Annotated in this window: 38 protein-coding genes and 1 tRNA gene; 18 read left to right on the plus strand and 21 right to left on the minus strand. The window is 73.8% G+C overall.

From position 1 onward, the window contains the following. Positions 1 to 26: 26 nt before the first annotated feature. Positions 27 to 1,196 (plus strand): endo-1,4-beta-xylanase, encoded by a 1,170-nt coding sequence (locus tag ACH9D2_RS07590; protein WP_396362231.1) that lies wholly within the window; start codon positions 27 to 29, stop codon positions 1,194 to 1,196. A gap of 90 nt (positions 1,197 to 1,286) precedes the next feature. Here the strand turns inward: ACH9D2_RS07590 and ACH9D2_RS07595 are convergent, their stop codons facing one another. After that, a complete protein-coding gene (locus tag ACH9D2_RS07595) occupies positions 1,287 to 2,453 on the minus strand; it encodes an ROK family transcriptional regulator (protein ID WP_396362232.1) in 1,167 nt (388 codons plus the stop codon). Positions 2,454 to 2,602: 149 nt separating this feature from the next. On the opposite strand from ACH9D2_RS07595, the gene xylA reads away from it, so the two are divergent. The 3 genes from xylA to ACH9D2_RS07610 all read left to right on the plus strand — a co-directional run bounded on the left by xylA (position 2,603) and on the right by ACH9D2_RS07610 (position 6,423). Then, positions 2,603 to 3,826 carry a xylose isomerase gene (gene xylA, locus ACH9D2_RS07600; protein WP_396362233.1) on the plus strand — a complete coding sequence of 408 codons (1,224 nt, stop codon included), beginning with the start codon at positions 2,603 to 2,605 and terminating at the stop codon, positions 3,824 to 3,826. A gap of 136 nt (positions 3,827 to 3,962) precedes the next feature. Beyond that, entirely contained in the window at positions 3,963 to 5,387 is a 1,425-nt protein-coding gene (gene xylB, locus ACH9D2_RS07605; protein ID WP_396362234.1) for a xylulokinase, read from the plus strand. Continuing rightward, positions 5,377 to 6,423 carry an aldose epimerase family protein gene (locus tag ACH9D2_RS07610; RefSeq protein WP_396362235.1) on the plus strand — a complete coding sequence of 349 codons (1,047 nt, stop codon included), beginning with the start codon at positions 5,377 to 5,379 and terminating at the stop codon, positions 6,421 to 6,423. Before xylB ends, ACH9D2_RS07610 begins: the two co-directional genes overlap by 11 nt. A 4-nt stretch (positions 6,424 to 6,427) precedes the next feature. On the opposite strand, the gene ACH9D2_RS07615 is transcribed toward ACH9D2_RS07610, so the two are convergent. Next, positions 6,428 to 6,934 (minus strand): fructose PTS transporter subunit IIA, encoded by a 507-nt coding sequence (locus ACH9D2_RS07615; RefSeq protein ID WP_396362236.1) that lies wholly within the window; start codon positions 6,932 to 6,934, stop codon positions 6,428 to 6,430. Between the two features lie 204 nt (positions 6,935 to 7,138). Between ACH9D2_RS07615 and ACH9D2_RS07620 the strand changes: the two genes are divergently transcribed. The 3 genes from ACH9D2_RS07620 to ACH9D2_RS07630 are packed head-to-tail and all read left to right on the plus strand — an operon-like array spanning position 7,139 to position 11,269. Next, positions 7,139 to 7,903 carry a 5-oxoprolinase subunit PxpA gene (locus ACH9D2_RS07620; protein ID WP_396362237.1) on the plus strand — a complete coding sequence of 255 codons (765 nt, stop codon included), beginning with the start codon at positions 7,139 to 7,141 and terminating at the stop codon, positions 7,901 to 7,903. Further along, positions 7,900 to 9,537, plus strand: coding sequence for a 5-oxoprolinase/urea amidolyase family protein (locus tag ACH9D2_RS07625; protein WP_396362238.1), 1,638 nt, complete (start codon positions 7,900 to 7,902; stop codon positions 9,535 to 9,537). The genes ACH9D2_RS07620 and ACH9D2_RS07625 overlap by 4 nt, the downstream gene beginning before the upstream one ends. A gap of 4 nt (positions 9,538 to 9,541) precedes the next feature. Then, entirely contained in the window at positions 9,542 to 11,269 is a 1,728-nt protein-coding gene (locus tag ACH9D2_RS07630; protein ID WP_396362239.1) for an ATP-binding protein, read from the plus strand. 32 nt (positions 11,270 to 11,301) lie between these two features. Here ACH9D2_RS07630 and ACH9D2_RS07635 read toward each other — a convergent pair whose 3' ends face one another. Beyond that, a complete protein-coding gene (locus ACH9D2_RS07635) occupies positions 11,302 to 12,264 on the minus strand; it encodes an ABC transporter substrate-binding protein (RefSeq protein ID WP_396362240.1) in 963 nt (320 codons plus the stop codon). A gap of 112 nt (positions 12,265 to 12,376) precedes the next feature. Between ACH9D2_RS07635 and ACH9D2_RS07640 the strand changes: the two genes are divergently transcribed. Both ACH9D2_RS07640 and ACH9D2_RS07645 read left to right on the plus strand, forming a co-directional pair. Then, positions 12,377 to 13,087 (plus strand): GntR family transcriptional regulator, encoded by a 711-nt coding sequence (locus tag ACH9D2_RS07640; protein ID WP_396362241.1) that lies wholly within the window; start codon positions 12,377 to 12,379, stop codon positions 13,085 to 13,087. Between the two features lie 38 nt (positions 13,088 to 13,125). After that, positions 13,126 to 14,061 (plus strand): AlkA N-terminal domain-containing protein, encoded by a 936-nt coding sequence (locus ACH9D2_RS07645; protein ID WP_396362242.1) that lies wholly within the window; start codon positions 13,126 to 13,128, stop codon positions 14,059 to 14,061. Positions 14,062 to 14,092: 31 nt separating this feature from the next. Here ACH9D2_RS07645 and ACH9D2_RS07650 read toward each other — a convergent pair whose 3' ends face one another. From ACH9D2_RS07650 to ACH9D2_RS07680, 7 genes are all read right to left on the minus strand, one after another. Then, complete coding sequence (locus ACH9D2_RS07650; protein WP_396362243.1) at positions 14,093 to 15,124, minus strand: dipeptide ABC transporter ATP-binding protein; 1,032 nt, start codon at positions 15,122 to 15,124, stop codon at positions 14,093 to 14,095. Continuing rightward, a complete protein-coding gene (locus ACH9D2_RS07655) occupies positions 15,117 to 16,172 on the minus strand; it encodes an oligopeptide/dipeptide ABC transporter ATP-binding protein (RefSeq protein ID WP_396362244.1) in 1,056 nt (351 codons plus the stop codon). The genes ACH9D2_RS07650 and ACH9D2_RS07655 overlap by 8 nt, the downstream gene beginning before the upstream one ends. Beyond that, on the minus strand, positions 16,169 to 17,146 hold the full coding sequence (locus ACH9D2_RS07660) for an ABC transporter permease subunit (protein WP_396362246.1): 978 nt from the start codon (positions 17,144 to 17,146) through the stop codon (positions 16,169 to 16,171). Before ACH9D2_RS07660 ends, ACH9D2_RS07655 begins: the two co-directional genes overlap by 4 nt. Continuing rightward, positions 17,139 to 18,062, minus strand: coding sequence for an ABC transporter permease subunit (locus tag ACH9D2_RS07665; RefSeq protein ID WP_396362247.1), 924 nt, complete (start codon positions 18,060 to 18,062; stop codon positions 17,139 to 17,141). Before ACH9D2_RS07665 ends, ACH9D2_RS07660 begins: the two co-directional genes overlap by 8 nt. A gap of 124 nt (positions 18,063 to 18,186) precedes the next feature. Beyond that, positions 18,187 to 19,818, minus strand: a complete 1,632-nt coding sequence (locus ACH9D2_RS07670) for a peptide ABC transporter substrate-binding protein (protein ID WP_396362248.1) — start codon at positions 19,816 to 19,818, stop codon at positions 18,187 to 18,189. Between the two features lie 316 nt (positions 19,819 to 20,134). Further along, complete coding sequence (locus ACH9D2_RS07675) at positions 20,135 to 20,611, minus strand: hypothetical protein (RefSeq protein ID WP_396362249.1); 477 nt, start codon at positions 20,609 to 20,611, stop codon at positions 20,135 to 20,137. Positions 20,612 to 20,783: 172 nt separating this feature from the next. Further along, positions 20,784 to 21,923 carry an AI-2E family transporter gene (locus tag ACH9D2_RS07680; protein ID WP_396362250.1) on the minus strand — a complete coding sequence of 380 codons (1,140 nt, stop codon included), beginning with the start codon at positions 21,921 to 21,923 and terminating at the stop codon, positions 20,784 to 20,786. 419 nt (positions 21,924 to 22,342) lie between these two features. Here ACH9D2_RS07680 and ACH9D2_RS07685 point away from each other — a divergent pair, with 419 nt between their 5' ends. The 4 genes from ACH9D2_RS07685 (at position 22,343) to nrfD (ending at position 29,128) form a co-directional block, all read left to right on the plus strand. After that, complete coding sequence (locus ACH9D2_RS07685; protein ID WP_396362251.1) at positions 22,343 to 23,584, plus strand: heparan-alpha-glucosaminide N-acetyltransferase domain-containing protein; 1,242 nt, start codon at positions 22,343 to 22,345, stop codon at positions 23,582 to 23,584. A gap of 91 nt (positions 23,585 to 23,675) precedes the next feature. After that, positions 23,676 to 27,041, plus strand: a complete 3,366-nt coding sequence (fdh, locus tag ACH9D2_RS07690) for a formate dehydrogenase (RefSeq protein WP_396362252.1) — start codon at positions 23,676 to 23,678, stop codon at positions 27,039 to 27,041. Continuing rightward, positions 27,042 to 28,037 (plus strand): 4Fe-4S dicluster domain-containing protein, encoded by a 996-nt coding sequence (locus ACH9D2_RS07695; protein ID WP_396362253.1) that lies wholly within the window; start codon positions 27,042 to 27,044, stop codon positions 28,035 to 28,037. Further along, positions 28,034 to 29,128, plus strand: coding sequence for an NrfD/PsrC family molybdoenzyme membrane anchor subunit (gene nrfD / locus ACH9D2_RS07700; RefSeq protein WP_396362254.1), 1,095 nt, complete (start codon positions 28,034 to 28,036; stop codon positions 29,126 to 29,128). The genes ACH9D2_RS07695 and nrfD overlap by 4 nt, the downstream gene beginning before the upstream one ends. Before the next feature lie 27 nt (positions 29,129 to 29,155). On the opposite strand, the gene selD is transcribed toward nrfD, so the two are convergent. Continuing rightward, positions 29,156 to 30,166, minus strand: a complete 1,011-nt coding sequence (gene selD, locus ACH9D2_RS07705; protein ID WP_396362255.1) for a selenide, water dikinase SelD — start codon at positions 30,164 to 30,166, stop codon at positions 29,156 to 29,158. A 41-nt stretch (positions 30,167 to 30,207) separates the two neighbouring features. Between selD and ACH9D2_RS07710 the strand changes: the two genes are divergently transcribed. The 3 genes from ACH9D2_RS07710 (at position 30,208) to selB (ending at position 33,469) form a co-directional block, all read left to right on the plus strand. Beyond that, positions 30,208 to 30,302: transfer RNA gene (locus ACH9D2_RS07710), tRNA-Sec, on the plus strand. Positions 30,303 to 30,338: 36 nt separating this feature from the next. Continuing rightward, a complete protein-coding gene (gene selA / locus ACH9D2_RS07715; RefSeq protein WP_396362256.1) occupies positions 30,339 to 31,676 on the plus strand; it encodes an L-seryl-tRNA(Sec) selenium transferase in 1,338 nt (445 codons plus the stop codon). A 2-nt stretch (positions 31,677 to 31,678) separates the two neighbouring features. Beyond that, entirely contained in the window at positions 31,679 to 33,469 is a 1,791-nt protein-coding gene (gene selB, locus ACH9D2_RS07720) for a selenocysteine-specific translation elongation factor (protein ID WP_396362269.1), read from the plus strand. 32 nt (positions 33,470 to 33,501) lie between these two features. Here the strand turns inward: selB and ACH9D2_RS07725 are convergent, their stop codons facing one another. From ACH9D2_RS07725 to ACH9D2_RS07755, 7 genes are all read right to left on the minus strand, one after another. Then, the gene (locus ACH9D2_RS07725) at positions 33,502 to 34,587 is read right to left on the minus strand and encodes an FAD-binding protein (protein ID WP_396362257.1); all 1,086 of its coding nucleotides are present in this window, start codon (positions 34,585 to 34,587) and stop codon (positions 33,502 to 33,504) included. 68 nt (positions 34,588 to 34,655) lie between these two features. Then, a complete protein-coding gene (locus ACH9D2_RS07730) occupies positions 34,656 to 35,480 on the minus strand; it encodes an electron transfer flavoprotein subunit beta/FixA family protein (protein WP_396362258.1) in 825 nt (274 codons plus the stop codon). 75 nt (positions 35,481 to 35,555) lie between these two features. Then, complete coding sequence (locus ACH9D2_RS07735; RefSeq protein WP_396362259.1) at positions 35,556 to 36,377, minus strand: HpcH/HpaI aldolase/citrate lyase family protein; 822 nt, start codon at positions 36,375 to 36,377, stop codon at positions 35,556 to 35,558. 73 nt (positions 36,378 to 36,450) lie between these two features. After that, positions 36,451 to 36,939, minus strand: coding sequence for a MaoC family dehydratase (locus tag ACH9D2_RS07740; protein ID WP_396362260.1), 489 nt, complete (start codon positions 36,937 to 36,939; stop codon positions 36,451 to 36,453). 10 nt (positions 36,940 to 36,949) lie between these two features. Next, complete coding sequence (locus ACH9D2_RS07745; RefSeq protein WP_396362261.1) at positions 36,950 to 38,110, minus strand: acyl-CoA dehydrogenase family protein; 1,161 nt, start codon at positions 38,108 to 38,110, stop codon at positions 36,950 to 36,952. Continuing rightward, on the minus strand, positions 38,107 to 40,209 hold the full coding sequence (locus ACH9D2_RS07750; RefSeq protein WP_396362262.1) for an ATP-binding protein: 2,103 nt from the start codon (positions 40,207 to 40,209) through the stop codon (positions 38,107 to 38,109). Before ACH9D2_RS07750 ends, ACH9D2_RS07745 begins: the two co-directional genes overlap by 4 nt. Beyond that, positions 40,206 to 41,813, minus strand: a complete 1,608-nt coding sequence (locus ACH9D2_RS07755; RefSeq protein WP_396362263.1) for a carboxyl transferase domain-containing protein — start codon at positions 41,811 to 41,813, stop codon at positions 40,206 to 40,208. The genes ACH9D2_RS07750 and ACH9D2_RS07755 overlap by 4 nt, the downstream gene beginning before the upstream one ends. A 124-nt stretch (positions 41,814 to 41,937) precedes the next feature. On the opposite strand from ACH9D2_RS07755, the gene ACH9D2_RS07760 reads away from it, so the two are divergent. Together ACH9D2_RS07760 and ACH9D2_RS07765 are read left to right on the plus strand one after the other, a co-directional pair. Continuing rightward, entirely contained in the window at positions 41,938 to 42,612 is a 675-nt protein-coding gene (locus ACH9D2_RS07760) for a TetR family transcriptional regulator (protein WP_396362264.1), read from the plus strand. After that, a complete protein-coding gene (locus tag ACH9D2_RS07765) occupies positions 42,609 to 43,790 on the plus strand; it encodes an acyl-CoA dehydrogenase family protein (protein ID WP_396362265.1) in 1,182 nt (393 codons plus the stop codon). Before ACH9D2_RS07760 ends, ACH9D2_RS07765 begins: the two co-directional genes overlap by 4 nt. 10 nt (positions 43,791 to 43,800) lie before the next feature. On the opposite strand, the gene ACH9D2_RS07770 is transcribed toward ACH9D2_RS07765, so the two are convergent. The 3 genes from ACH9D2_RS07770 to ACH9D2_RS07780 all read right to left on the minus strand — a co-directional run. Then, a complete protein-coding gene (locus tag ACH9D2_RS07770; RefSeq protein ID WP_396362266.1) occupies positions 43,801 to 44,631 on the minus strand; it encodes an IclR family transcriptional regulator domain-containing protein in 831 nt (276 codons plus the stop codon). Between the two features lie 100 nt (positions 44,632 to 44,731). Continuing rightward, complete coding sequence (locus ACH9D2_RS07775; protein ID WP_396362267.1) at positions 44,732 to 46,477, minus strand: BCCT family transporter; 1,746 nt, start codon at positions 46,475 to 46,477, stop codon at positions 44,732 to 44,734. Positions 46,478 to 46,484: 7 nt separating this feature from the next. Further along, positions 46,485 to 47,308 (minus strand): creatininase (locus ACH9D2_RS07780; RefSeq protein WP_396362268.1); only part of this gene is annotated, 824 nt, incomplete at its 5' end.

Here is a 47,308-nt window from a genome sequence, read left to right on the forward strand (position 1 = left end):
ACCCCCACCCGACGAAGGAACCCGACATGAGCAGACGAGCCCCCTACCTCCGCGCCGGGGCGGCCACCGCCGCCGCCGTCCTGTGCCTCACCGCGGTCCCCCAGACCGCAGCGGCCGCTCCTGCGAGCCGGCCCCCCGGCCTGGCCAAACAGGACACCCTGCGCTGGAACACCCCCAAGGACTTCTACATCGGCAGCGCCGTGGCCGGAGGAGGCCACCACACCACCGCCGACTACCCGGAGCCCTTTCCCTCCGACCCCGAGTACCGGTCCGTCCTGGCGCGGGAGTTCAGCTCCCTGACCCCGGAGAACCAGATGAAGTGGGAGTTCATCCACCCCGAGGAGGGCGTGTACGACTTCGGCCCCGCCGACGACATCGTCGACTTCGCCGAGGCCAACGGGCAGGTCGTGCGCGGCCACACCCTGTTCTGGCACAGCCAGAACCCCGACTGGCTCGAGAACGGGGACTTCACCCCGGAGGAGCTGCGCGCCATCCTCAAGGACCACGTCTACACGGTGGTCGGCCACTACGAGGGCCGCATCCAGCAGTGGGAGGTCGCCAACGAGATCTTCGACGACAGCGGGAACCTGCGCACGCAGGACAACATCTGGCTGCGCGAGCTGGGCCCGGAGATCATCGCCGACGTCTTCCGCTGGGCGCACGACGCCGACCCGAACGCCCAGCTGTTCTTCAACGACTACAACGTGGAAGGCATCAACGCGAAGTCCGACGCCTACTACGCGCTGATCCAGGACCTCCTCGCGCAGGGCGTGCCGGTCCACGGCTTCGGCATGCAGACCCACCTGGGACTGCAGTACGGCTTCGACGGGCGCATGCAGCAGAACCTCCAGCGCTTCGACGACCTCGGCCTGGAGACGGCCGTCACCGAGATCGACGTCCGCGGACCGGTGGACGGGGACGACCGGATGAGCGAGGAGCTGCGCCAGAAGCAGGCCGACTGGTACCGCATGGCCCTCGAGGCGTGCCTGGCCGTGGAGGACTGCAACTCCTTCACCGTGTGGGGCGTGCTCGACGAGCACTCCTGGGTGCCGAACACCTTCCCCGGCTACGGGGACGCCCTCACCATGGAGGGCGACTACGAGCGCAAGCCCGCCTACGACGCCCTGCAGGAGACCCTCGTCAGGTCGCACCCGGGCGGCGAGGCGAAGTGGAAGCACCACCCCGCCTTCCGGTGAGCTGAGCGTCCGGACCGGTCCGGACCGCGACGGGGCCCGCTCGTGCGAGCGGGCCCCGTCGTCGTCCCCGGACCGGGGAGGATCGGCGGATCAGCGCCGGTCGATCCAGCGGGCAGGGGAGGCGTAGATGGGCTCGAGCGCCGTCGCGGCCGCGCCGGTCAGGGCGGGACGGGGGTCCGCGGCGGACCGCTGGATCTCGACCGGCCCCACCTCGGCCGTGAGCGCGTGCGCCTCGAGGACCTCGCGCAGCACGGGCTCCAGCTCCGGTGCGATCGGGGCGAAGTACCCGGAGAGCACGACCGTCGACAGGTCCAGGACGTTCATCGAGTTCGCGACCACCACGCCCAGGGGCCGCCCGATCATCTCCATGACCGCCTCCCGGCTCTGCAACCGCTCGGCCGTGGCCGCCACGAGGTCCTCGATCCGCACGTCCTCCGGCAGCCCGGTCCTCCCCCGCAGCGCGTGGTAGCTGGCATAGGCCTCGAGGCACCCTCGCCGCCCGCACCGGCACAGCTCCCCGCCCGGCGTGATCGTGACGTGGCCCAGCTCGCCCGCCCAGCCGTGCTCGCCCCGGTGGATGCGCCCCTCCAGGACCACGGCACCCCCGATGCCGGTCTGGCCGTGCAGGAAGAGGAAGGACTCGCCGGGCCGGCGCAGGACCTCCGTGCGCGCGGCCAGCATGCTGTCGTTGCCGACGGTCAGCGCGGGCCCCCGGAACTCCGGCAGCTCCCGGAGCCGCTCGATCAGCGGGACGTCCTGCCAGGCCAGGTTCGGGGCGGAGAGCACGGTGGTCCCGTCCGTGGAGAGCCGGCCGGGGACCGAGACGCAGATGCCGGCCACGGGCACGTCCCGGCGGGGGGACAGCGCGGCGTCGAGCAGTTCGGCCAGCACCGGGGCCACCGCGTCCACGGACGCCCCCGCGAAGGTCCCGAACCGGGACTCCTCGTGGAGGACGTGCCCGCCGAGGTCCGTGACGAGGCACGCGAGGTGGTCGGCGGCGATCTCCAGCCCCACGCCCAGCACGGTCCCCCGGGCCACGGTCAGGGGGATCATCGGCCGGCCGGAGACCCGCGCGGCCGCCTGCTGCCCCTCGACGAGCAGTCCCGCCTCGAGCAGCTCCTGCACCAGCTTGGACACGGTGGGCTTCGTGAGCCCCGTGAGCTTGGCGAGCGCGGCTCGCGAGACCGGCGCCCCCGCCCCGGCGACGGCGCGCAGCACGGTGGAGAGGTTGTGCTCCCGCAGATGGCTCGACTGCACGGACGGCTCTCCTCTGGTTCCGGCGAAGCCGGTCCGGTGCGGAGCGCGGCCGACCGGCGGGACAGAAAAAACCGCTGCCGGTCTATCCCCACGGTACTCCAGGTCATATAGTAAGTAACGGTAACTAACTCACCGGGAAAGGACCTCCGATGCCCACCGCCTCCCCCATGACCTCCCTCGCCGCCACGCTCACCCCGTCCTCCGAGGACAAGTTCTCCTTCGGCCTCTGGACCGTCGGCTGGGCGGCCCGCGACCAGTTCGGCTCCGCCTCCCGGCCGGACCTCAACCCCCTCGAGTCCGTGCGGAGGCTGAAGGAGCTCGGCGCCTGGGGCTTCACCTTCCACGACAACGACCTGATCCCCTTCGACGCGTCCGAGGCGCAGCGCGAGAAGCTGATCGGGCAGCTCAAGCAGACCGTCGACGAGACCGGCATGGTCTGCGAGATGGTCACCACCGACACCTTCGCGGAGCCGGTCTTCAAGGACGGCGCGTTCACCTCCAACGACCGGCGGGTCCGGCGCTACGGCCTGCGCAAGGTGCTGCGCAACGTGGACCTCGCCGCCGAGCTCGGCGCCACGACCTTCGTGATGTGGGGCGGGCGCGAGGGCACCGAGTACGACTCCTCCAAGGACCTCCACGCCGCCCTGGACCGCTACGCCGAGGGCATCGACACCGTGGCCGGGTACATCAAGTCCCAGGGCTACGACATGCGCATCGGCATCGAGCCGAAGCCCAACGAGCCCCGCGGCAACATCTTCCTGCCCACCATCGGGCACGCGCTGGCGTTCATCGACCGGCTCGACAACGGGGACGTCGTGGGCGTGAACCCGGAGACCGGCCACGAGCAGATGGCCACGCTCAACTACACGCACGGCCTCGCCGAGGCGCTGTGGTGCGAGAAGCTGTTCCACATCGACCTCAACGGGCAGAACGGTCCGATGTACGACCAGGACCTGGTGTTCGGCCACGGCAACCTGATCAGCGCCTTCTTCACGGTCGACCTGCTGGAGAACGGGTTCCCCTCCAAGCCGGGCGCCTACCAGGGGGCCCGGCACTTCGACTACAAGCCCTCCCGCACCGAGCACCTCGACGGCGTCTGGGACTCGGCCGCGGCGAACATGCAGATGTACCTGCTCCTGAAGCAGCGGGCCGTGGCCTTCCGGCAGGACCCCGACGTCCAGGAGGCCATGGAGCAGTCCGGCGTCCTCGAGCTCGGCGAGCCGACCCTCGCGGAGGGCGAGGACCTGGAGGCCTTCCTGGCCGACCGCAGCGCCTACGAGGAGCTCGACCTGACGGGACCCTCCGAGCGCAACTACGGTTTCGTGCGCCTGCACCAGCTCGCCGTCGAGCACCTCATGGGCGCCCGCGGCTGATCCGCCCGGGGCCCGGCCCCCGATCCCGGGTGCCGAGCCCCGTCCCGGCCCGGTCCGGCGCACATCCCCCTGCGCCGGGCCGGGCCTCCCGCGGCACCCGCCGCCGACCCGTCCCGACCCTGCACCGAGGTTCTTCATGGCACGCACGACCGTCCTGGGCATCGACTCCTCCACCCAGTCCACCAAGGCGCTCCTCGTCGACGCCGGCACCGGCGAGGTGCTCGCACAGCGCCGCGCCCCCCACCCCGAGGGGACCGAGGTGGACCCGCAGGCCTGGCTCGCCGCGCTCGACGACGCAGCGGGCCCCTTCCTCGAGGAGGCCTCCGCCGTGTCCGTGGGGGGCCAGCAGCACGGGATGGTGGCGCTCGACGAGCAGGACCGCGTGGTGCGCGACGCCCTGCTGTGGAACGACACCCGCTCGGCGCCGCAGGCCCGGCAGCTCGTCGAGGAGATGGGGGGTGCGGCCGCCTGCGCCGAGGAGCTCGGAAGCGTGCTGGTCGCGTCCATGACGTCCACCAAGCTGCGCTGGATGGCGGAGCACGAGCCGGAGCACGCCGCCCGCACCCACCGGGTGCTGCTGCCCCACGACTACCTGTCGTGGCACCTCGGCGCCGACCGGGACTCCTTCTGCACCGACCGCGGCGACGCCTCCGGCACCGGCTACTTCTCCACGCGCACCGGCACGTGGAAGCACACCCTCGTCGAGCTGGCGCTCGGTCACGACGTCGAGCTCCCGCAGGTGGCCGCGGACCCCCACGCGGCCATGGGCCGCACGGCCGCCGGGGCGGTGCTCGCGGCGGGCACCGGCGACAACATGGCCGCCGCGCTGGGCATCGCGCTCGGCCCGGGCGACGTGTCCCTGTCGATCGGCACCTCCGGGGTCGCGGCCATGGTCTCGGAGACCCGCACCGCGGACCCCAGCGGGCTCGTGACCGGTTTCGCCGACGCCACCGGCCGGTACCTGCCCATGGCCACGACCCTCAACGCCGCGCGGATCCTGGAGTTCGGGGCCCGGGTGCTGGGCGTCGGCCACGCCGGTCTCTCCGATCTCGCCCTGGCCGGACGCCCCGGGGCGGGCGGCGTGACGCTGCTCCCGTACCTCGACGGGGAGCGCACCCCCGACCGGCCCGAGGCCCGCGCCACTCTCCACGGGATGTCCTCGCGCACCGGCCGTGCGGACATCGCACGGGCCTGTGTCGAGGGCCTGCTCTGCTCCCTCGCCGACGGCGTGGCCGCGCTCGAGCGTGCCACCGGCACGCCCGCGGAGCGGATCCTCCTGATCGGCGGCGGCGCGCAGTCCGAGGCGGTGCGCCGGCTCGCCCCCGCCGTGCTCGGCCGGCCCGTGCTCGTGCCCGCCCCCGGGGAGTACGTGGCCCTCGGAGCCGCCCGGCAGGCGGCCTGGGCCCTCTCGGGCGAGGAGGAGCCCCCGGCCTGGGCGCTCGCCGGCGCCCAGGAGTACGAGGCGGAGCCGACGCCCGAGGTCATGGAGGCCTACCGCACGCTGCGGGACCGGACCGCCGACTGGTCCCGGACCCCTGCCGGAGCGCCCCGTGAGCGGTGACACCGCCCCGCGGTCCTTCGGGACCCTGCCCGACGGGCGGGAGGTCACCGTCCACACCCTGTCCGCCCCGGGCGGGCTGCGCCTGCGCGTGCTCGACCTGGGCGCCACCGTGCAGGCCCTGCACGTGCCCGACGGGTCCGGCCGCACCACGAACGTCGTCCTGGGCCATCCGGACGCCGCCGGCTGCACCGCCCGCCCGGAGGCATACCTGGGCGCGGTGGTCGGCCGGTACGCCAACCGGATCGCCGGCTCCCGCTTCGACCTCGACGGGCGCACCGTGGAGCTGGCGCCCAACGAGGACGGCAACACCCTGCACGGGGGCCCCGACGGCTTCCACCGCCGGCTCTGGCGGACGGTCTCCGCGGGACGCGACGCCCTGGTCCTGGAGCTGGTCAGTCCCGACGGGGACCAGGGCTTTCCCGGAGAGCTCACGGTGCGCGCCACCTACTCCGTCGCGGACGACGTCGTGACCCTGGACCTCGAGGCCCGCACCGACGCCCCCACCGTGGTCAACCCCGCCAGCCACGTCTACCTCAACCTCGCCGGCGAGGGGTCCGGGACCGTGGACGACCACCTGCTGCTCGTCGAGGCCGACCACTACCTGCCCGTCGACCGGGCCGGGCTGCCCACCGGCGGCCTCGAAGACGTGACCGGGACCCCGTTCGACCTCACCGTCCCCGCCCGCATCGGGGACCGGGTGCGGGCGGAGCACCCGCAGACGGTGGCCGCGGGCGGGATCGACCACTCCTTCCATCTGCGCGGGGCGGGCCTGCGGCGGGCGGCGCGCCTGGAGCACCCGGCCACCGGGCGGTCCGTGGAGCTGTTCACGGACCAGCCGGCCCTGCAGGTCTACACCGGCAACTCCCTGGACGGCACCGCCCCGGGCAGCTCGGGGCGCCGGTACCGCCAGGGGGACGGCGTGGCCCTCGAGCCCCAGCGACACCCCGACTCCCCCAACCGCCCCGAGCTCTCCGACCCCGTCCTGCGCCCGGGCCGGACCTACCGCTCCCGCACCGCATGGCGCTTCCGGTCCTAGTCGATCAGTCCAGCGCGTCCTCCAGCACGGCCAGCACCTCCGACGCGCTCCCGGCGTCGAGGAGGGCCCGCCGGCAGGACTCCTGGGCCAGGGCCTCGGAGAGATCGGCCAGCACCTCCAGGTGCTCGCCCCCGGACCGGTCCTCGGGGAGGGAGATCAGGAAGACGAGGTGGACGGGCCCGCCGTCCAGCGCGTTCCAGTCCACGCCCTGGGCGCTGCGGGCGAACGCGACCATCGGCCGCTCGGCGCCGGCGGACTTGGCGTGCGGCAGGGCCACGCCGTCGCCCACCCCGGTGGATCCCTCCTCCTCCCGGGCCAGGGCCGCGGCGACGGTGCTGTCGGCGTCGTACGCCCGCCCCGTGTGCGCACCGAGCTCGGCGAGCTGTCGGATGATGCCGTCCCGGTCCGCCCCGTGGACGTCCAGGAGCACGGTCGACTCGCTCATGTGCTCCAGGACGGAGCCGGAGCGCCCCGGGGAGTCGTCCGCGGGGCGGGGGGTCCTGTCGCTCATTCGCTGTCCCATCGGTGGAGGCGGACGGGCAGCGCGGCTCCACCGTGCTGCCCGCGGCACCGCTGCGCCCTCGTGGGCGCCAACATACGGCGGGCGGGACCGGGCGTCCACCGGTCCGGGGGAACCGATCCCGTCGGCAAACATTGTTGAACAATCCGGGCGGGCAGGGCATGCTGGAGGGACCGACGTGACAAGGAGCACAGCATGCCCCCCTCCGACATCGATCTCAACGCGGACTGCGGCGAGTCGCTCAGCGCCTGGACCATGGAGAGCGACGAGGGCGTCCTCCACGTGGTCAGCAGCGCCAACGTGGCCTGCGGCTTCCACGCGGGGGACCCGACGGTCGCCCGCCGGACCTGCACCGTGGCCGCCGAGCAGGGCGTGGTCGTGGGCGCCCAGGTCTCCTACGACGACCTGAAGGGCTTCGGCCGCCGCTTCATCGCCGTGCCGCAGGCGGAGCTGAGCGACCAGCTGGTGTACCAGATCGGCGCCCTCCAGGCCCTGGCCCGCGTCTCGGGCACCCGGGTCAGCTACGTCAAGCCGCACGGCGCCCTGTACAACGCGATCGTCCACCACGAGGAGCACGCGGGCGCCGTGGTGGACGCCGTGCGCGACGTCGACGACACCCTGCCCCTGCTGGTGCTGCCCGGCTCCGAGATCGAGCGGCAGGCGCGGGCGGCCGGGCTGCGCACGGTCCGCGAGGCCTTCGCCGACCGCGGCTACACGCCGCAGGCCACCCTCGTGCCCCGCACCGAGGCCGGTGCCGTCCTGCACGACGCCGGGGAGATCGCCGCCCGCGTGGTGCGGATGGCCGTCGAGGGCGTCGTCGAGGCCGTCGACGGATCCCTCGTGGCGGTGGACGCCCAGAGCATCTGCGTGCACGGGGACACCCCGGGAGCACTGGCCATCGCCGAGCGCGTGCGCCGCGCCCTCGAGGAGGCCGGCCTGCGCGTCGGCAGCTTCCTGTGAGCGCGCCGGCCCCCTCCGGGACCCGCGGGGTCCGGCCGCTCGGCCCGCGCGCGGCGCTGGTCGAGTGCGCCGACCTGCGCGACGCCGTGGCGGTGCACGCCCGTCTCGCCGGCGCGGACCTGCCCGGCCTGGTGGACTGCGTGGCCGGCGCGGAGACCGTGGTGGTGCGGGCGAGCACCACCACGGCGCTGCGGGACATCGTCCGCGCCGCCCGCGCCGCCCCCCGCGGGAGCGCCGGGACGGGCGAGGCCCGCACCGTGACCATCGACGTCGTCTACGACGGGGAGGACCTCGCGGCGGTCGGTGAGCTCACAGGCCTCGGCGCCGACGGGGTGGTCCGGGCCCACTCCGGGCAGGCGTGGACCGCCGCCTTCGCCGGCTTCGCGCCCGGCTTCTTCTACTGCGTGGGCGAGGAAGGCCTCGACGTCCCGCGCCGCGACACGCCGCGCACCGCCGTCCCCGCGGGGTCGGTGGCCCTGGCCGGCCGGTTCTCCGCCGTCTATCCCCGCAGCTCCCCCGGCGGCTGGCAGCTCATCGGGCGTACCGCGGCCCGGATGTTCGATCTCGACCGCGAGGACCCGGCCCTGCTGCGCCCCGGCGACCGGGTGCGCTACCGGCCCGTGCGCGAGCTCGTGGAGATCGCCCCGGGCACCCCCGAGCCCGCGCCGGTGCGGGGACCGCACCTGACGGTCGGGGCCCCCGGGTTGCAGACCCTCGTCCAGGACGGCGGCCGTGCGGGCTCCGCCGCGCTGGGGGTCTCCCCCTCGGGCGCGCTCGACGCCGCCGCCGCCGCGTCGGCCAACCGGCTCGTGGGCAACGGCCCGGGGGCGGCAGTCCTGGAGCACCTGCTCGGCGGGCTCGAGCTGACCGCCCACGGGGAGCACGTCCTGGCGGTCACCGGCGCGCGGGCGGCGCTGACGGTCACGGGCCCGGCCCCGTGGCGGCCCCCGCTCGGCGCTCCCTTCGCCCTGCGCGACGGCGAACGCCTGGCCGTCGGCACCGTGACGGCCGGGGCGCGGGTCTACGTGGGCGTCCGGGGCGGCGTCGCGGTGCCGCCGGTGCTGGGCAGCCGCTCCGCGGACACGCTCGCCGGGCTGGGACCGGATCCGCTCGCCGCCGGCGACGCCCTTCCGGTCGGACCGGCCCCGGGCGCGGCCGTCCGGCTCCCCGAGCCGGTGCCCGACCCGCCCGCGGTGTCCTCGGTCCGCGTGGTCCCGGGTCCCCGCGACGACTGGTTCGCCCCCGCCGCCGTGACGTCGTTCTTCGAGCAGGAGTGGGAGCTTGCTACCTCCTCCGACCGCGTGGGCGCCCGGCTGTCGGGCGAGCCGCTGGAGCGGGCGCGCACGGACGAGCTGCCCAGCGAGGGGACGGTGCCCGGCTGCGTCCAGGTCCCGCCCTCCGGCCTGCCGGTCGTCCTGCTGCGGGACGCGCCCACCACCGGCGGCTACCCCGTGCTCGGCGTGGTGCACCCGGAGGACCTCGCCGTGCTCGCCCAGCTGCGCCCGGGCGGCCGCCTGCGCTTCGCGCGGGTCCCGGCGCCCGAGCTCGGCGCGCCGTCCCCGGAGGCCCCCGCCGCCGGCACCACCGAGCAGCCCGACCCCGTCAGCACCGCCACCGAGAGTTCCCAGGAGTAGCACCGTGCGCAAGATCCTGATCGCCAACCGCGGGGAGATCGCCGTCCGCGTCGTCCACGCCTGCGCCGAGGCCGGCCTGGAGTCCGTGGCCGTCTACGCCGACCCCGACGCCGACGCCCCGCACGTACTGCTGGCCGACGAGGCCTACGCCCTGGAGGGCACCTCGGCCACCGACACCTACCTGGACGGGGACGAGGTCCTCGCGATCGCGCTCCGGTGCGGGGCCGACGCCGTGCACCCGGGCTACGGGTTCCTCTCCGAGAACGCCGGCTTCGCCCGGGCGGTGATCGAGGCCGGCCTGACCTGGATCGGCCCCTCCCCGGAGACGATCGTGCTGCTGGGGGACAAGGTCGCCGCCCGGGAGATCGCCCGGCGGGCCGGCGCCCCGCTCGTGCCCGGCAGCGACGGACCGGTCGAGTCCCCGGAGGACGCCCGCGCCTTCGCGCAGGAGCACGGCCTGCCGGTGATCGTGAAGGCCGCCCACGGCGGAGGGGGCCGCGGCATGCGCGTGGTCCGGGAGCTCGACCAGGTCGAGGACGCCTTCCTCTCGGCGGCCCGCGAGGCGCAGAGCGCGTTCGGCCGCGGCGAGTGCTTCGTGGAGCGCTTCCTGGACCGCCCGCGGCACGTGGAGGCGCAGGTCGTGGCCGACGTCCACGGCCACGTCGTGGTGCTCGGGACCCGGGACTGCTCCCTGCAGCGGCGCCACCAGAAGCTCGTCGAGGAGGCCCCGGCGCCCTTCCTCACGGAGGACCAGCGCGAGCGGATCGCGGCCGCCGCCGAGGGCATCTTCCGGGAGGCCGGGTATGTGGGGGTGGGCACGGCCGAGTTCCTCGTGGCCCAGGACGGGCTGATCTCCTTCCTGGAGGTCAACACCCGGCTGCAGGTGGAGCACCCGATCACCGAGGAGGTCTACGGCGTGGACCTGGTCCGCGCCCAGCTGGCCGTGGCCGCCGGGGACCCCCTGCCGGTGCTCGAGACCCCGGCCGCGCGCGGGCACGCGTTCGAGTTCCGGATCAACGCCGAGGACCCCGGCCGCGGCTTCCTGCCCTCCGGCGGCACGGTCGAGGCCGTCGACGCCCCCACCGGCCCGGGCGTGCGCGTCGACTCGGGGGTGCGCCGCGGCACCCGGGTGGCCACGTCCTTCGACTCGCTCCTGCTCAAGCTCGTCGTCAGCGCCCCCACCCGCGCGCAGGCGCTCGTGCGGGCCCGCACCGCCCTGCGCGAGCTGCGGGTGCACGGCGTGGCCACCACGGTCCCGTTCCACCGCGCAGTGCTGGACGCCCCCGCGTTCGCCGGGGACGAGGGGCTCGGGGTGTGGACCACGTGGATCGAGGACGAGTTCGCCGACCGGCTCGCCCCGGACGCCGAGTACGCCCGCGCGGAGGAGCAGGGCCGCGCCCGCTTCACCGTGGACGTGGACGGGCGGCGCGTGCGCCTCGGCATCCCCGAGGCCCTCGCCGCGGCCCTGGTCTCCGCCCCCGCGGGGGAGGCGCCACCCGCGGCCGCGGTCCCGGCCGACGACGGCGCCGTCACCGCGCCCTTCGCGGGGACGCTCGTCTCGTGGCTGGTGTCCGAGCAGGACGACGTGGAGGCGGGCCAGGAAGTCGCCGTGCTGGAGGCCATGAAGACCGAGACCCGGGTGTCCGCGCCGCGGGCGGGAACGGTCCGCGAGCTCGTGGTGGGTCCCGGCGACGCGGTGGACGCCGACCAGGTGCTCGCCCGGCTCTCCTGAGCGGGCTCAGCCCCCGGCGGTCCGGGCTCCGGTCACTCGGGCAGCAGCTCGTTCAGGTCGGGCTGCTCCTCGATGAGACCGTGCTGCACAGCGAGGTCCGCGAGTTCCTGCACGGACTCCCGGTTCACCTCGGTGGGGTAGGCCGGCAGGACGAGCTGGTCGATCAGCTCCTCGTCGAGCTGCGTGTAGGTGGGCAGGACGGCGCGGACCTCGTCGGGGTTCTCCTGCGCGAACTCGAGCGACTTCTCGATGGCCGCCTGGAACGACTCCACCATCTCCGGGTCCTCGGCCACCACGTCCTCCGTGGTGAAGTACACGGCCACCGTCAGGTTGTCGATCGGGAACGCGTAGTTGGAGACGGCCGAGCGCGCCCCGTTCTGCATGGCGATGGTCCGGAAGGGCTCGATCGACCCGATCGCGTCCACCTCGCCCCGGTCCAGGGCCGCCGGCATGTCGGGCAGCGGGACCTCGACGAACTCGACGTCGTCCGGGTTGCCGCCCTGCGCCTCGATGGCCGCGCGGATGGTGGTGTCGCTGATGTTGTTCAGGGTGTTGACGCCCACGGTCCTGCCCTCCAGGTCCGCCGCGTCCTGGATGTCGCTGTCCTCGCGCACCAGGACGTCGGCGAAGTCCTCGCCCTGGACCCCGGTGGAGTTGTTGGCGTTGGCGATGATCTGCAGCGGCAGCCCCTGGGACCGGGCGACGATCAGCGACGTCACGTTGCTGAAGCCGAAGTCCATCTCCCCGCTGACCACGGACGGGACGATGGCCGCTCCGCCCTGGGCCTGGGTGATGTCGAGCTCCAGCCCCTCCTCCTCGAAGAAGCCCTGCTCGATCCCCAGGTAGAGGGGGGCGACGTCGGTGCTCGCGATGACGCCGATGCTGACCGTGGTCAGCTCGCCGTCCCCGGCCGCTCCCCCGCCGGACTCCCCTCCCGCGCACGCGGTCACTGTCAGGACGGCGGCCGTGGCCAGTGCTGCACCGGTCTTCTGCATCGAAGCCTCCAGGGAGTGGGACGGATCTGCTGGAAGCCTAGAGGACGGCACGGGTCCGCCACCAGGGTGCCGCTGCACGATCGGCCCCGCCGGATGCCAGGATGGTGGATTGATGAACACCGTGGAGCACGAGTTCCTGAGGACGGCCGTCGCGCAGGCCGGTCCCGCGCCGCAGGGGGAGGCCATCCCGTGGGCCGTGGACGTCCTGCGCCAGGGTGTCGTCACCGGCCGGCTGCCGCCCGGGACCAGGCTCTCGGAGGCCCGGGTCAGCGAGGCGCTGCAGGTCTCCCGCAACACCCTGCGCGAGGCGTTCACGGTCCTGGTCGGGGAGAACCTGCTGGTCCGGGTGCCCAACCGCGGCGTCTCGGTGGCCCGCCCCGGCGCGGACGACGTGCGGGAGATCCACCGGGTGCGGCTCGCGCTGGAGACCTCGGCGCTGCGCTGGTCGGACCCGGCCCCGCAGCCGGAGCTGCACGCCGCCGTCGAGGACGGCCGGGCCGCCCGCGGCCGTCGGGACGTGCCGGGCATGGCCGACGCGAACCAGCGGTTCCACCGCGGCGTCGTGGAGCTGGCCGGCTCGGCGCGCCAGAACGAGCTGATGTCCCGGACCCTCGCGGAGATGCGGCTCGTGTTCCACTCCATGCGGCAGGACCCGTCCTTCCACGAGCCCTACATCGAGCGCAACGCGCGGATCCTCGAGCTCTTCGAGCAGGGCCGGCGCGAGGAGTCCGCCCTGCAGATGCACCACTACCTGGAGGCCTCCCGGCAGCAGCTGCTCGACGTCCTGGAGGGCCCCGCGTCCGCCGCCGCCGGGACACGGTGACGCCGGGGAGTCCGCCCCTGGGAGACAGGGAGGACCGCATGCACGACGACGGGTCCGCCGGTGCCGTGGACGTCCTGCTCCCGCCACCGGCCTCCCCCGGGTTCCTCCGGGACTTCCTGGCGTCCCAGGCCGTGCCCGGGTGCGACGAGCTCGCGGACGGCGCCCACCGGCGCCCCGTCGTCGTGGACGGGGCGGCGCGCACCGTGACCGTCCGCTGGGACCGGCTCAGCCCCGCCGGCCTCCCCGTGCACGTCGGGCCCGGGAAGGCGGACGCACTGGAGCCGGTGCTGGACCGGGTGCGCCGCTGGCTCGGCGAGGGAACGGAGTCCCCCGCGGCGGACCGCGCGCTCGCGGCCGACCCCGCACTCGCCCCCGACGTGCGCGCCTGGCCCCTGATCCGGCTGCCCGGCGCACCGGACGGCTTCGAGACGGCGGTCCTGACCGTACTCGGGCAGCAGGTCTCCCTCGCCGCGGCCCGCACCTTCGCCGGGCGCCTGGTCCGCCACCACGGCACGCCCGTGGCCGGCGGGGCCGCCGCCTTCCCCATGGCCCACCGGATCGCCGGGACGGACCCGGCCCGGCTGCAGCGTGACGTGGGAGTCACCACCCGCAGGGCCGCCACCGTCCACGCGCTCGCCGTGGCGGTCCGGGACGGACTCGTCCTCGACGCCCCGGCGGGGAACGCCGGCGCGCCGACCGGGGAGGACGCCGCACGGCTGCGGGGCCGCCTGCTCGCCCTGCCCGGCGTCGGCCCGTGGACGGCGGGGTCGATCTCGCTGCGCGTCCTGGGCGACCCCGACGTCTTCCTGCCCCAGGACCTCGTCCTGCGCCGCGCGCTCGGCGCGACCGGGGCGGCCGCCGCGGCGGAGCTGTCGGCCGCCTGGAGCCCGTGGCGCAGCTACGCCATGATGCGGCTGTGGGCCCGCGCGGCGTTCCCGGCCTCGGCCGGACCGCTCGTGCCCGGAGCCCGGTGAGTCCGGGGCACGGCCCCGCCGGCCAGGGTGATCACGCCGGTCCGGGCAGGAGGTCGCGGCTCTCGGCGAAGTGGCAGGCCGAGGGATGCCCCTGGCCGCGGTCCACGAGCTCCGGCACCTTCTCGGCGCAGACGTCCTGGGCCTTCCAGCAGCGCGTGCGGAAGCGGCAGCCGGAGGGCGGGTCCGCCGGGCTGGGGAGGTCGCCGCTGAGCATGATGCGCTCCCGCGACCCGCGCAGGGCGGGCTCGTGGATCGGCACGGCCGAGAGCAGGGCCTGCGTGTACGGGTGCGCGGCCTGCTCGTAGATCGCGTCCCGGTCCCCGGTCTCCACCACGCCGCCGAGGTACATCACGGCGACCCGGTCGCTGAGGTGGCGCACGACCGAGAGGGCGTGGGCGATGAACAGGAAGGACAGCCCGAACTCGTCCTGCAGGTCCTGCAGCAGGTTGATGACCTGGGCCTGGACGGACACGTCGAGGGCGGAGACGGGCTCGTCGCAGATGATCACCTCCGGGCGCAGGGCCAGCGCCCGGGCGATCCCGATGCGCTGGCGCTGGCCCCCGGAGAACTGGTGCGGATACCGGTTCGCGTAGTCGGCCCGCAGGCCCACGCGCTCCAGCAGCTCCCGCACCTGGGCTGCCCGGTCCTTGCGGGCCACGGAGTTGGGGTGCACCTCCCAGGCCTCGGCCACGATGTCGCCCACCGTCATGCGCGGGTTCAGGGAGGAGTACGGGTCCTGGAAGATGACCTGGACGTTGCGCCGGTACTCCCGCAGCTCGCGGGCGGACATCGCGGTGATGTCCCGGCCCTTGTACAGGATCTGCCCGGCCGTCGGCCGCTCCAGGCCCATCACGAGCTTGGCCACCGTGGACTTGCCCGAGCCGGACTCGCCGACCAGCCCCAGGGTCTCCCCCGGGTTCAGCGTCATGCTCACGCCGTCGACGGCGCGCACCTGGCCCACGGTCCGGCGGAGCACGATGCCCTGGGTGAGGGGGAAGTGCTTGGTGAGGTCGCGGAGCTCCAGCAGCGGGGCGTCCGTCGTCGTGGGCTGTGGCTCATTCATGCTCGAGCTCCTCGCTGTAGTGGCACGCGGCCGTCCTGCCCGGCAGGACCTCGCGCAGGACCGGGACGTCCGCCGAGCAGTCCTTGCCGGGCACCGCCGCCCGCCCGAAGCGCGCCATCGGGCAGCGCGGGTGGAAGGCGCAGCCGCTGGGGACGGCGGAGAGGTCCGGCGGGGTCCCGGTGACCGGGTTCAGCCGGTCGCCGTGGGACTCGAGGCTCGGCATCGACGCCATCAGACCCTTGGTGTACGGGTGCAGCGGCTCCGCCAGGACCTCGTCCACCGTGCCGTTCTCCACGATGCTGCCGGCGTACATCACGGCCACGCGGTCGGCGACCTCGTTGACCACGCCGAGGTCGTGGGTGATGAGGATCATCCCCATCCCGGTCTCGCGCTGCAGCTCCCTGAGCAGGTCCATGATCTGGGCCTGGACGGTGACGTCGAGCGCGGTGGTCGGCTCGTCGGCGATGAGGAGGTCCGGGTCCAGGGCGATCGCCATGGCGATCATGACGCGCTGGCGCATGCCCCCGGAGAACTGGTGCGGATAGGCGTCCACGCGCTCGCGGGCCGCGGGGATGCCCACGCGCTCCATCAGCTCGATGGCCTTCTCGCGGGCCTCGCCGCGGGAGGCCCCGCGGTGGACGCGGAACAGCTCGCCGATCTGGTGCCCCACGGTGAAGACGGGGTTGAGGGCGGACAGCGCGTCCTGGAAGACCATGGCGATCCCCGGGCCGCGGACCGCGCGCTGCTCCTTGCGGCTCATCGTCAGCAGGTCGTCCCCGCGGAACCTGATCTGCCCGCCGGTGATCCGCGCCGGGGGGATGTCGAGGATGCCCATGACGGCCTGGGCGCCGACGCTCTTGCCGGAGCCGGACTCGCCCACGACGGCGAGGGTCTCCCCGGCCCGGACGGAGTAGCTGATGCCGTTGACGGCGCGGACGGTGCGGCGGCGGGAGCGGAACTCCACGGCGAGGTCGTCGACCTCGAGGACGGCCGGCTCCGCGGGTGCGGGGGACGCCGGGGACGGGGCGGGTGCGGAGGAGGAGGTCATCGGCGCAGCTTCGGATCGAGGGCGTCGCGCAGCGCATCCCCCATGAGGATGAACGCGAGCACGGTCAGGGACAGGAAGAGCGACGGGAACAGGATCAGGTGCGGGGCGTCGCGGAGCCGGTTCTGGGCCGCGTTGATCTGCAGGCCCCAGGAGATCTCGGGCAGCTGCAGGCCGACGCCCAGGAAGGTCAGCGTCGCCTCGGAGGCGATGATCGTCCCCACGGCGATCGTGGAGTACACGAGCACGGGCGCCATGGCGTTGGGCAGGATGTGCTTGGTGATGATCCGGCCGGTGCGCGCACCGAGCGCGCGCGCCGCCTGCACGTAGTCGGCCTGCTTGACGCCGATGACGTTGGACCGGACCAGGCGCATCGCCGTCATCCAGCCGAACGCGATCAGCGCCAGGGAGACCTCGGGCACCCCGCGCTCGGGCAGCACGGACAGCAGGATGATCGCGCCCAGGATGAGCGGGAGACCGTAGAAGATGTCCGTGACCCGGGCCAGGAGCGAGTCGATCCAACCGCCGTAGTAGCCGGCCAGCGCGCCCACCACCACGCCGATGACCAGGGTGCCCAGGACGGCGAGGAAGCCGATGGACAGCGAGATGCGCGCGCCGTGCACCACATTGGCGTAGTAGTCGCACCCCTGGATGTCGTAGCCGAACGGCGCCCCGGGCTGCGGGCCGTCGCCCGAGCGGGCGAGGCTGCAGGCCCGTGGGTCCACCGAGGTGAAGATCTGCGGGGCCACTGCCATCACGGCGAAGGTCAGGAACAGCACCGCCCCCACGAGGAAGAACGGGTTGCGGCGCAGCTGGCGCCAGGCGTCCCGCCACAGGCCGGCCTGATCGACGTCGCCCGCGGCGGCCGCGGAGGCCAGCTCCTCGGCGCGGTCGTCGACGCGGTCCGAGAAGGACTCGCGGTGCACGCCCTCCTTGTGCGTCGGATCGCCGAGCGTTTCCGTGCGGGGCTCATTCATAGCGGATCCTCGGGTCGAGGGCGGCGTAGAGGACGTCGACCACCAGGTTGAAGAAGATGTAGAAGAAGACGAACAGCGTGACGATCCCGACGACGACGGCGCCCTCCTGTCGCAGCACCGCGTCGTAGACCGCCCGGCCCAGGCCGGGGATGTTGAACACCGACTCGGTCACGATGGCCCCGCCCAGCAGCGCGCCGAGGTCGGCGCCGATGAAGGTGACCACCGGGATGAGGCTGTTGCGCAGCGCGTGCTTGCCGACCACGGTGGTCTCGCTCAGGCCCTTGGCGCGTGCGGTGCGCACGTAGTCGCTCTGCAGGTTCTCCGCGAGACTCGTGCGGGTCAGCCGCGCCACGTAGGCGAGGGACAGGGCCGCGAGCACCAGCCCGGGCAGCACGTAGCTGTACCAGCCCTGCGTGATGCCCGCGATGGGGAACCAGCCGAGCCGGACGCCGAAGACGTACTGGGCGAGGAAGCCCAGCACGAAGACCGGGATGGACACGACGACCGTGGTCGAGACGAGCACCAGGTTGTCGAAGAACGATCCGCGCCGCAGGCCCGCGAGCACGCCGGCGAGGATGCCGATGAGGATCTCGAAGCCCACGGCCACGAGGGCCAGCCGGACGGTCACGGGCAGCCGGTCGAGGATCGTGTCCAGGACGGGCCTGCCCGAGAAGTCGGTGCCGAAGTCTCCCTGCGACAGACCGGCCAGGTACTTCAGGTACTGGATCAGCAGCGGGTCGTCGAGGTTGTACTCGGCGCGCAGCTGCGCCTGCACCGCCGCCGAGAGCGGGCGGTCCCCGCCCAGCGCTCGGATGGGATCGCCCGGCAGCGCGTAGACCATGGCGAAGATGAGCAGGGATGCGCCCAGCAGCACCGGGACGGTCAGCAGCAGGCGACGGAGGACGTACCGCCCCATGGGTCTCCTCGGGTGTGTGCGGAAAGGTGGCGCAGGGGTGCTGCGCGGGAGGGGTGCGCGGAGGTGGTGCGCGGACGAACGGACTCGGGGCGCCCCGGAGGGGACGCCCCGAGTCCGGGGCGGATCACTCCGCGGTGACGACGACGTCCTCGGCCTCGACGCGGCCGAAGGAGTTGACGTGGACGTCGCTGACCTTCTCCGAGTGCGCGTACTGGATGAGTCCGTAGAACAGCGGCGTCGCGGGCATGTCGGCGATCAGCATGTCCTCGGCCTTCTGGTACTCCTGGATCGCCGCGTCGATCGAGTCGGCGCTGTTGCCGGCCCGCAGCTGCGCGTCGAACGCCTCGTTGCTGTAGAACGTGGTGTTCGAGCCCGCCGGCGGCAGCGCGGCCGTCGTGTACAGGGGCCCGAGGAAGTTCTCCATGACCGGGTAGTCCATGATCCAGCCGGACCGGAACGGACCGGTCATGCCCTTCTCGTCCTGCAGGGGCAGGTACTCGGCGAACTGCAGGTCGCCGCGCAGCTGGTACTCGACGTCCAGGTTCTCGCGCAGCTGGTTGCCCACGGCCTGCATCCACTCCTCGTGGCCGGCGCCGGCGTTGAACCACAGGTCCACGGGCTCGGAGCGGTCGAAGCCGGCCTCGTCGAGGATCCGGTTGGCCTCCTCGACGTCGAGCTCGCAGGCCTCGCAGGCGTCCTCGCGGTAGCCGTCCACCACCGGGGAGACGAAGGACGCGGCCGGGGTGCGGGTGCCCTGGAAGATCGCATCGGTGATGGCCTGCCGGTCGATCGCCATCGAGAAGGCCTTGCGGACCTCCGGGTCGGCGAAGCGCTCGTCGTAGGTGGGGAAGCCCAGCGAGGTGATGTCGCCGCGGGGCTGGGTCCGGAAGCGCTCGCCGAACTGGTCCTCAGCGGAGGCGATGGCATCCGGGGGGATCTGGTCGACGACGTCGAGCGACCCGGCCTGCAGGTCGTTGTAGGCGGTGTTGATCTCGGTGTAGACGCGGTACTCCACGCCCGCCGCCTTGGCCGGCTCGTCGCCGCCGAACTCGTCGTAGCGGGTCAGGGTGATGCCCACGCCGTCCTGGAACGCCTCGTCCGCCTTGAAGGGCCCGTTGCCGATCGGCTGGTCGCCGAAGCCCTCGGGGTCGTCGAAGAACGCCTGGGGCATCGGGAAGAACGCGGTGTAGCCGGTGGTGGTGGGCCACTGGGCGTAGGGCTCCGCGAGGGTGACCTCGAAGGTCTGGTCGTCGATGACGCGCAGCCCCGACATCTCGGTGGCGGCGGGGCTCTGGCCCTCCTCCGCCTGCAGGTCCTCGTAGCCCTCGACATTGGCGAAGAAGTACGAGTTGCCCTGGGCGTTCTCGCTGTTGGCCACGTAGTTCCAGGTGTCCACGTAGCTCTGCGCGGTGACCGGGGTGCCGTCGTGGAAGGTCCAGCCGTCCTTGAGGTTGACGGTCCAGGTCTTCTGGTCCTCGGACTCGATGGACTCGGCGACCCCGGTGTAGACGGCCTCGTTGGTCTCCCGGTCGTACTCCACGAGCCCGGTCCAGAGCGAGTCGACGACCTGCCCGCCCTCGGTCTCGCTGGTGTTGCCCGGGATCAGCGGGTTCTCGGGCTCCCCGATGTACGCGCTGAAGGTGCCGCCCTCGTCGGCGGCGGCGTCGCCCGACCCGCCGTCGCCCCCACCGCACGCGGTAAGCAGCAACGATCCGGTCAGCACCACTGCCGTGCCCGCTATCCGCTTCGTTCTCATCGTTTCCTCCTGGGTCGATATGGGCCCGCCGGGAGTGCTGGGTTCGCAGTCCGAGGGGGACGGGGCCACGCCGGGGCGAGCACGGGGCTCGCGCGTCGTGGAGCACGAGGCTCCGGGCCCGACGTGACGGAGATCACCGTCCGCCGCGCCCAGGAAGAACCTATGTTCTCCGGTCGCGGGACGAGAGCAGACACGCCAGAAGAAACAGAAACCCCCGGTATCAGTTACCCAGCCGTAACGCCGCCGCCGCGGTCGGCCGTCCGTCTCCTCGGAGGGCGCTCGGAGAGGCCGGGCCGGTGCCGCCGGGAGCGCCGGCTCAGACGGCGGCGCCCAGCCCCCCGGGCGCGGGCCCCGCCCCGACCGGGGCGTCGGCAACGGCCAGCACGGAGCGCAACTCTGCCTCCTCCGTCGCGGACGCCTCGGCGAGGAGAGCGGAGGGAACGCCGTGCCGCGCCGCGCCGCGGATCTCGGCGTGCAGGGCAGCCACCGCCCGGTCCAGCACCCAGCGCGCCGACTCCAGGGCGCCGTCGAGGGGTGCGACGTCGAGGCCGACTCCCACCTCCTCGCCCGAGGCGGCGGCCTCGAGCACCTGGTCGAGCGCCCATTCGGCGGCCTCGACCTCCCCCGCGGCGGTGAAGACCCGCTGGAGGGGCCCGGGACGGTGGAAGCGGAGGCCGCCGTCCGGGTCGTCGCGGCCGGCCGCGACGGGGGGCTCCGGGGACCCCGGCAGGAGCGGGACGGGGACGACGTCGACCGACCGTGCCGTCGACTGCCGGGACAGTGCCTTGCTCATCATGGATCCTGCCTCGAGACCTGCTGCTGCGGCCCCGGACCCGCTCCCGTCGCGGGCCGGCGGGGACCTTCTCCCAGCGAACCAGCCAGCCCGGCGCACTTCCAGGGGTTGCCGGTGAACGCTCCGCCAACCCGTGCCCACCCGGACTGCCGGGCGGCTCCGTCCGCGTCCGTCACGGGCCCGCGGGACCCGGCGGGTCCGCCTCCTGCGACGGCACGTCCCCCGGGCTCGGGACACCGGGCTCAAGGGGCCTCTCGTACCAGATCAGCAGGACGGCCCACGCGACGGCCGTCAGCGGCACCGCCAGGACGGCGCCGACGATCCCGGCGAGGATGCCGCCGCCGGCGAGGGCCAGGAGCACCACCAGCGGGTGCAGGCTCAGGGCCTTGCCCATCACGATCGGCTGCAGCACCCTGCCGTCGAGCTGGTTGATGGCCACCACGACCGCGACCACGACCAGCGCGACCACGGGCCCGTTCGCGACCAGCGCCACCAGTGCCGCGAGGACGCCGATCAGCGCGGCGCCCACGATCGGCACGAACCCGCCCAGGAAGATGAGGACGGCCAGAGGCAGGGCCAGTGGCACCCGCAGGATCAGCAGCGTGGCCCCGATGACGACCGCCTCCAGGAGGGCGACCACCGCGGTCCCGCGGACGTAGTTGCCGAGCACCTGGAGCGTGGTGGTCCCCGAGCGCAGCAGCTTGTCCCGGTGCTCCCCGCGGAAGGGACGCAGGAAGAACTCCCACATCCGCCCGCCGTCCTTGAGGAAGTAGAAGAGGATGACCGCCACGAGCACGACCCCCGTGACGACCTCCGCGGCGGCCGAGATGCCCAGCAGCGCCTCGACGCGGAACCGACTGCTCGTCGCGAACTCCACGACGGAGGTGATGCCGTCGTCGAGGGCCTGCTGGCCGATCGGGATCGGCCCCGACACGATGAAGGCCCGCAGCCGCTCCAGCCCGGCCACCCCGGCCGTCACCAGCTCGTCCCACTCGCTGCGCACGGCGAAGACGATGCCGGTGACCACACCGCCGAGCACGAGCACCGCCGCGAGGAAGGTGATCCAGGTGGCCAGCGAACCGCGCACGCCGTGCCGGTGCAGGTACCGGACGACCGGGTGGAGCGCCGCCGCCAGGATGAGGGCGATCATCAACGGGATGACGATGAGCTTGAGCCGGATCAGGCCGTAGACGACGATCACCACCGCGACCAGCAGGACGATCAGCTGCCCGGCACGGATGGAGGCCCGGCCGAGGGCGTCGGCCCACAGCGCGCTTCGGCGCAAACCGCTGCTGGTGCGCGAACCCGCCATCGGAACCAGTCCTCGTGAGATGCCCCTGATGTCCCGCTTCCATGATGCGCCCGGCCCGGCCGATCGCCAAGCAGCCCGGGACCTGCCCCCACACCGCCCGCGGACCCCTCCCCCGCGAACCGCCATACCCGCTGTGACCTGCGACAACGCCTGCCCGAGAAGTGGACAGAAACTGATCCGGCTCCTAGGGTCGAAGGGGCCCGAGGAGGATTCGGGACCGCCTCCGCACCGGGCTCCCCACCCCGGTGCACGGACGTCCGCACCGGTCCCGCCCCCGGGACCGGCCGGGCGCCCCACCCCGGCCGATCGGATCCCCGCGAGCCGCCCCCGTCCACGCGCACCCCCTGCACCCCCGCGCACGGCCCGCCGGTCCCCGCCGGCAGCGGTCACGCCCCCGCGCCCCGCCCCCCGGAGAACCCATGAGCCGAACGTCCGAAGCCCCCGCCGCCGGCACGACCCGCACGACCGGCGCGGCGCCCGTCCGCAGACCCCGCCTCGTCGCCGTTGACGCCGCCCGCGGCCTGGCACTGATCGGCATGATCGCGGTCCACATCCTGCCCGTCCACGACCCCGAGACCTTCGAGCCCACCCTGCAGTGGAGCCTGTTCGGCGGGCGCGCCGCGGCGCTGTTCGCGCTGCTGGCCGGGCTGAGCCTGGCGTTCTCCTCGGGCGGGCGCGCCCCGCACCAGGGCCGGGCCCTCGCCGCCATCCGCGCCGGGCTGGTGGTCCGGGCCCTGCTCATCACGTCGGTCGGCCTGGCGATCAACCAGGTCATGCCGTCGCCGGCGCCCGCGCTGGGCATCCTCGTCTACTACGGCGCGTTCTTCCTGCTCGCCGTCCCGCTGCTGGGCCTGCGGCGCCGCACGCTGGCCGCCGGTGCGGCGGTCTTCGCGGTCCTGGGCCCCGTGCTCGTGCACGTCCTCGGCCCGGCCCTGCCCCAGCCCGCGGTCGTCAACCCCACCCTCGGCAGCGTGCTCGCGGATCCCGGCGCCACCCTGGCCCAGGTGCTGCTGACCGGGACCTACCCGGCCGTGCCCTATCTGACCTACCTCTGCGCCGGTCTGCTCCTCGGCCGGACCGATCTGCACGAGGCCGTGGTGCGGGTCCGGATCGCCGTGACCGGCGTGGTCCTGGCGCTCGGCGCGTGGTTCGTCTACTGGGTGCTGGTCCTGCAGGCCGGCGGCTACGACCAGCTGATGCGGCACACCCCGTGGCTGAGCGAGGACCAGATCGACGAGATCATCGTCTGGGGCCCGGACCCCGACCTGCCCACCTCCACCTGGTGGTGGCTGCTCACCCCCGGCCCGCACAGCAACACCCCGGTGACCCTGCTGATGGATCTGGGCACCGGCCTGGCCGTGCTGGGGCTCTTCCTGCTCGTCGCGCGCCCGAACCGGCTGTGGACCACGCTGGGGGCCATGGGCGGGCGCACCCTGACCCTGTACTCGGCCCACCTGCTCGCGCTGGCCACGACGGTCCACTACGACGACCGCCTGCTCTGGTTCGCCGTGCACGTGGTCGTGGCCGCGGCCTTCGCCGTGCTGTGGCAGAGGACGTTCGGCCAGGGCCCCCTCGAGCGGGGCGTCACGGCCGCCGTCCGCGGCACCCGCCGCCTGGTGCTCGGCGCCCCCGCCCGGACGGTGGGGTCCGAGCGGGCCTAGAGGGTCCTGCGCGCCGGCCGGCGTGCGCGCACGCGACACCCCACCGGTGTGGCCCCTGCCACACGGCGGCCCGGCGGGCTATGCTCCTCCCATGGCAAGATTCAGTCCTCTGGAGTGGCCGGTCCTCCGTCAGATCCGCTCGGGCGACCTTCTCGGTCGCGGCCCGGCGGTGACGTCGGAGCGCACCCGGGCGACAGCCCCGCGCACGAGCACCGCCGACCGGGTCGTACAGAGTGTGTGCCCGTACTGCGCGGTCGGCTGCGGCCAGCGGGTCTACGTCAAGGACGAGAAGGTCGTCCAGATCGAGGGCGACCCCGACTCGCCGATCTCCCGCGGCCGCCTGTGCCCGAAGGGCTCGGCCAGCGAGCAGCTGGTCAACGCGCCCGGCCGGCAGACCGAGGTCCTCTACCGCGCGCCCCGGGCCACCGAGTGGCAGCGGCTGGACCTCGACACCGCCGTCGACATGGTGGTCGACCGCGTCCTCGAGGCCCGGCGCAACGGGTGGCAGGACGCCGACGAGCAGGGCCGGTCGCTGCGCCGCACGATGGGCTTCGCCTCCCTGGGCGGCGCGACGCTGGACAACGAAGAGAACTACCTGATCAAGAAGCTCTTCACCGCCGCGGGAGCGATCCAGATCGAGAACCAGGCCCGTATTTGACACTCCTCGACGGTTCCCAGTCTGGGAGCCTCGTTCGGACGTGGCGGCGCCACGCAGTCCCTGCAGGACATGGCCAACGCCGACTGCATCGTCATCCAGGGCTCCAACATGGCCGAGTGCCACCCGGTGGGCTACCAGTGGGTGACTGAGGCCAAGGCCCGCGGCGCGAGGGTCATCCACGTGGACCCGCGCTTCACCCGCACGTCCGCCGTCGCCGACAAGCACGTCCCGATCCGGGCCGGGTCGGACATCGTCCTGCTCGGGGCGCTGATCAACCACGTGCTGGCCCAGGACCTGTGGTTCGAGGAGTACGTGCGCGCCTACACCAACGCGGCCACGATCGTGAACGAGGACTACCGTGACGCCGAGGACCTCGACGGCCTGTTCTCCGGGTTCGACCCGGAGACCGGCCAGTACGACATGTCGTCGTGGGCCTACGACGAGAACGAGGACGGCTCCGGGGACGACGACGGCCAGGTGGACGCGCCCGCGGGCGACCCCGAGGACGCGGCCGAGGCGGTGGACGAGGCCGCCGGCCAGCAGCTCGGCAGCGGCGGCGCCCCGATGGAGCACGCCCGCATGAAGCGCGACGACACCCTGCAGGACCCCCGGACGGTGTTCCAGATCCTCAAGCGGCACTACACGCGCTACACCCCGGAGATGGTGCAGGAGGTCTGCGGCATCGACCCCGAGGACTTCGCGTACCTGGCCCGCTCCATCACCGAGAACTCCGGGCGCGAGCGGACCACGTGCTTCGCCTACGCGGTCGGCTGGACGCAGCACAGCCTGGGCGCGCAGTACATCCGCACCGCCGCGATCCTGCAGCTGCTGCTGGGCAACATGGGCCGCCCCGGCGGCGGGATCATGGCCCTGCGCGGGCACGCCAGCATCCAGGGCTCGACCGACATCCCGACGCTGTTCAACCTGCTGCCCGGCTACCTGCCGATGCCGGTGGCCGGCACCCACGACACGTTCGACGACTACCTGGCCGCGATCGCGTCGAAGAAGCAGAAGGGCTACTGGACCGAGGCCGACGCCTACACGACGAGCCTGCTCAAGGCCTGGTGGGGGGACGCGGCCACCGCGGACAACGACTGGGCCTACGACTACCTGCCGCGCCTCACCGGCGCCCACGGCACCTTCCAGACGCTGACGAGCATGCTCGACGACGAGGTGGAGGGCTACTTCCTGCTCGGCCAGAACCCGGCCGTGGGATCCTCCAACGGCCGGATGCAGCGCACGGCCATGTCCCACCTCAAGTGGCTGGTGGTGCGCGACCTCAACCTCATCGAGTCGGCGACCTGGTGGAAGGACGGCCCGGAGATCGCCTCGGGCGAGCTGCGCACCGAGGACATCGAGACCGAGGTGTTCTTCCTGCCCGCGGCCACGCACGTGGAGAAGTCGGGCACGTTCACGCAGACCCAGCGGCTGCTGCAGTGGCGCCACCAGGCCGTGGCGCCGCCGGGCGAGTGCCAGAGCGAGCTGCAGTTCTTCTTCGAGCTGGGCCGGCGGATCCGGGAGCGGCTGGCCGGGTCCGACGACGAGCGCGACCGTCCGCTGCTCGACCTCACCTGGGACTACCCCGTCGACGAGCACGGCGAGCCGGACCCCGAGGCAGTGCTCGCAGAGATCAACGGCCGCCACCTCACCGGCCCGGACGCCGGGCGCCCGCTGTCCTCGTACACCGAGATGCGCGCGGACGGCTCGACCTCCGGCGGCTGCTGGATCTACACCGGGGTCTACGCCGACGGCGTCAACCACGCGGCCGCCCGCACCCCAGGCCAGGAGCAGGGACCCAGCGCCCCGGACTGGGGCTGGGCGTGGCCGGCCAACCGCCGGATCCTCTACAACCGCGCCTCAGCCGATCCCGAGGGCAGGCCGTGGAGCGAGCGCAAGAAGTTCGTCTGGTGGGACGAGGAGCAGAACCGGTGGGTCGGGGACGACGTACCCGACTTCCCGCTCCACCTCGCCCCGGGCACGCGCCCCGACCCCGACACCGGGGGTGCGGCCGCGCTGGCCGGTGACGACCCGTTCATCATGCAGGCCGACGGCAAGGGCTGGCTGTTCGCGCCCAAGGGCGTGCTGGACGGACCGCTGCCCACGCACTACGAGCCGCAGGAGTCACCGGTCGCCAACGCCCTGTACACCCAGCAGCGCAACCCCTCCCGGGTGCTGTTCGCCCGCGAGGACAACCTCAGCGCCCCGAGCGCCGGGACCCCGGGGGCGGACGTGTACCCCTACGTGTTCACCACCTACCGGCTCACCGAGCACCACACCGCCGGCGGCATGAGCCGCTGGCTGCCGTACCTCTCGGAGCTGCAGCCGGAGATGTTCTGCGAGGTCTCCCCCGAGCTGGCCGCCGAGTGCGGGCTGGAGCCGTACGGCTGGGCCACGATCGTCTCGCCCCGGGCGGCGATCGAGGTCCGGGTGCTCGTCACCGACCGGATGACCCCGCTCGTGGTGCGCGGACAAACCGTGCACCAGATCGGGCTCCCGTACCACTGGGGCGTGGGCGACGACGCCGTGGTCAGCGGCGACTCCGCCAACGACCTGCTGGGCCTGACGCTGGAGCCCAACGTGCAGATCCAGGACTCCAAGGTGGGCTCGTGCCACATCCGCCCGGGCCGCCGGCCGCGGGGTCCCGAGCTGCTCGACCTGGTCCTGGAGTACCAGTCGCGCGCGGGCGCCACCGTGGAGACCGGCAACACCCGGATCGACCGGCCCGGCGGCTCGCCGGGCCCCGATCGGACCACCGACCCGACCACCGACCCGACCACCGACCCGACGAGGGAGACCTAGATGGGCCAGCTGGCCGGACCGACCGACCCCGCCGCCGACGCGAACTGGGAGCACCAGCACGCGCGGAAGGGCTTCTTCACGGACACCTCGATCTGCATCGGGTGCAAGGCCTGCGAGGTGGCCTGCAAGGAGTGGAACGACAACCCCCAGGACGGGGATCTCCGGCTGCTCGAGTCCTCCTACGACAACACCGGTTCCCTGGGCGCCAGCACCTGGCGGCACGTGGCGTTCGTCGAGCAGGACGGCGAGCGCATCGAGGAGGCCCGCGAGTCCGGGCGCAAGCTCGTGAGCCTGGGCATGCCGCGCGTCGGCCCGCCCGAGGCGCGCCCGCAGCCGGCGTCCGAGGACACCACCCCACCGGACACCCCGGAGTTCCGCTGGCTGATGTCCTCCGACGTCTGCAAGCACTGCACGCACGCCGGGTGCCTCGACGTGTGTCCCACCGGGGCGCTGTTCCGCACCGAGCACGGCACCGTGGTGGTGCAGGACGACGTGTGCAACGGGTGCGGCACCTGCGTGGCGGGCTGCCCGTTCGGCGTGATCGAGCGGCGCACCGACGGCACGGCAGCGCCCCGGACGAAGCGGGACGGGCAGCCGGGGAAGCCCGAGGTGCCGAACGTGGGCGTCGCCCAGAAGTGCACCCTGTGCTACGACCGGATGGTGGACGACCAGACGCCCGCGTGCGCGCAGACCTGCCCGACGACGTCGATCAAGTACGGCGAGCACGAGGACATGGTGGACCAGGCCCGGCACCGGGTCGCCGAGATGCACGCCCAGGGCCGCACGGAGGCCAGGCTCTACGGCGCCAACGAGCTCGACGGCGTCGGCGGCACCGGGTCGGTGTTCCTGCTGCTCGACGAGCCGGAGGTCTACGGGCTCCCGCCCGACCCGCGGGTGCCGACCGCGGACCTGCCCCGGATGTACCAGCGGGCCGGTCTGGCCGCGGCGGGCATGCTCGCCGCCGCCGCCGTGGCCTTCGCGGGAGGCCGCTCGTGAGCCTCTCCGAGTTCGACAGCTACCGTCCGCCCGAGCCGCCGCGACGCCGCCGCCGGGACGGTCCACGACGACGGGGCGCCGGGCAGGGCGGAGGCGGTGACGGCTCCCGTGAGATGCCGATGGTCCCGGAGCCGGATTTCGGCTCCTACTACGGGCGCCCGGTGGTCAAGCCGGCGCCCTGGGGCCACGAGGTCGCCGCGTACCTGTTCCTCGGCGGCGTGGCCGGCGGGTCGGCCCTGCTCGCGCTCGGCGCTCAGCTCACCGGCCGGGAGGAGCTGCGCCGCAACGCCCGGCTGGGCTCGGTGACCGCCCTCGGTCTCGGCGGGGCGGCCCTGGTCGCGGATCTCGGGCGCCCGGAGCGCTTCCTGCACATGCTGCGCACGTTCAAGCCGACCTCCCCGATGAGCATGGGCACGTGGATCCTCAGCGCGTTCGGGGCCGGCATGGGGACCGCGGTCGCGGCCGAGGTCGACCGGATGACCGGGTCCCGCCTGCCACTGGGCCCGCTGCGCCCGGTGTTGCGCGCCGTGGAGGGACCCGCCGGGATCGAGGCGGCCGTCCTCGCCGGCCCGCTGGCCGCCTACACCGCGGTCCTGCTCTCCGACACGGCCACTCCCACGTGGAACGCCGCCCGCGAGGACCTGGCGTTCGTCTTCGTGAGCTCGGCGAGCCTCGCCTCGGGCGGTCTGGCGATGGTCACGACGTCGGTCGGTCAGGCCGGCCCCGCCCGGCGGCTCGCCGTGCTGGGCGTGGCGGGAGAACTGATCGCCACCAAGGTGATGGAGCGCCGGATGGACCCGGTGGCGGCGGAGCCGCTGCACCACGGCCAGCCCGGGGTCATGCTGGCGTGGAGCGAGCGGCTGGCGGTCGCCGGCGGTCTCGGTACGCTGCTGGGCGGACGGCACCGGGCCGTCGCTGCGGTCTCGGGGCTGGCGCTGCTGGCCTCGTCGGCCCTGACCCGGTTCGCCGTGCTGGAGGCCGGTATGCACTCGGCCGAGGATCCGCGCTACACGATCGAGCCGCAGAAGGCGCGGCTGGCCGCGCGTCGCGCCGCCGGGATCACCGACGACTCGATCACCACGGCCGGCTGACCACCCGGCGCCGCCCCGGAGCGGGGCTCAGCGCACCGCGATGCCGGCCCCGGCGACCGTGTGGCCGATCACGGGGTGGCCGGGCACCTCGCCGACCACCAGGAGGCCGCCCGAGGTCTGCGCGTCGGCCAGCAGCAGCAGGTCGTCCTCGGTGACACCGGCCGCGGACCGCAGGTGGGGACGCACCCAGTCGAGGTTGCGGCGGGTCCCGCCGGAGACGTAGCCGTCCCGCAGCGCCTCCTGGGCCCCCTCGACGAGGGGCACGGCCCCCCGGTCGAGCACCGCGCCGATCCCGGAGGCACGGCACATCTTGTGCAGGTGCCCGAGCAGGCCGAAGCCGGTGACGTCCGTGGCAGCCCGGGCCCCGGCCGCCAGCGCCGCCTCGGCCGCGTCCCGGTTGAGCCGGGTCATCGTGGCGACCGCTTCGGCGAACACCTCGCCGGTGGCCTTGTGCCGGTTGTTGAGCAGTCCCACGCCGATCGGCTTGGTGAGGGTGAGGGGCAGCCCCGGCACGGCGGCGTCGTTGCGCAGCAGCCGGTCGGGGTGGGCCACGCCGGTCACGGCCATGCCGTACTTGGGTTCCGGATCGTCGATGGAGTGCCCCCCGATCACGGGGCAGCCCGCCTCGGAGGCGACCGCCAGACCGCCGCGGAGCACCTCGGTCAGCAGTTCCATCGGGAGCGCCTCCCGGGGCCAGCCCACGAGGTTGATCGCCATGACCGGGCGCCCGCCCATGGCGTAGACGTCCGACAGCGCGTTCGCGGCGGCGATCCGGCCCCAGTCGTAGGCGTCGTCGACGACCGGGGTGAAGAAGTCGGCGGTGGACAGCACCGCGAGGTCGTCGCGCACCAGGACGGCCGCGGCGTCGTCGCCGTCGTCGAGTCCGACCAGCACGCCGGCCCCCGACTGGCCGGTGAGGCCGCGGACCGCGTCCTCGAGCTCACCGGGAGGGATCTTGCAGGCGCATCCGCCGCCGTGGGCGAAGCCGGTCAGACGGAGGGCGTCGGCCTGACCGGCCGAGGTCTGGGTGGAGTTCACCCTGTCAGCCTACTGGTGGAGGCGGTGCTAGGTTGGGTGGCGGAGGCGTCCGGGTCCTGGTGGGCCCCCCGGTCTTCAAAACCGGTGAGGCCGAGCACCTCGGCCTGGCGGGTTCGATTCCCGTCCGCCTCCGCCAACTTCTGCCACGCGCCCCGCGCGACGAGGAGGAACTGTGGCCCTGGACGACCCGCGTCGTCTGATCCCGCGCACCGACCAGCTCATGGCGCTGCCGCCCGTCCGCCGGGCCCGCGACCGGCTGAGCGAGGGCGTCGTCCGTGCCCTGGTGCGCGAGACGCAGGACCGGGCCCGGCGTGGTGAGCTCGCCCCCGAGGACGTCGAGCCGGCGGTGCTCGCCGCGCTCGAGGCCCGCTCCGCGTCCACCCTGACACCGGTGCTCAACGCCACGGGCGTGGTCGTGCACACCAACCTGGGTCGCGCCCCGCTGTCCGCGGCCGCCGTCGAGGCGCTGCGCACGGCCGGCGGGTACGTCGACGTGGAGCTCGACCTGGTGACAGGCACCCGCTCCCGCCGCGGCGCCGGTGCCCGGGCGGCCCTGCTCGCCGCCTGTCCCCCGGCCCAGGACGCGCTGGTGGTCAACAACGGCGCGGCCGCGCTGGTGCTGGCCACCACGGCCCTGGCCGCCGGCCGCGAGGTCGTGATCAGCCGCGGCGAGCTCGTCGAGATCGGGGCCGGCTTCCGGCTGCCGGAGCTGATCGAGTCGACCGGTGCCCGGCTGCGCGAGGTGGGCACGACCAACCGGACCCACCTGCGCGACTACGCCGAGGCGGTCGGCCCGGAGACCGGGTGCATCCTCAAGGTGCACCCGAGCAACTTCCGGCTGGAGGGATTCACCGCGGCCGTCGAGGTCGGGGAGCTGCGGCCGCTGGCCCGCGCCCACGGCGTGCCCCTCGTGGCCGACCTCGGCAGCGGGCTGCTGACCCCCGACCCGCACCTGCCCGGGGAGCCCGACGCCGCCGCCGCCCTCGACGGCGGCGCCGACATCGTCATCGCCAGCGGCGACAAGCTGCTCGGCGGCCCGCAGGCCGGGCTGGTGCTCGGCAGCTCGGACGTCGTCGCCCGGATGGCCGCCCACCCCCTTGCCCGCGCGGTCCGTGCCGACAAGCTCGCGCTCGCCGCACTGGAGGCCACGCTCGCCGGCGGGCCCGCCCCGGTCGTCCAGGCGCTGCACGCGGACCCGGACCGCCTCCGCGGACGGGCCGAACGGCTCGCCGCGGCCGTCGGCGCACCGGTGGTCGCCCACGACGGCCGGGTCGGCGGTGGCGGTGCGCCCGGCGTGCCCCTGCCGGGATGGGCGGTGCGGCTGCCCGAGGCTGCGGCCCCCCTGCTGCGCACCGGTCGCCCCGCCGTCCTCCCCCGGGTCCACGACCACGCGTGCCTGCTCGACCTGCGCTGCGTGCCCGAGTCCGACGACGAGCGCCTGCGCGCGGCGGTGCGCACGGCCCTGGCCGCCCTCGCCGGCTCCGGTTCCGACGCCGGACGGACCCGGTGAGCGTGCACGTCGTCGCCACGGCCGGGCACGTCGACCACGGCAAGAGCACCCTGGTGCGGGCCCTCACCGGCATGGAGCCCGACCGGTGGGAGGAGGAGCGCCGCCGCGGGCTGACCATCGACCTGGGCTACGCCTGGACCACCCTGCCGTCCGGGCGCGACGTGGCCTTCGTGGACGTCCCGGGCCACGAGCGCTTCCTCGGCAACATGCTCGCCGGACTCGGCCCGGCGCCCGTCGTCTGCTTCGTGGTCGCCGCCGATGAGGGGTGGCAGGCCCAGTCCGGCGACCACCGCGACGCCGTCGCGGCCCTGGGCATCGAGCACGGCGTGGTGGTGCTCACCCGGGCCGACCGGGCCCCCGGGGGCACCGATGCGGTGCTCGCCCAGGTCCGCGCGGAGCTGGCCCGGACCGGTCTGCACGACGCACCCGTGGTCACCGTCTCGGCCCTCGAGGGCACGGGCCTGACCGAGCTGCGCGCCGCCCTGGACGACGTCCTGGCACGGGCGCCCGCGCCCGACGCCGGGCGGCTGCGGCTGTGGGTGGACCGGTCCTTCACGATCACCGGTTCCGGCACGGTGGTGACCGGCACGCTGACCACGGGAACGCTCCGGCAGGGCGACCGGCTGGAGCTGCTCGGCCACGGCGGGGCCCAGCCGGTCGCGGTCCGGGGCATGCACAGCCGCAACAGGCCGTGCACCGCGCTGGAGCCGTTCACCCGCGTGGCGCTGAACCTGCGCGGGGTGTCCGCCCAGGACGTCCACCGCGGGGACGCCCTGGTCACCCCCGGGACGTGGCCGCTCACCGGCGTCCTCGACGTCCGCCGCAGCACGGGACCCGCCCTCACGGCCACGGCGGAGCACCTCGTGGTGCATGCCGGCACCGCGGCGGTGCCCGCCCGGCTGAGCCCGTTCGACGACGACCACGCCCGGCTGGTCCTCGACCGGCCCCTGCCCCTGGTCCTCGGCGACCGCCTGGTGCTCCGCGACCCCGGCAGCCGCTCGGTGCTCGGCGGGGCCCAGGTCCTCGACGCCGATCCGCCCGAGCTGGGGCGGCGCGGCGACCGGGCGCGCCGTGCCGCCCGGCTCGCCGGCATGGACGTCCGCGGGGACGTCCTCGGGGAAGTGGCCCGCCGCGGCGCGGTCCGGCAGCAGCACCTCCACCGCCTCGGGCTGCTGCCCGCCGATGGCGCCGCCCCGCCGGGCGGCGTGCGTGTGCTCGGCGACTGGTGGGTGCACGCGCCCGTGCTCGACTCCTGGACGCAGCGGCTGCGCACCGCCGTGGACGAGCTGCACGCCCGGGATCCCCTGGCTGCGGGTCTCTCGCGGGGCGCCGCCCGCGACCTGCTCGCGCTGCCGGACGCCGGGCTGGTCGAGCCCGTGGTCCGCGGCGCCGGCCTGGAGCAGGACGGCGGGCACATCCGTTCCCCGCACCATCGCGGTGGCCTCGGCGCCCACGAGACCGCTGTGCTCGAGCTGGAACGACGACTCGGAGCCGAACCTTTCCGAAGCCCGGAGGCCGACGACCTGACGGCGCTCCGGCTCGGCGCCCGTGAGCTCGCCGCGGCCGAGCGGGCCGGACGGCTGCTCCGCCTGGGGGACGGTGTCGTGCTGCTCCCCACCGCCCCCGCTCTGGCGATGCGCGAGCTCGCCCGGCTGCCGCAGCCCTTCACCACGAGCCAGGCGCGCCAGGCGCTCGGCACCACCCGGCGCGTCGCGATCCCGCTGCTCGAGCACCTCGACGCCCGCGGCTGGACCCGGAGGCTGGACGCCGGCCATCGCACGGTGGCCCGCTGACCAGGATCCCGCCCCACGGAAGGCGGTGCGGATCAGCTCCCGGGCCCACGCCCGGAGGACCTCCTCCGGCCGGGCTGGGCCTGCTCCCCGCGCAGCGCGCGGAGGTGCCCGACCGCCTGGGGCAGCACCTTCCGGAGATCCCCTACGATCCCGAGGTCGGCGATCTCGAAGACCGGCGCCTGCTCGTCCTTGTTCACGGCCACGATCGTTCCCGCCGTCTGCATCCCCGCGCGCTGCTGGACGGCCCCGGAGATCCCGCACGAGACGTAGAGCTGCGGGGAGACGGTGCGCCCGGTCTGTCCCACCTGCGCCTCGGGGCCGATCCACCCGGCGTCCACCGCCGCCCGGGAGGCGCCGATCGCCCCGCCGAGGGCGTCCGCGAGCTCCTCGAGCGGGCCGAAGTCCCCGCCCGTGCCGCGGCCGCCGGCCACGACCACGCGCGCCTCGCCCAGAGCCGGGCGCCCCGAGGCGGGCAGCTCGGCCCGCCCCACCACCCGCGCCGCGGGCACGGTGTCCTCGAGCGCGTGCGTGCGCACCCGCGGGCGCCGCGCCCCGGGCTGCTCCGCGCCGGTCTGCTCCGCGCCGGGGGCGCCGGTGGTGACGTCAGCGGGGGCGTCGGCAGCGACATCGGCGGGGACATCGGCGGGGAGCTCGACCGAGTTGGGCCGGACGGTCGCGATCAGCACCGGGCTCGTGGCCCGGCACCGGGTGGTCCATCCCCCGGCGAGGACCGACTTGGTGGCGACGAGGTCGGCGTCGAGGGCCACGACGTCGGTGAGCACCCCCGCCTCGAGCCGCACGCCCAGGCGCGCGGCGACGTCCTTGGCCTCGGGGGTGCCGGCGAGCAGGAGCACCCGCGCCCCGGTCTCCCGGGCGGCGGCCGCCGCGAGCGCGACCGCGGGCGTGGTGAGCCGGTCACCGGGCCCGCCCTCCGGGGCGTGCACGGTGGCCACCGCGTGGGCGGCGAGCTCGTCGAGCAGGGCGTCGTCGGGCGCGGCGGGCACGACGACGTGCGTCGCGCCCAGGGTGCCCGCGAGCACGAGCAGCTCCCGGTCGGCGCGGCGCAGCCGGTCCGTGCCGCCCAGCACCACCAGGGCGGTGGTCGTCGTACTGGTCATGGTCGTCCTCCTCCTGCCCGTCGAGCGGGCGCACACGTCAAGGGGTCCGGCGCGGTGCGGCCGGGTGCTCAGACGAGCTTCTGGGCCACGAGGTACTCGGCGAGGCGGATGCCGCCCTCGCCCTCGTCGACCACGACCTCCCCGGCGCCCCGGGGTGGACGGGGCACGGCGTCGAGCACCTCGGTGAGCGAGCCCGCGAGGCCCACGGCGCCGGCGTCCAGGCCGAGGTCGGCGACCGACCACATCTGCACGGGCTTCTTCTTGGCCGCCACGATCGCCTTGAAGTTGGGGTAGCGCGGGGTGTTGACCTGGTCGGTCACGGCCACGAGCGCGGGAAGGTCCGCGAGGACCTGGAGGGCCTCGGTCTCGGTGTGCCGGGTGGCGGTGAGCGAGGCGCCGTCCTCGGCCAGCGCCAGAGAGCTCGCGAAGCCGACGTGGGCGAGACCGAGCCGCTCGGCCAGCTGACCGGGGACCAGGGACGTCTCGCCGTCGGTGGAGGCCATGCCGGTGAGCACGAGGTCCACGGTGCGGTCCTCGGCCCGGGCGATCCGCTCGACCGCGGCGGCGAGCACGCGGGCGGTGGCCCAGGCGTCGGAGCCGGCGAGGGCGTCGTCGAGCACGTGGAACCCGGCATCGGCGCCCAGCTGGAGGGCGCGCTTGAGCGCGTCCGTCGCGCCCGCCGGGCCCATGGTGAGCGCCAGCACGCGGTGCCCGGCTCCTGCGCCGCCGTGCGTCTCGACGAGCTGCACGGCGGCCTCGAGCGCGTACTCGTCGAGCTCGGAGAGGATCCCGGAGGCGCGGTCGAGCAGGGGCGGGCTCCCGGCGAGGACGCGGGCTCCCGCGGCGTCGGGGACGTGCTTGACGGGGACGACGATCGTCAGGGGCTGGCTCATGGTCTCCTCCGGACGGGACGGGCGGGGCGGACGGGACGGGCGGGGCGGACGGGACGGGCGGGGCGGACGGGCTGCTCAGGCGTCCGCCCGGCGCACGAGGCGCTCGGCGTGGCGGATCACGGGCTCGTCGACCATCCGCCCGCGGAACGTGAAGACGCCGGGGGCGCGGCGGGCGGCGTCGAGCAGCTCGCGGGCGGCCTCGACCTCCTCGGCGTCGGGCCGGTAGGCGGCGCGGATGGTCTCGACCTGTCCCGGGTGGATGCAGGCGGTGGCCGCGAAGCCGACGGCCACGGCGTCGAGGGCCTCCTCGCGCAGTCCGTCGCGGTCGGCGATGTCGACGTGCACCGCGTCGATCGCGGGCCGGCCCGCGGCGCCCGCGGCGAGCAGGACGGCGGAGCGGGCGTGGCGGGCCACGTCCCGGTAGGCGCCGTCGCGCCGCCGGGACGAGCTGCCGCCGAGCGAGGCCACGAGGTCCTCGGCGCCCCACATCAGCGCGACCACGTTGGGGGACCGGGCGATCTCGGCGGCGTTGACCACGCCCTCCGCGGTCTCGCACAGGGCGACGACGCGGTGCAGGCCCAGCTCCGCGGCGACGGCGAGCCGTTCGGCGGAGGCGGCCTTGGGCAGCATCACGGTGGTGTACCCGGTGTGCCGCAGGGCGACGAGGTCGTGGGCGAAGTCCTCGGTGTCCTCGGCGTTGATCCGCACGACGGTGCGGGCGGGATCCAGGGGCGTGGCCACGAGGGCGTCCCGGGCGGCGGGCTTGGCGGACGGCGCCACCGCGTCCTCGAGGTCGAGGATCACGGCGTCGGCGCGCTCGGCGGCCTTGGCGTAGCGCTCGGGGCGGTCGGCCGGGCAGAACAGCAGGGCCGGGCCGAGGGCGAACGGATCGGTCATCGGGGCTCCTTCACCGGGATGTCGTTGCGGGAACTCGTTGCGGGACGTCGTAGCGGGACGTCACTGCGGGACGTCACTGCGGGGCGGCGTCGCGGGACCACATGAGCACCGAGCGGGTGCACTCGGCGACGACGACGCCCTCCTGGTTGCGGCCCACGTGCTTGACCCGGACGATCCCCTGCCCGGGCCGGGAGGAGGAGGGACGGGCACCGAGGATCTCGGAGGACGAGTACAGGGTGTCCCCGTGGTGGAGCGGGTGCGGGAAGGCGACCTCCTCGAAGCCGAGGTTGGCCACGATGGTGCCCTGGGTCAGCTGGGCCACGGACGCCCCCACGATGGTCGAGAGGGTGAACATGGAGTTCACGAGCCGCCGGCCGAAGGGCTGGCGCTCGGACCACGCGGCGTCCAGGTGCAGGGACTGGGTGTTCATGGTGAGGGTCGTGAACAGCACGTTGTCCGCCTCGGTGACGGTCCGCCCCGGGGCGTGCTCGTAGACCGTGCCCACTTCGAACTCCTCGAACCACAGCCCGCGCTGGCGGACCACCTTGCGCTCCTCGCTCACGGCCGCCTCCTCAGAGTCCGAGCTCGCGGGCGATGAGCATGAGCTGCACCTCGGTGGTGCCCTCGCCGACCTCGAGGATCTTGGCGTCCCGGTAGTGGCGGGCCACCCGGAACTCGTTGATGAACCCGTAGCCGCCGAAGACCTGGGTGGCGTCCCGGGCGTTGTCCATCGCGGCCTCCCCGGCCACGAGCTTGGCGATCGCGGCCTGCGTCTTGAACGGCCGCCCGGCGAGCATCCGGGAGGCGGCGTCGTAGTAGGCCAGCCGCGCGGTGTGGGCGCGGGCCTGCATGCGGGCGATCTTGAAGGACACGGCCTGGTTCGCCCCGATGGGGCGGCCGAAGGACTGCCGCTCCTGCGCGTAGCGCACGGACTCCTCGACGCAGCCCTGGGCCGCGCCCGTGGCCAGGGCCGCGATGGCGATGCGGCCCTCGTCGAGGACGGACAGGAAGTTGGCGTAGCCGCGGCCCTCCTCCCCCAGCAGGTTCTCCTCGGGCACCCGGACGTCCTGGAGGGACAGCGGGTGGGTGTCCGAGGAGTTCCAGCCGACCTTGTCGTAGGCCTTCTCGGCGCGGAAGCCGGGGGTGTCCGTGGGGACGATGATCGTGGAGATGTCCTTCCTGGTCCGCCCGTCCGCCAGCTCCGTGGTGCCGGTGACCGCGGTGACGTTCACCAGCCGGGTGATGTCCGTGCCGGAGTTGGTGATGAACTCCTTGGCGCCGTTGACCACCCACTGCCCGTCCTCCCGTTTCGCGGTGGTGCGGGTGCCGCCGGCGTCGGAGCCGGCCTCCGGCTCGGTGAGACCGAACCCGGCGAGCGCCCGGCCCGTGGCGAGGTCGGGGAGCCACCGCTGCTTCTGCTCCTCGGTGCCGAAGCGGAAGATCGGCATGGCGCCCAGGGAGACCCCCGCCTCGAGGGTGATGGCCACGGACTGGTCGACCCGGGCGATCTGCTCCAGCGCCAGGCACAGGGCGAAGTAGTCCCCGCCCATCCCCCCGTACTCCTCGGGGAAGGGCAGGCCGAACAGGCCCATCTCGCCCATCTGCGCCACGATGTCGTAGGGGAACTCGTGGGCCGCGTCGTACCCCGCGGAGACGGGGGCGATCACCTCGTCGGCGAAGTCGCGGACGGTGTCGGAGAGGTCCTGGTACTCCTCGTCGAGCTCGAAGTTCATGCGCTGTGCTCCTGGTCGGTCGGGCGGGAGTCGGTCGGGCGGGAATCGTCCTGCGGGTGGGCGCCGGGCGCCTCGCGGGCGTCCTCCGGGACGACGTCGGGGACCACGCGGGCGAGCAGCTGGTGCAGCCGCACCTGCTCGCCGGCCCGGACGGAGACCTCGACGGTGCCGGCGGTCGGGGCGGTCAGGCGGTGCTCCATCTTCATGGCCTCGACCACCACCACGGTCTGCCCCTCGGCGACCCGCTCCCCGGTGGCCGCGGGAACGGCGACGACGGTGCCGGGCATGGGCGAGTGCAGCTCCGGGGCGGCGGGCCCGGCCGTGCGTTCCAGGGCGGCCAGCGCCCGCTCGAGCTGCCGTTCGCGGGACAGGACCTCGAGCTCCACCGCGAAGCCGTCCTCGCCCACCCAGACCCTGTCCCCGTCAGGAGCGGCGGCGACGTGGACCACCCGCGACGTGCCGCGGACCTCGAGCAGGTGCGCGGCCGGACGGCCCGGCAGCGGGCTCAGGCGCACGGCGGGGACGACGACGGTGCGGCGCGGCTCCTCGAGCCCGTGGGCCAGCACCACCGCGGGCCGGGCGCGGCCGGCGGCCCGCCAGCCGTCCGGGCGGGACCAGGGGCTCGTGTCCCCGGCGGGACGCGGATCGGCAGGGTGGTGCCGGGCGAGGAACGCGGCCGCGGCGGCGAAGTGGGACTCGTCGGGGGCCGTGAACTCCAGCTCCGGCAGGCGCCGCTCGATGAGGGTGGTGTCCATGTCCCCGGCGCGGACGCCGGGATCGGCGAGCAGGGCGCGCAGGTACTCGGTGTTGGTGCCGACGCCGAGGACCACCGTCTCGGCCAGGGCCAGGTCGAGCCGGTCGAGGGCCTGGCCCCGGTCGGCACCCCAGGCGACGACCTTGGCGAGCATCGGGTCGTAGTCCGAGCCCACCGTCAGGCCCGGCGCCAGCGAGGAGTCCACCCGGATCCCCGGGCCCGAGGCCTCCTCCAGCGCCAGCACGGTCCCGGCGGTGGGCAGGAAGCCGCGGGCGGGGTCCTCGGCGTAGAGCCGGGCCTCGACCGCGTGGCCGGTGAGCACCACGTCCTCCTGCGCCAGGGCCAGCGGCTCCCCCGCGGCGACGCGGAGCTGCTGCGCCACGAGGTCCACGCCGGTGACCAGTTCGGTGACGGGGTGCTCCACCTGCAGGCGGGTGTTCATCTCCATGAAGAAGAAGGTCTCGGGCTGGGCGGCGGGCACCAGGAACTCCACCGTGCCCGCGCCGGTGTAGCCCACGGACCGGGCCACCTGGCAGGCCGCCCGCCCGATCCGCTCCCGGGTGGCGGGGTCCAGCAGCGGCGAGGGCGCCTCCTCGATGACCTTCTGGTGCCGCCGCTGCAGGGAGCACTCGCGCTCGCCCAGGTGGATGACGTTCCCGTGGGCGTCGGCGAGGACCTGCACCTCGATGTGCCGGGGGGACTCCACGAGCTGCTCCAGGAGCAGGGTGTCGTCCCCGAAGGCGGCCGCGGCCACCCGGCGGGCCGTGGCCAGGGTCTCCGGCAGGTCCCCGGGGGCGCGGACCACGTGCATCCCCTTGCCGCCGCCGCCGGCCGAGGGCTTGATCAGGACGGGGAAGTCCATCCCGGTGGCCGCGGCGACCAGGGCGTCGTCGTCGAGCCCGGCCTCCGAGACCCCGGCGATCGTCGGGACGCCGGAGGCGGCCACGTGGCGCTTGGCGCGGATCTTGTCGCCCATGATCTCGAGGGCCTCGGCGCCGGGACCGATAAACACGATCCCGGCGGCAGCGCACGCCCGGGCGAAGGCGGCGTTCTCGGACAGGAAGCCGTAGCCGGGGTGGATCGCCTGCGCGCCCGTGGCCTTCGCGGCGGCGACGACGGCGTCGACGCGCAGATAGCTCTGCGCCGGGGCGGCCGGGCCCACGCACACGGCCACGTCGGCCTCGCGCACGTGCACGGCGTCGCGGTCGGCCGCGCTGTAGACCGCGACCGAGCGGATCCCCAGCGCCTTGAGCGTGCGGAGGATCCGGCGGGCGATCTCCCCGCGGTTGGCCACGAGGACGACGTCGAAGCGGTGCGGGGGCGTGCTGGTGGTCACAGGGATCACATCCGGAAGAGGCCGAAGGCGGGCTCGGGCAGCGGGGTGCGGGAGCAGACCTCGAGGGCCAGCCCGAGCACCTCCCGGGTGTCCGCCGGGGCGATCACGCCGTCGTCCCACAGCCGCGCGGTGGAGTACCAGGGGCTGCCCTGGGCCTCGTACCGGGCCCTGATCGGCGCCATGAACGCCTCGCGCTCGGCCGGGTCCCACTCCTGCCCGCGGGCGGCCAGCTGGTCGGCCTTCACGGTGGCCAGCACCGAGGCGGCCTGGGCCCCGCCCATCACCGAGATCCTCGCCTGGGGCCACAGGAACAGGAACCGCGGGGAGTAGGCCCGCCCGCACATGGAGTAGTTGCCGGCCCCGAAGGAGCCGCCGATCACCACGGTCAGCTTCGGCACCCGGGTGGTGGCCACGGCGGTGACCATCTTGGCGCCGTGCTTGGCGATGCCGCCGGCCTCGTAGTCGCGGCCCACCATGAACCCGGTGATGTTCTGCAGGAACAGCAGCGGGATCCCCCGCTGGTCGCACAGCTCGATGAAGTGCGCGCCCTTCATCGCCGACTCCCCGAAGAGCACTCCGTTGTTGGCCACGATCCCCACGGGGTGGCCGTGGACGTGAGCGAAGCCGGTGACCAGCGTGGTGCCGTACTCGGCCTTGAACTCGGAGAAGCGGCTGCCGTCCACGAGCCGGGCGATGACCTCGTGCACGTCGTAGCCGGAGTTGGGGTCCACCGGCACCGCCCCGGGGAGCTCGTCCTCGGCCACGGCCGGGAACTCGGCCTCCGCCACCGGCCAGGCCCGCGGGCCCGGCGGCGGCAGGGTCGCCACGATGTCCCGGACGATCTGCAGGGCGTGGACGTCGTTCTCGGCGAGGTGGTCGACCACCCCGGACGTGCGGGCGTGCAGGTCCCCGCCGCCGAGCTCCTCGGCGGTGACCTCCTCCCCGGTGGCGGCCTTCACCAGCGGCGGGCCGCCCAGGAAGATGGTGCCCTGCTCGCGCACGATCACGGTCTCGTCGCTCATCGCCGGGACGTAGGCCCCGCCCGCGGTGCAGGAGCCGAGCACGGCCGCGATCTGCGGGATCCGCGCCGCCGAGAGGGTGGCCTGGTTGTAGAAGATCCGCCCGAAGTGCTCCCGGTCCGGGAAGACCTCGTCCTGCAGCGGCAGGTACGCCCCGCCGGAGTCGACGAGGTAGACGCAGGGCAGCCGGTTCTCGAGGGCGATCTCTTGGGCGCGCAGGTGCTTCTTGACCGTCATGGGGTAGTAGGTGCCGCCCTTGACCGTGGCGTCGTTGCACACGACCAGCACCTGCCGGCCGTGGACCAGGCCGATCCCGGCGATCATGCCGGCCGCCGGGCACTCGTCGTCGTACATTCCCTCCGCGGCCAGGGCACCGATCTCCAGGAACGGGCTGCCCTCGTCCAGGAGGTGCTCCACCCGCTCGCGCGGCAGCACCTTGCCCCGGGCCACGTGCCGCTCCCGGGAGGCCTCCGGTCCGCCCTGCGCCGCCCGCTCCAGGCGCCGGGCGAGCTCCTCGGCCAGCCCCTCCTGGGCGGCGGCGTTGGCGGCGAACTCCGCGCCGCCCGGATCGACCTGGGTGCTCAGCACGCGCATCCGTCCCCTCCGTTCCGGGCCCGCAGCCGGAGATGCCATTTCGGTTAATCTCGACTAACTTGGAGTTCAGGTTAGTGATGACTCACTAGAATGTCCAGGACATCCGACCCCGAGAGCAGGTCCCGTGGCCCAGACCGAGCGCAACCCCCGCCCGCCCACCACCGTGCGCGGACAGGCCAAGGCCCAGCGGCGACAGGACCTGCTCGCCACCTCCGCGACGCTCCTCGCCGAGCGCGGTTTCGCCGGCGTCTCGATCGACGACATCGGCGCGGCCGTGGGGATCAGCGGGCCCGCGGTCTACCGGCACTTCCCGAGCAAGCAGGCGGTTCTGGGCGCGATCCTGCTCGAGGTCAGCCACGACCTGCTCGACCGGGGCCGCGAGGTCGTGGACCGTTCCCCCGATCCGGGCCGGCGGCTGCGGGCACTGATCTCCTTCCAGGTGGAGTTCGCGCTGAACCGCCCCGCCGTGATCGTGGTGCAGGACCGGGAGCTGCCGAACCTCACCGAGGAGGACCGCCACGCGGTCCGCGCCCTGCAGCGCGGCTACGTGACGCTGTGGGTGGACGTCCTGCGCGAGCTGGCCCCCGCGCGCGACGTCGCGGAGCTCACCCTGCGCGCCCAGGCCGCCTTCGGGCTCATCAACTCGACCCCCCACTCCCTGCGGACGGCGCACCGGCTGCGCACCCCGCAGGACGCGGGACGGCTCGACATCGCCCGGGCCGCCCTCGAGGAGATGGCCTGGGCCGCGCTGCGCACCGCGTTCGACCCGGACCCCACCAGCACAGGAGGCACCCCGTGACCGAGACCCCGGCCGTCCAGCCCTTCTACGAGGAGGAGCACGAAGAGTTCCGCGAGGTGGCCCGCGAGTTCACGACCCGCGAGGTGGCGCCGCACTACGCCGAGTGGGACGCCCAGCACATGATGCCCCGCACCCTGTGGACGGCCGCCGGCGAGGCGGGGCTGCTCGGTCTCGCCGTGCCCGAGGAGTTCGGGGGCATGGGCCTCACGGACTACCGGTTCCGCGCCGTGCTCGACGAGGAGCTGGTCCGGCAGGGAGCCCTCGGCGTGGCCCTGGCCCTGCACCTGCACGACGACTGGGTGCTGCCCCACGTGCTCGCCCACGGCACCGACGAGCAGAAGCAGCGGTGGCTGCCGCGGATGCTCACGGGGGAGCTCGTCACCTCCGTGGCCTGGACCGAGCCGGGCGCGGGCTCGGACCTGCGCGGGGTGCGCACCCGGGCCGTGCGCGACGGCGAGGAGTGGGTGCTCACCGGCCAGAAGACGTTCATCGGCAACGGGATCAGCGGGGACGCCGCCCTGGTCCTGGCGCGCACGGACGGAGGGACCGGGCGCGCCGGGGAGGACGGCTTCAGCCTGTTCCTGGTGCACAAGGCGGACTCCGCCGGCTACGAGACCGGCAAGCAGCTCGACAAGATGGGGATCAAGGCCTCGGACACCGCCGAGCTGTTCTTCGAGGACGTCCGGGTCCCCGCCGCGAACCTCGTCGGGGCGGAGGGCTGCGGACTGCGGCAGATCCAGCAGGCGCTGCCCCAGGGGCGGCTGGCGGTCGCCGTGGCCGCGGTCGCCGTCGCGCGCTCGACCCTGGAGAGCACCCTCCGGTACACCGGCGAGCGCACGGCCTTCGGCTCCCGGGTGCTCGACTTCCAGCACACCCGGTTCGAGCTCGCGGAGCTGACGGTCGAGGTGGAGGTCACCGAGGCCTACGTGCGGCGGGCGGTGCACGCGTTCAACGCGGGGGCCCTCGACGTGGTCGAGGCGTCCAAGGCCAAGTACTGGGCCGGCGAGCGGGCGAAGTCCGTCACGGACCGGTGCCTCCAGCTGCACGGCGGGTACGGCTACATCCTCGACTACCCCGTGGCGCAGGCGTATCTCGCGTCCCGGCTGCTGACGATCTTCGGGGGCACCAGCGAGATCCTGCGGGACACCATCGGGCGGGCCGTGGCCGCCGAGGCCTGAGGCGCGGGGGTCAGCTCGCCTCCAGGGACGCACGGCCGTTCCGGCGGGCCGCCGGAGAGGCTCCGAGCCGCTGGGACACCTCCCGGGCCGCCGCCACGGCGGCGGACGAGAGCAGCTCGGCCTGTTCGGGCGTGACGCGGTAGCGCGGTGCCGCGACCATGACGGCGGCGACCATCCGGTCCCGGTGGTCGTGGACGGGAGCGGAGACGCCGACCTCGTCCATGGACGTCTTGCCGTAGTTGACCGCCACCCCCTCGTCGACGACCTGACGCAGGGACTCCACGTAGCCGCCGATGCTCGCCTCGGTGGGATCGGGCAGCTCGACGATGCCGGACAGGAGCAGTGCCCGCACCCGCTCCGGGGGCTGCTCCGCGAGGAACAGCTGCACCGAGGAGCTGAGCGCCGTGTTGTACCGGGTGCCCAGCGGAGTGGTGTGCTTGATCTGCCGAGGACTGGGGATCTGCTCCACGCACACGGCCTGGTCGCCGCTCCAGACCATCAGCGCGCTCGTCTCACCGGTCTGCTCGGTCAGCTCCAGCAGCACCGGGTAGGCCGCCCGCCGCTCGTCCAGTTCCGCGAGCAGCGGGCCGGCCACGGAGATCAGGCCGAGTCCCAGGCGGTAGCGGCGCGTCTGCGGATCGCGCTCCACCACGTTCTCCTGCTCCAGGGTGGCCAGGAGGCGTGAGACGGTGCTCTTGTGCAGTCCCACGCGGGCGGCGATCTCGGTCACCCCGAGCGTCGGTTCGTCCACGGAGAAGCAGCGCAGGACGTGCAGGGCGTGGGAGACGACGGACGCGGCGCGGGCCTCGCGCGAGGACGTGCTCTCGGATGTCGGTGTCATAGGACTTCTCATTCTCCTTCACGGGGCGCCACCACCACGGCAGCGTGGCCGGGAGGCCGGACCGTGCTCCACGGTCCGGCCTCCGGTACGTGCGCGGATGTCACGGGCGCGCGAGCGCTTCCGGGACCGGCTCCGCGCCGACCGCGATCCCGGCCCGCCGTTCCGGGAGCTCCGGAGCCGTCCGCTCGACCACTGTGCTGTCGCCGGTGCCGGACACGTCCGGCGAGGGGTCGTTGACCTCCCGCTCCAGGCGCACGGTGTCCGGGGTGCGGGTCAGCAGCCGGCGGACCAGGTTCGCGATCATCAACAGGATGACGAATGAGAACGGGAAGGCCCCGATGATGGTACCGGTCTGGACCGTGTCGACGACCGCGGTGCCACCGAGCGTGAGCAGCGTGACCGCCACGGCGGCGATGCTCGCCACGAGCACCACGCGGAAGAACGGCCCGGCCCGGCGGGGTGCGGAGACGAACTCGGCCAGGGCGTGGGCACCGGCGTCCAGGGAGGTGACGTAGTAGGTGGCGACGAGCACGGTGGCCACCACGAGCAGCAGCGAGCCGATGACGGGCACGGACTCCAGCATGACGAACAGTCCGCTGGAGGTGTCCGCCGCGACCGCGGCCGAGATGCCGCGGTCGCTGCGGTCGTCGTAGTGCAGGGCGGCGGAGCCGATCACCCCGATCCACCCCATCACGATCAGCGAGGGGATCACCGTGACGCCGATGACGAACTCGCGGATGGTGCGTCCGCGGGAGATCCGGGCGATGAAGCCGGCGACGAACGGGCTGAAGGCGATGACCCAGCACCAGATGAACACGGTCCACCAGCCGTTCCAGCTGTCCTGCCAGGTCGAGATGTCCTGGCCCGCGGTGCCGGCGTCGGTCCAGAAGCTCATTGCCATGAAGTTGGCGAAGAAGGAGCCGAAGGTCTGCGTGATGTTGGAGATGAGGAAGATCGTGGGACCGAAGACGAACACGGCCACGAGCAGCACGATGCTCAGGACCGAGTTGAGCTCGCTGATCCGCTTCATGCCCTTGTTGATGCCGAAGAACGCCGAGGCGGCGGTGAGCCCGGCCAGGCCCAGGATCACCAGCAGCCAGACGCCCGAGCTCGGGGAGATCCCGGTGAAGGACGCGAGCCCCGAGCTGAACTGCAGGGCGGCGAAGCCGAAGGACGTGGCCAGGCCCAGGACGGTGGCCATGATGGCCAGCAGCTCCACGACCACACCGGCCCCGCGCTGGGACCACTTCGGCAGGATGTCGACCGTGGCCTCACGGAAGGTGAGGGTCTTGCCGAGGTTGTGGTGGGAGTAGGCGAGGCAGACCGCCACCACGCAGTACATGGCCCAGGCGGTGAACCCCCAGTGGAAGTAGGACCACACCATGGCACCCTCGGCCGCGCCGTCCTGGCCCTCGGGGACCACAGGATTGTCGTCCCGGAGCAGGATCGGTTCGGCGACAGACCAGAAGATGAGGCCGATGCCCTGTCCGCAGGCGAAGAGCATCGAGTACCAGGCGAACTTGCCGTGCTCCGGACGGGCGTCCGAACCACCGAGGCGGACCTTGCCGATGCGACTGAGGACCAGCCACACGCAGACGGCGACCGCCACGAGCGAGTAGATGATGAACAGCCACGTGAACTTCCCGGTGACGAAGGTGCGCGCCGTGGAGATGGCCTCGGCGGCACCGTCCGGGTTCATGGTCACCACCACCAGCACGGCGATGATGAGCAGGGGTGGAAGGACCGTGATGACGGCCCGGTCCAGGGCGGGCAGGTTCCGTCCCCGGAACCGCGGCACGGTCACGGCCTCGGTGGTGGCCGCCGCGGAGGCGTCGGTCTTCTTCATGTGGTTCTCACTTCCCGAACTCGCTGGTGACCGCCCGGACGATGCCGGAACGGACGGTGTGGAGCAGCAGCTCGCCCCGCTCTGCGGTGGCGCCTGCTGGAGACGAGAGGCATCCCGAATCGGGGGTACGGGCCGGGTCCTCGGGGAAAACGTCGTAGGCGGTCAGTTCAGCGGGGGGATGGGCGGGTGCCCGTGACATGTCGACCTTGTCGGGGTGCAGGTGGAGCATCAACGAGGTCTCGAGCACTCCGCCGTGCTCGATGTCCCATCCGAGGAAGCCGTCCGGGAAGACGGCCTCCAGGGTCTCGTCGTCGACGAAGTCCCAGTACGAGAGGAGCATGGCCCTGGCGTCCTCCAGGCCCAGGGACCGGGCCTCCTGCACCGCCAGGTCCAGTCCCTCGTAGAGGAACTGGTAGTTCTCGTAGTGCCCGTTGATCACCACGACCTGGCGGATGCCGTCCTGGAGGAGTCCCAGGACGACGTCCTTGGTCTGCAGGATCAGGGCCTGCGCCGAGAGGCTGGTGGTGCCGGTCCGGTGGTTCCCGCCACCCGACCGGGGCTGTGACTTGTACCCGTAGCAGAAGGTCGGTGCCACGAGCGCCTCGATCTCGCCGGCCACGGCCACGGAGATCGCCCGCGAGAGCATCGCGTCCACCCCCATCGGCATGTGCGGGCCGTGCTGCTCCGTGGCTCCGGTGGGGATGAGCACCACTCCGCGGCCGCCGGCCACGTAGTCCTGGTAGCTGTGGGCGTCGAGGTCTTCGAGAGAACGGGTGGTGACCACCGTGAACCTTCCGTGTGAGGGGATGTCCGGGAGCGCGGGTGGCGCCG

It is taken from the genome of Kocuria rhizosphaericola (genome assembly GCF_044462205.1).
Lineage (GTDB): Bacteria > Actinomycetota > Actinomycetes > Actinomycetales > Micrococcaceae > Kocuria > Kocuria rhizosphaericola.

Coding starts and splice junctions, on each gene's coding strand:
- ACH9D2_RS07590 (WP_396362231.1), top strand. CDS start 27: ATGAGCAGACGAGCCCCCTACCTCCGCGCCGGGGCGGCCACCGCCGCC.
- xylA (WP_396362233.1), top strand. CDS start 2,603: ATGCCCACCGCCTCCCCCATGACCTCCCTCGCCGCCACGCTCACCCCG.
- xylB (WP_396362234.1), top strand. CDS start 3,963: ATGGCACGCACGACCGTCCTGGGCATCGACTCCTCCACCCAGTCCACC.
- ACH9D2_RS07615 (WP_396362236.1), bottom strand. CDS start 6,934: ATGAGCGACAGGACCCCCCGCCCCGCGGACGACTCCCCGGGGCGCTCC.
- ACH9D2_RS07620 (WP_396362237.1), top strand. CDS start 7,139: ATGCCCCCCTCCGACATCGATCTCAACGCGGACTGCGGCGAGTCGCTC.
- ACH9D2_RS07635 (WP_396362240.1), bottom strand. CDS start 12,264: ATGCAGAAGACCGGTGCAGCACTGGCCACGGCCGCCGTCCTGACAGTG.
- ACH9D2_RS07640 (WP_396362241.1), top strand. CDS start 12,377: ATGAACACCGTGGAGCACGAGTTCCTGAGGACGGCCGTCGCGCAGGCC.
- ACH9D2_RS07645 (WP_396362242.1), top strand. CDS start 13,126: ATGCACGACGACGGGTCCGCCGGTGCCGTGGACGTCCTGCTCCCGCCA.
- ACH9D2_RS07650 (WP_396362243.1), bottom strand. CDS start 15,124: ATGAATGAGCCACAGCCCACGACGACGGACGCCCCGCTGCTGGAGCTC.
- ACH9D2_RS07655 (WP_396362244.1), bottom strand. CDS start 16,172: ATGACCTCCTCCTCCGCACCCGCCCCGTCCCCGGCGTCCCCCGCACCC.
- ACH9D2_RS07660 (WP_396362246.1), bottom strand. CDS start 17,146: ATGAATGAGCCCCGCACGGAAACGCTCGGCGATCCGACGCACAAGGAG.
- ACH9D2_RS07665 (WP_396362247.1), bottom strand. CDS start 18,062: ATGGGGCGGTACGTCCTCCGTCGCCTGCTGCTGACCGTCCCGGTGCTG.
- ACH9D2_RS07670 (WP_396362248.1), bottom strand. CDS start 19,818: ATGAGAACGAAGCGGATAGCGGGCACGGCAGTGGTGCTGACCGGATCG.
- ACH9D2_RS07675 (WP_396362249.1), bottom strand. CDS start 20,611: ATGAGCAAGGCACTGTCCCGGCAGTCGACGGCACGGTCGGTCGACGTC.
- ACH9D2_RS07680 (WP_396362250.1), bottom strand. CDS start 21,923: ATGGCGGGTTCGCGCACCAGCAGCGGTTTGCGCCGAAGCGCGCTGTGG.
- ACH9D2_RS07685 (WP_396362251.1), top strand. CDS start 22,343: ATGAGCCGAACGTCCGAAGCCCCCGCCGCCGGCACGACCCGCACGACC.
- ACH9D2_RS07695 (WP_396362253.1), top strand. CDS start 27,042: ATGGGCCAGCTGGCCGGACCGACCGACCCCGCCGCCGACGCGAACTGG.
- ACH9D2_RS07725 (WP_396362257.1), bottom strand. CDS start 34,587: ATGACCAGTACGACGACCACCGCCCTGGTGGTGCTGGGCGGCACGGAC.
- ACH9D2_RS07730 (WP_396362258.1), bottom strand. CDS start 35,480: ATGAGCCAGCCCCTGACGATCGTCGTCCCCGTCAAGCACGTCCCCGAC.
- ACH9D2_RS07735 (WP_396362259.1), bottom strand. CDS start 36,377: ATGACCGATCCGTTCGCCCTCGGCCCGGCCCTGCTGTTCTGCCCGGCC.
- ACH9D2_RS07745 (WP_396362261.1), bottom strand. CDS start 38,110: ATGAACTTCGAGCTCGACGAGGAGTACCAGGACCTCTCCGACACCGTC.
- ACH9D2_RS07755 (WP_396362263.1), bottom strand. CDS start 41,813: ATGCGCGTGCTGAGCACCCAGGTCGATCCGGGCGGCGCGGAGTTCGCC.
- ACH9D2_RS07770 (WP_396362266.1), bottom strand. CDS start 44,631: ATGACACCGACATCCGAGAGCACGTCCTCGCGCGAGGCCCGCGCCGCG.
- ACH9D2_RS07775 (WP_396362267.1), bottom strand. CDS start 46,477: ATGAAGAAGACCGACGCCTCCGCGGCGGCCACCACCGAGGCCGTGACC.